This window comes from Micromonospora sp. C41 (assembly GCF_018070485.1).
Lineage (GTDB): Bacteria > Actinomycetota > Actinomycetes > Mycobacteriales > Micromonosporaceae > Micromonospora > Micromonospora chalcea.
The window spans coordinates 1-55,757 of the sequence record NZ_JAGPXP010000025.1; the positions used below are offsets into that span (position 1 = coordinate 1).

Consider the following 55,757-nt stretch of genomic DNA (forward strand, 5'->3'; position numbering starts at 1 on the left):
CCCCCACCCCCACGCCTTCGCGATCTTGCAGTTTCCGCCCCGGCAATAGCCACATCAAGCCCACCGCCGCGGCCACAAGTCCATGATCGACAGGGGCTGGGGTCAGCGGAGGAGGCGGAACAGGAGCAGGTAGACGCAGAACAGCGACGGGGAGACCAGCGCGCAGATCACGAAGCCCAGCGGCACGTACCGCCCGGTCGTGGCCTCACCGCCGGCCAGCGCCGGGCGGCCCCACCGGGCCAGCACGACCTGACCGGCCACGAAGGACAGCAGCGGCACCCCGGCGCAGGACAGCGCCGCCACCAGGTCCAGCCCGGCCACCGGCACCGGCGACCCCACCAGCGCGACCAGCATCAGCAGCGAGCCGACGAGCGCGCAACCGCCGTACACCGCGACCGCCCGGGCCGGCGCCGACCAGGTCGGCAGCAGCACCGGCGTGCGGGCCAGCGCGTCGGCCTGCTGCCCGTACCCGTCGGCCTCCCCGGCGAGCCGCTCCGCCGCCGCCAGCTCCGCCGCCGGGTCACCCGCCCGCGGCGCCAGACCCGGAGAGGGGTACGCCCCGACGCCCGCCTGCCCCGGCGCGGCGGCTGCGCCGCCGGTCACGCCGTCCCCCGGCCCGGCGCCCGTCCGCCCGCCCGCGTCTGCCGCCTCCGGCGCGGCCGGTCCGGCGGCCACCGCAACCGCCGGTGCCGGCGCCGGTACCGAGGTCATCGGCGTTCCGATCGCCTGGCCCAGCCGGTCCAGGTGCTGCCCCTGGGCGACGAGCCGCTGCCCCAGCTTGTCGACGGCGGCCTGCAGGCCACGGCGGCGCTCCGCCTCGGCCGCGATCTCCCGCTCCCCGCCCCGCTGCCGGGTGGACAACTCCCGCAGCAGCGCCGCGTACTCGTCGAATCCACTCATGGGACATCACTCCCCGCGGCGAACGGCACGATCAGCGCGGTGCGGTGCTCGTGCCGGTCGACGAGCAGCGCGCGGCCCTCGCGCGGCACGTACGCGAGGTCGTGCACGCCGAGGTGCAGGCCCAGGTCGGCGGCGGGCACGTTGAGCGCGACCAGGCCGGTGACGTCGTCGCGCTGCCCGCTGCCGCCCAGGTCGTCGGCGAGCCGGCGCAGCCCGCGCCACCAGCCGAGCACGTGCACCCCGCGCGCGGGCCCCTGGCGCAGCACGGCGCGCAGGTCGTCGTACCCGGAACGGAACGTCGCCGGGTCGGAGGCGGCGAGCGTCGTGGCGGCGGCGTCCACCCCGAACACCACCAGGTAGGTACGCCCGGAGGCCGGGGCGTCACCGGTGGCGGCCTCGGCGAGCTGGGCGCGCAGCGCCTCGGCGGCCAGGCGGCGGACCGGGTGCCCGGCGGCGGCCAGCGTCATGGCCAGGTCGTCGGCGGCGTCGGTGGTGCCGGGCGCCAGCGGCGCGAACAGGAACCGGGCGGTGCCGGGCGCGTGCTGCCGGGCCAGGGACAGCGTGGCCGACCGGAGCACCTCCGCGCCGACGGTGGCGGTGCCGACCACCGCCAGGTGCCGGCCCGGGCTGGCGTCGAGCGCGAACCCGGCCGGGCTGCCGGCGACGTCGACCGCACGGCCCACGAGCGCGTACGGCGGGTCGGCGCCCGGCGTCAGCGCGGTCCAGGCGGAGTCGTCGGTGCGCCGGGGGGGCTCGTGGCCCCGCAACACCGACGGCGGGCGCGAGCCGGCCGGGCGGGCCGCGTGCCGCTCGTGGCGCAGCGCCGCCAGGTCGGCCGAGGCGGCGTGCGCGTCGGGGAACCGCACCTCCGCGTCCGCGCCGGGCGCGCCGGCGGCGGTGTTCACCACTGCCGTGCCGACGGTGAGCCCGCGCGCGGCGTCGTTGCGCGGGTCCAGCACGGCGTCCCCGCCGGGCAGCGCGATCCGCAGCGGGAACTGGCCGAAGATGGCCTCGGCCCGGCCGTAGAGCGCCTCGATGCCGGTGGTGCTCTGGCTGGCCAGCACCAGGTGCAGGCCGTACGAGCGGCCCTTGCGGGCCAGTTCCTCGATCAGGTCGACGGCCTGCCGGGCCAGCGCGTCGTTGCCGGCGAACAGCACGTGGAACTCGTCGATCACGGTGACGATCCGGGGCGGCCGGGCGTTGGGCGGCAGGTCGGCCAGGCGGCTGACCCCGTGCCGCTTGAGCAGGTCGGCGCGGCGGCCCAACTCGGCGCGCAGCTCCCGCAGCACCGCCACGCCGTACTCGCGGTCGGACTCGATGCCCACCGCGTCGGCGTGCGGCAGCCAGGACGGGTCGCGGTCGGTGGGCACGAACTCGGTGAAGCTCACGCCCTCCTTGAAGTCGAGCAGCATCAGCCGCAGCTCGGCCGGGGAGTAGCGGGCGGCCAGCCCGTAGAGCACGTCGAGCAGCAGCACCGTCTTGCCGGCGCCGGTGCGGCCGCCGATCAGCCAGTGCGGCGTGGCGTCGTCGAACGCCACCGCGAGCGGGCGGCGGCCTGCGCGGCCGAGCACGGTACGCAGGCCGGAGGCGGCGGACCCGGCCCAGCGCTGCGCGGGCAGCAGGTCGGCGAACGTGACGACGTCCTGGTCGGCGGTCTCGGCGTACCGGCGGGCCAGCGCGGTCACCGCGGCGTGCGACGGGTCGCCGTCGAGCACCACCGGCGCGGCCAGCCCGCTGCCGTCGGCGCTGAACGGGCGGCCGGGCGGGTCACCGACGAGCGTGTACCGCTCGGTGATCCGCAGGTGGGTGGTGGCGCCCAGCGGCGGCGCGGCGCTCGGCCCGGCGGGCCGGTGACCGGCCAGCAGCACGCAGACCGCGGCGGCCGGGCCGGCGTGGGTGAGCGCGGCGAGCCGGGCCAGCTCCCGGGGCGGCGGCGCGGACGCGGCCACCACCACCAGCAGCTCCCGGTCCTCCGGCGCGGACCGCTGGGCGGTACGGGCGTGCCGCTCGGCCGCGTCGAGCAGCGCTGCTGTCTCCGCCTCGGTGGTCGCCGCCGCGGCGAGCACCCCGGCGTCCTGCAGCGGGCGCAGCGGCAGGAACGCCGCGCCGAAGGCGGCCTGGTCGATGCCGACGACCCGGATCGCGCCGGCCGGAGCGGCGGTCAGCAGCCGCACCACCACCGCCCGCAGCAGCTCCCCGACGCGCGGGTCGCGGGCGTCCTGATCGAGCGCCAGATGCGCGCCCGCCCCCACCGGCACGAGCACCGGGAACGCGCCGTCGACTGTGGTCGCCGCGCCGAGGCGTACCGGAACGGGGTGGGTCGCGACGCGGGCGGTGCCGGGCACCGCGGCGGCCAGCTCACCGCCGAGGCGGGCCAGCCGCGCGACCAGCTCGGGGCTGCCCACCGGCGCCGGGCCGGCGGCGCCGAGCAGCCGCCGGGCCGCCTCCCAGTGGCGCAGTGCCTGCCGGTGCCGATCGACCGCCTGCCGGTACGCCGCCGCGAGTCTGCCCACCGTCCGCCCTCCGACGTCTTGCGATCGAGGGAACCCTAACGGACGCGCGGCGCAGCGGCACATGGCGCTCCGCACCGGGGATTCGTCCACTGTTCACCCGGCGGCGGACGGGCGCGCCGCCCACCGTTCCCCCGGCCCAGCTTGCCTTCCTCCAGGCAATCGTGGCGCACAGGAAGGCGACGACGTGACCTCACCTCTTCCCCGGCGGTCCCTGCTGCGCGGCGGCGTGGCCGGCGGGCTCGGCATCGTGGTGGCCGGCAGCCTGGAGGCGATCGCCGGCCCGGCCGCGGCCCGGCCCGCGTGCCGTCCCGCCGTCGGCTACGGCGACCTGGTGCCGGACCCGGCCGGCCTGCTGGCGCTGCCGCCGGGCTTCTCGTACACGGTGGTCGCGCAGGCGGGCGCGACGCTGCTGGAGTCCGGGCAGCCCACCCCGAGCGACGCCGACGGCACCGGCTGCTTCCGCGGCCCGCGCGGCTCGGTGCTGGTGAACAACCACGAGATCGGCGGCGACGAGCCGTACCCGGTGCCGGCGCTGACCGGTCTCACCTACGACCCGGGCGCCCGCGGCGGCACCACCACCATCGAGGTGGACCGGCACGGGCGGCGGCTGCGCGAGTACGTGAGCGTGGCCGGCACGCACAACAACTGCGCCGGTGGCATCACCCCGTGGGGCACGTGGCTGACCTGCGAGGAGACCGAGCAGCGGGCCGGTGGGCGATTCCTGAAGGACCACGGGTACGTCTTCGAGGTCGACCCGCACGACAGGTCCGCCAACACCGACCCGGTGCCGCTGACGTTCCTCGGGCGGTACTCGCACGAGGCGGTCGCGGTCGACCCGTACACGCACTCGATCTACCTGACCGAGGACGCGAGCGGGCCCAACGGCCTGTACTTCCGGTGGACGCCGCCGCCCGGTTTCCGGGCCGGCAAGGGCGCGCTGCGGGCGCTCGCCCAGCGGCCCGACGGCGGCGCCGCCGGCAGCCTCGCAGCGATGCGCTGCCTGCGCGGCGACACGCACGTGGCCGACCTGTCCGAGGCCACCACCCCCGGCACCCGCTACCGGGTCGAGTGGGTCGAGGTGCCGGACCGCGACGCCCGGACCGTGTCCGTACGCAAGCAGTTCACCGACGCGGAGGTGACCCGCAGCCGCAAGCTGGAGGGCGCCTGGTGGGGCGACGGCGGCGCGTACTTCGTGGCCAGCTACGCCCGGCACGACGACGGCAGCGCCAACGAGCACGACGGGCAGGTGTGGTTCTACGACCCGCGCCGGCAGACCGTCACGCTGAAGACGATCTTCGGGGTGAACGCCGACCCGGACGCCGACCACGGCAACTACGACGGGCCGGACAACATCACCGTGTCGCCGTACGGCGGGGTGATCCTGGCCGAGGACGGCGAGGGCGTGTCGCACCTGGTCGGCGTCACCGAGCAGGGCACTGCGTATCCGCTGGCGCGCAACGAGCTGAACGACAGCGAGTTCACCGGGCCGACGTTCAGCGCGGACGGCAGGACGCTGTTCGCCAACATCCAGTCGCCGGGGTACGTGTTCGCGATCACCGGGCCGTGGGGGCGGCCGGGTAACGGGCACCGCTGACGGGACGGTGAGCGGCCGGCGGTTCTCGCTCGGGAGCCGCCGGCCGAGCAGTGCTGGTCTGCGACAGACGTCCCATTCGACACCGCTGCACGGGTCGCCTGGCCAGGCGGATCATGCTGAACGTCTGCCATCCGTTCCGGGAGGGCAACGGACGGACCCTGCGCGCCTTCCTGCGCCAGCTCGGCGCCGCGGCCGGCTACCTGCTCGACTGGTCGGAACTCGACGCGGCGGACAACATCGCCGCTTGCGTCCAGCACCTGAACACCGGCGAGACGGACATCCTGACGGCAGCGCTCGATCCGGTCGTCCGGCGGATCAGCTGAGCCACGCTGCTCAGTCATAGATCCTGGAGGGTATCTCCTGTGCCGCTTGACGCATGCGTTCGCGCAGCTTGACCCGACGACCGCGAGGCCACTGCTGCTCCACCTGAGCACGTTGCCTCCCCGCGCGAGCGCAGCCCTCGGCGGAGACCGCCATCCCCCGCCGGGCCAGTTCGGCATCGAGATCTTCGCCGAGCGTCGGTGCTGGTGTCATCGACGCTCACTGACGCCGATCTCCTTGGCCAGGTCGACGAATCCCTGCCAGGCCGCCGGCGCGAAGGCCAGCGTCGCGCCGGCCCGGTCCTTGGTGTCCCGGACCAGCACGACGCCCGCGAGGTTGTCGGCGACCTCCACACAAGAGCCGCCGTTGTTGCCGCTCTTCGTGCTCTTGCGCCATCGCGCAGCGGTCATGTCCATGATCCTGCCGCTTCCATGATCAGGTCTAGTGACTGGGTTCGGGAGAGGGCCTCGCCCCTGATGCGCTCCCACCTACGGCTGAGCGTAGCAACGGCCGCAGCCTCACTAAGTAGCTGCGCGGACGCCTGGCTGTCGACGTGCGCGACATGTTCACCGGTGGGCAGTTCGGCGAGGATGAAGCCGCCACCGAGCCCCGGATACATGCCGATGTCCCTCGGCACGACGTGTATCTGCACACCGGGCAGGGCTGCGCAGTGGACCAGGTGCTCAAGCTGCTCCCGCATCAGCTCCCGGTCGCCGTAGGCCGACTGATGCAGTACGCCCTCGAAGATGACCGCGACGACCAGAGGCGGCCGGTCCCGACGGAGGATCGCCTGTCGTTCGAGCCGCGAGGCGACCAGCTCATCGATTTCCGCTGCGGTCAGCGCCTCGCCGGTCAGCGTCGCGCGTGCATATGCCTCGGTCTGCAACAGCCCGGGCACCCATGTGTGCTCGAACCAGCGGATCGACACGGCGTCCCGCTCCCAGTCGACCCACTCACGCAGCCACGGCGGTTCACGGCGCTTGAGGACGTCCGGCCAAAGATCCCCGACGTCCCGGCCGAGGAGCGCCGCCACCTGGGCACGTCGCCGAGGCTGCGGAATACGTCCCGGAGCGACCCAACGGGCCGCCGTCTTCGGATCCACGCCGATCTGAGCTGCAAGGCTCTCCGCCGTCTCACTGGCTTCGGCCATCGCCACCTGGAGCGCGTGGTTCATCCTTCCTCCCTCATGGACGTCCCGAACGTCTCGGCACCATACATCAACGCTGTGTATTGGTCCCATAGCTCTCGGCAAAGCTGACCTCCAGGCGACACAGCCGGTGCTCGGACGTCCGGCGGCCACAGGACCAGGGATGTCGGGGCGAGCCGCCTGACGCAGCCCCCTGGCAGGAGAGGAAACTCATGCCCGACAGCAGGCCGAGGGCGGGTCGACGCGACGCAACGGCGAATGACAGCCCGCTCAAGGCGGGAGACCTCCTCTGCCTCGACCGCAGGGCAAGCGTTCAGTTCTTTCGCCCGATCACCGTTCGCGTGATCCGGGAGATCGAGGATCGCCAGCCGTACGACGGCTGGGCATGGATCGAGGCGTACGAGTTGAACGCCCGAGGCACCGCAGTCGCCAAGCGGGAACTTTTCGTGTATTTGGCTGGTCTGCACCGACTGGAATCAACAACTCGGGAGCGCATGTCCAGCAGCAGCAGCCGCACTTACGCGGCCACGCGGCTGCGAGGGCTGGGGTGAGCACGGGCGCTCGCGCGCATCTGCCTATGCGCCCACTCTGGATCTGCAAACGCTGCGCTTATCCGTGGCCGTGCGCGGAGGCTCGACTCGCACTGCTCGCCGAGTACACGAACGATCGTGTCGCCCTGTCGATCTACCTGTGTGGGCAGCTCTATGACGCAGCCCACGAGCTACATCGCCTCAACCCGTACGAGGCTCCCAGCCCACAAGTGTTGTTCGCTCGATTCGTCGGCTGGGCACGGCCGCGCCCGCCACTTCATCCCGCGCAGAGCAGCCCTTGATACGTCACGTCGACAGACGGCCGGGCGACGAGTCGCATCAGGTCACACGGGCCGGCGGGCGCAGGCCGTCCAGCGCGATGGCCAGGACGCGGTCGCGCTGGGCCGGGTCCGGGAACTGGTACGCGGCCAGTCCGCTGATCAGCCGGATCACGTCGTCGAAGCCGGCGTCCGGCCGGGCGGCCCCGGCCTCCTGGGCGCGGCGCAGCAGCGGCTCGCCGGTCGCGTAGATCTCGGTGCGGCAGCTGCGGAACACCTCGGAGTCGTGCACCAGTTCCTCGGCCAGCGCCCGCTTGGTGGCCACGTAGGCGACGAACCGGTGCAGCCAGCCGACCAGGGCGTCCCAGGGCGGCTCGTCGGCCAGGTCGGCGGCGGAGGCACTGAGCGCGCGCACCTCCTCGACGTAGACCGCCTCGAACAGGTCCCGCCGGTGGGGGAAGTTGCGGTAGAGCGTGCCGATGCCCACGCCGGCCCGGCGGGCGATCTCCTCCAGCGACGCGCCCGCGCCGTGCTCGCCGAAGACCTCACGGGCGGCGGCGATGAGCGCGTCGTAGTTGCGGCGGGCGTCGGCCCGTTTCGGGCGGCGGGAGAAGACCTCACCGGGCACGTCGGCGTCGGTCATGACCCGCGTCACCCCTTCCGTCTTGCAACCGGAGGCAACCCTCCGCTAAGTTAATGGAGGCAAGCCTCCGGTTGCTGACCGGAGCCACCCCTCCGGATAGCTTACTCCGGACTTCCGGCCGCCACCGCCGCAGGACCGCGCGAGCGGCCACCAGTCTCGTACCGAACGGGGAGTCGTCCCACATGATCCACTCAACCCGGCGCGGCTCGCGCCGGCTCACCTTCCTCGTGCTGGCCGCCGGCACCGGATTCTTCGCGATGCTCCAGTCGCTGATCACGCCGGTGCTGCCCACCATCCAGCACGACCTCCACACCTCGCCCAACACGGTGACCTGGGTCCTCACCGCCTACCTGCTCTCCGCGTCCGTCTTCACGCCGATCATCGGCCGCGTCGGCGACATGGTCGGCAAGGAGAAGACGCTCGTCTTCTCGCTCGCCGCACTGGCGCTGGGCTGCCTGCTGGCGGCCGTCGCCCCCAGCATCGGCGTGTTGATCGCCGCCCGCGTGGTGCAGGGCATCGGCGGCGCCGTCTTCCCGCTGTCGTTCGGCATCATCCGCGACGAGTTCCCGGCCGCCCGGGTCAGCTCGGCGGTGGCTTCGATCTCCGCGGTCGTCGCAGTCGGCGGCGGGCTGGGCGTGGTGCTGGCCGGGCCGATCGTGGCCACGCTGGGCTACCGGTGGCTGTTCTGGATCCCGCTGGTGGTGGTCGGCCTGACCGCGCTCGCCGCGCACCGGTTCGTGCCGCGCTCGCCGGTACGCACCCCGGGCCGGATCAACTGGCTCAGCGCCGTACTCCTGTCCGGCTGGCTGGTGGCGCTGCTGCTGCCGGTCAGCAAGGGCGCCGCGTGGGGTTGGGGCTCCGGCCGGGTGGTCGGACTGCTGGCGCTGGCCGCGGTGCTCGCGGTCGCCTGGCTGGCGACCGAGGCGCGGGCCGCGAACCCGCTGATCGACCTGCGGATGATGCGCCTACCGGCGGTCTGGACCACGAACCTCGTCGGGTTGCTCTACGGCGCCTCGATGTTCGCCGTCTACGCCTTCCTGCCGCAGTTCGCGCAGATCCCGACCAGCGCCGGCTACGGCTTCGGCGCCAGCATCACCCAGGCCGGGCTGCTGATGCTGCCGATGCTCGTCGGCATGTTCGTGGCCGGCCTGCTGGCCGGACGGCTGCAGTCCCGGTTCAGCGCCAAGGCGCAGCTGAGCACAGGCGCGGTGTTCAACGTCGCGGCCGCCGCCATGCTGACCGTCGCGCACGACACCCGCTGGCAGGTCGGTGTCGCCGGTGGCCTGGTCGGCCTCGGCATCGGGCTGGCGTTCGCCTCGATGGCCAACCTGATCGTGGCGAACGTGCCGGCCGGGCAGACCGGCGCGGCGACCGGCATGAACGCCAACATCCGTACCATCGGCGGCGCGATCGGCGCGGCGCTCGCCAGTGCCGTGATCACTGCGAATCCGCAGCCGAGCGGGCTGCCCCGGGAGGCCGGTTTCACGGCGGGCTTCCTGCTGCTCACCGGCATCTCGGTGGCGGCGGCGCTGGCCGCGCTCGCCGTACCCTCCGGCCGCCGCCGGTGGCCGCGGCGACGGATCGGGCCGGCGGTGCCGGACCTGGCGCCGGCGCCGGAGCTGGTCCCGGCCCGCTGACCCCATGGGGTACGCGGACGGAAGCCCCGCCCGGCGCCGGTGCCGGGCGGGGCTTCGCCGTGCCGGTCAGCCGATCGCTGCGGTCAGCGCCGCCAGGTAGCCGTAGCGGTAGCCGTTCGCGTTCGGGTGGTACGCCTCGATCACGCCGCTGACGTCACGGATCCACGGGTCGGCGGCGCACACGCCGTGCCCGGCGAAGAACGGCCGCGCGTCGACGAACGTGCCCCCGGCCGCGGCGGCCCGGCCGGAGATGACGCCGTTGAGCGTGTCGGCGGCCTGGTTGAGGATGGTGCGCTTGTAGCTGCTCATGGCGAGCAGGCCGCAGGAGCCGGTCTCGAACAGCCGCGGGTAGCCGAGCACCACCAGCCGGGCGTTCGGGGCCCGGTTGCGGATCGCGGTGTACGTGGCGTCGAGCCGGGCGGGCAGCGTCGCGGTGGCGAACGCCTTCGACTCGTTGACCGCGCTCTCGCAGCTCGACGTGCTGCCGAACCGGCAACTGGTCATCACGTCGGCGAAGCCGGCGTCGTTGCCGCCGATGGTGATGGTCACCAGCGTGGTGCTGCTGCTGAGCTGGCCGACCTGGTTGTTCAGCACGTCGGCGGTGACCGCGCCGCCGCAGGCCGGGAACTTGAAGCTGGTGACCGAGTGGGCGGCGGCCCAGAGCGGGGCGTACGACTTCTGGCTGCGCAGGCAGGTGGACAGGTCGTACGGGCTGGCGCCGACCCCGGAGGAGTAGGAGTCGCCGAGAGCGACGTAGTTGACGGTGGCCGCCCGGGCGGCGCCGGGCAGGAGCACGGCGCCGAGGACGGCCGCCAGGACGGCGGCGAACACGGTACGGACGCGACGGGGCATGGCAGAGCCTCCACGGGGCAGGGTGGTGGAGCCCGTTGACCGCGCGCGTGGCCGAGGGATCGGTGCTGTTACTGGTCGGTAATGCTATCGAAACATTTGCCGAAATTGAATAGTCGAGATCGGCCGGACGGGACAGATGCGTTCACATGCGTCGATTAGCTTGGCGGTGACGACACCCGACGGAGGGAGTCCCCCGTGCGACGCGCACTCACGGCGGCCATCGCCGCCCTGACCCTCACCGCGGCCGGCACCACAGTGACCGGCGCGCCCGGCCAGGCCGCCCCGGCCGGATGGGGCCGGCCGCAACCCGCAGCGGCCACCCCGACGCCCGGCAGCCCCGGGCTGGGCGACAGCTACTTCCCCGACTACGGCAACGGCGGCTACGACGTCGGGCACTACGACATCCGGCTACGCTACGAGCCGGCCACCGACCGGCTCACCGGCACCACCACGATCCTGGCCACCGCCACCAAGGACCTGTCCCGGTTCAACCTGGACTTCGTCCTCGCCGTCGAGTCGGTGCGCGTGAACGGCTGGGTCGCCACGTACACCCGGGCCGGCGACCACGAGCTGGTGATCACCCCGGCCCGGCCGCTGACCAAGGGGCAGCAGCTCACCGTCGTGGTGAAGTACGCGGGCGTGCCGTCGCAGACCACGGTCCAGGGCTACACGGCGTGGACCCGTACCGCCGACGGGGCGCTCGCCGTCAACGAGCCCGAGTCGGCCTGGTGGTGGTACCCGAGCAACGACCACCCGAAGGACAAGGCCACCTGGGACATCTCCGTCTCGGTGCCGACCGGCGTCGAGGTGATCAGCAACGGCGTGCAGCCGCGCGACCCGCTGCCCGAGGCCGGCAACCGCACCCGGTGGAGCTGGCGCAGCGTCAAGCCCGGCGCCACGTACCAGGCGTTCCTGGCCATCGGGCAGTACGACATCGTCACCGACGTCGCGCCCAACGGCCAGCCGGTGGTGAACGCGTACAGCACCACGCTCGGCGAGCGCCTGCCCGCCGCGCGGGCCAGCATCGAACGCACCGCCGAGATCGTCGACTGGGAGAGCGGGCTGTTCGGCCCGTACCCGTTCGAGGCGCAGGGCGGCGTGGCCGGGCCGGTCGACGGCATCGGCTTCGCGCTGGAGACGCAGACCCGCCCGGTGTACGGCCCCGGCTTCTGGCGGCGCGGCGCCAACCCGTACGTGGTGGTGCACGAGAACGCCCACCAGTGGTTCGGCGACTCGGTGTCGGTGGCGGACTGGCGGCACATCTGGCTCAACGAGGGCTTCGCCTCGTACGCCGAGTGGCTCTGGTCCGAGGAGCAGGGCGAGGGCACCGCGCAGGAGCTGTTCGACTTCACCTACGACAGCTACCCGGCCGACTCCGAGTTCTGGCAGGTGCGCCCCGGTGACCCGGGCCCGAGCGGGATCTTCGACGACGCCGTCTACGACCGGGGCGCGATGGCGCTGCACCAGATCCGGCTCGCCGTCGGCGACGCCGCGTTCTTCCGCATCCTGCGCACCTGGACGGCCAAGCGGCAGTACGGCAACGGCACCGTCGCGCAGTTCCAGGCGCTCGCCGAGCGGATCTCCGGGCGGGACCTCGACGCGGTGTTCACCACCTGGCTGTTCACGCCCGGCCGCCCCGACGTGACCGCCGCCGCGCGGACGAGCGCCGCACCGGCGCAGCCGGCCTCGTGGACGAAGATCCGCGCGGCGCACGACCTGCTCGGCCGCTGACCGGGCGCCGGCCGGGCCGCTCCCCCACCCGGGGGGCGGCCCGGCCGGCCGGTCAACCGGCGGTCGGCACGGGTGCCGCAGTCGACGCCGTCCAAGGCTGCGCCGCCTCGACCGCGCGGATGTGGCGGTAGGCGAACCAGAGCGGCGGGAACGCGCCGACCGCGAACGAGAGGTCGACGAGCGTCCAGAACCAGGGGATGTCCCGGATCGGACCGCAGATCACCGCCAGCGGCACGATGCCGGCGCAGGCGATCATTCCGACCTGGACCACCCACACGTTGCGGACCGGGTCACGCAGCGGCCCCCAGAACGCCACCGCGAGCACCAGGTGCGCGAAGGCCAGCCAGTCGGTGCCGTACCGCAGGAACGGGTAGTCCTCACCGGCCGCCACCAGTCCGACGTGGACCCGCTCGATCCAGTCGACCAGCGCCGGGAACTGCCCGGCGAGCGGGTCGGACGCCGCCAGCAGCCAGCGCACCTCGACCTCCAGCGGGAACGCGGTCACCCCGCTGAGGAAGAGCCCCGCCACCACCAGCCAGAGCCAGCGGCGGATGCGCCGCAGGCGTACCTCGACGTCCATGGCCGCAGCCTAACGACGGTCGTCGTGCCGCCGGGGCCCCGTCCGGCATGACCTGGGCCACCCTTCCCGGACCGCCGCGCGGCGGCGGGTGTTAAGAAGGGCCCCCTCCTCTACCTGAGGCGTTAAGAGGGGGCCCTTCCTTTCACCTGGCGGCGAGCGGCTGGCGGGCCGGGTCGACCGGGGCGGGCAGGTCGCCCACCCCGCCCAGGTACGTGTGGATCGCCGCCGCGGCGGCGCGTCCCTCGGCGATCGCCCAGACGATCAGCGACGCGCCCCGGTGCATGTCACCGGCGACGAAGACGCCGTCGGTGGCCTGCCAGTCCGGGCGGGAGTCGATCGCGCCCCGGCCGTTGCGGGTCACCCCGAACTGCGCCAGCAGCGGCTGCTCCTCGGTGCCCTCGAAGCCGATGGCGAGCAGCACCAGGTCGGCCGGGATCTCGCGCTCGGAGCCGGGCAGCGCGGTGACGATGCGGCGACCGTCCACCTTCTCCACTGTCACCTCGGCGATCCGGACCGCGCGGACCTGGCCGGTGCCGTCGTCCACGAACTCCTGGACGGCGACGGCGAAGACCCGCTCGCCGCCCTCCTCGTGCGCCGGGTAGTTGCGCAGCACCCACGGCCAGGTCGGCCACGGGTCCCGCGCCGCGTCCCGCTCCGTCGGCGGCTCCGGGTAGAGGTCGAGCTGATGTACGCCGGCCGCGCCCTGCCGGTGCGCCACGCCGAGGCAGTCGGCGGCGGTGTCGCCACCACCGATGATCACCACGTGCTTGCCGGCGGCGTCGATCGGCGTACCGTCGGGCAGCGTCGCGAGGGCGGGCTTCCCGTCCCCGGCGGCGGCCACCACCCGGTTCGCGGCGACCAGGTGCGCCATCGCCTGGTGCACGCCGCGCAGCGCCCGGCCGGGCGTCTCCGGGGTGTCCCGGCCCTGCAACGCGCCGCAGGCGAGCAGCACCGCGTCGTGCTCGGCGCGCAACTGCTCGGCGGTCACGTCGACGCCGACCTCGACGCCGGTGCGGAACCGCACGCCCTCGGCGGTGAGCTGGGCCAGCCGCTTGTCGATGTGCTGCTTCTCCAGCTTGAAGTCGGGGATGCCGTAGCGGAGCAGGCCGCCGATCGCGTCGTCGCGCTCGTACACGGTGACCGTGTGACCGGCGCGGGCGAGCTGCTGCGCGGCGGCCAGCCCGGCCGGGCCGGAGCCGACCACGGCCACCGACCGGCCGGTGGACACGGACGCGGGCCGGGGCCGCAGGCCGTCGCGGGCCACCGCCGCGTCGGCGATCTCCACCTCGACCTGCTTGATGGTGACCGGCTGCTGGCCGCCCAGGCCGAGCACGCAGGCCGCCTCGCACGGCGCCGGGCAGAGCCGGCCGGTGAACTCGGGGAAGTTGTTGGTGGCGTGCAGCGAGTCCACCGCCGCGTCCCAGTTGCCGGTGCGGACCAGGTCGTTCCAGTCCGGGATGCGGTTGCCCAGCGGGCAGCCGTCGTGGCAGAACGGGATGCCGCAGTCCATGCACCGGGTGGCCTGCTCGCGGATCAGCTCCTCACCGGCCGGCGGGTACACCTCCCGCCAGTCGGAGATGCGCACCGGCACCGGACGGCGGGCCGGCAGCCGCCGGTCGTAGCGCAGGAAACCGTTCGGGTCAGGCACGAGCCACCTCCTGGGCGACCGCCCGGGGCGCGGGCGGTACCGGCGCGGGCGAGAGGGCGCTCATCACCGCGTCGTCGACGTCTCGGCCGGCGGCTTCGGCGGCCCGCATGATCTCCATGACCCGGCGGTAGTCCCGGGGCACCACCGCGGTGAACTCCTCCACCGCCTGCGGCCAGCGCTTGAGCAGGTCCTCGGCGACCGCCGAGTCCGTCTCGGCGAAGTGCCGCTGGACCAGCTCGTGCAGCCGGTCGCGTTCCTCGTCGCGCAGCGGCGACAGGTCGACCAGCTCGGTGTTGACCAGTCGCCGGTCGAGCCGGTGCACGAACGCGGTGCCGCCGGACATGCCGGCGGCGAAGTTGCGCCCGGTCGGCCCGAGCACCACGACGGTGCCGCCGGTCATGTACTCGCAACCGTGGTCACCGAGACCCTCGACCACCGCCACCGCGCCGGAGTTGCGGACCGCGAACCGCTCCCCCACCCGGCCGCGCAGGTAGACCTCGCCGCCGGTCGCGCCGTACAGGATGGTGTTGCCGGCGATGATCTGGTCCTCGGCCCGGCGGCCGGGCGCGGCGTCCACGCCGACGAACGGCGCGTCGGCGTCCGGCCGCACCACGAGGCGTCCGCCGGACAGTCCCTTGCCGACGTAGTCGTTGGCGTCGCCGTGCAGGCGCAGCGTGACGCCGCGCGGCAGGAACGCGCCGAACGACTGGCCGGCGGTGCCGCGCAGCAGGAACTCGATCGTGTCGTCGGGCAGGCCGGCGCCGCCGAAGCGGCGGGTCACCTCGCCGCCGAGCATCGCGCCGACGCTGCGGTGCTCGTTGCGCACCTCGACCTCGACCCGGACCGGGGTGCGCTCCCGCAGCGCCGGCCCGGCCAGCTCGATGAGCCGGTTGTCCAGCGCCGCGTCGAGGCCGTGGTCCTGGGCGCGTACGCCCCGGCGGGCCGCGCCCTCGGGCAGCTCGGGCAGGTGCAGCACGCGGCTCAGGTCGAGCCCGTGGCCCTTCCAGTGGTCGATCGCGCCGGCCACGTCGAGCAGCTCGGTGTGCCCGATCGCCTCGTCGATGCTGCGGAAGCCCAGCTCGGCCAGGTAGCCGCGGACCTCCTCGGCGAGGAAGAGGAAGAAGTTCTCCACGAACTCGGGGCGGCCGGTGAAGCGCTCGCGCAGCACCGGGTTCTGGGTGGCGATGCCGACCGGACAGGTGTCCAGGTGGCACACCCGCATCATCACGCAGCCCTCGACGATCAGCGGGGCGGTGGCGAAGCCGAACTCCTCGGCGCCGAGCAGCGCCGCGATCAGCACGTCCCGGCCGGTCTTGAGCTGGCCGTCGACCTGCACGGTGACCCGGTCGCGCAGCTTGTTCAGCAGCAGCGTCTGCTGTGCCTCGGCCAGGCCCAGCTCCCACGGGGTGCCGGCGTGCTTGAGCGAGTTGAGCGGGGACGCGCCGGTGCCGCCGTCGTGGCCGGAGATCAGGATGACGTCGGCCTTGAGCTTGGCCACGCCCGCTGCGACGGTGCCCACGCCGACCTCGCTGACCAGCTTGACGTGCACCCGGGCGGCCGGGTTGACGCACTTCAGGTCGTGGACGAGCTGGGCCAGGTCCTCGATGGAGTAGATGTCGTGGTGCGGCGGCGGGGAGATCAGGCCGACACCGGGGGTGGCGTGCCGGGTCCGGGCGATCCACGGCCAGACCTTGTTGCCGGGTAGCTGCCCGCCCTCGCCGGGCTTCGCGCCCTGCGCCATCTTGATCTGGAGGTCGTCGGCGTTGACGAGGTATTCGCTGGTCACGCCGAAGCGGCCGCTGGCGATCTGCTTGACCGCGGAGCGCCGCGCCGGGTCGTGCAGCCGCTCGACGTCCTCGCCGCCCTCGCCGGTGTTGGACTTGCCGCCGAGCCGGTTCATCGCGATGGCGAGCGTCTCGTGCGCCTCCGCCGAGATCGACCCGTACGACATGGCGCCGGTGGCGAAGCGCTTGACGATCTCGCTGGCCGGCTCGACCTCGTCCAGCGGCACCGGCGGACGTACGCCGGTGCGCAGCGTGAACAGCCCGCGCAGCGAGCCGGCCTGCGCGGCCAGCTCGTCGACCTTCGCGGTGTACTGCCGGAACACGTCGTACTGGCGGCTGCGGGTGGCGTGCTGGAGCAGGAAGACGGTCTCCGGGTTGAACAGGTGCAGCTCGCCCTCGCGGCGCCACTGGTACTCGCCGCCGACCTCCAGCCGGTCCGTGGCCTGCACGCCGGGCGCCGGCCAGGCCCGCGCGTGCCGGGCCGCCACCTCGGCGTGGATCTCGGTCAGCCCGATGCCGCCGATGGTGCTCGGCGTGCCCCGGAAGTACCTGTCGACCAGGCGGGTCTCCAGGCCGACCGCCTCGAAGACCTGCGCTCCGCAGTACGACGACACGGTCGAGATGCCCATCTTGGACATGATCTTCAGGACGCCCTTGCCGAGCGCCTTGACGTAGTTGCGGACCGCCTTCACCCGGTCGACGCCGGCCAGCACGCCGGTGGAGATCATGTCCTCGACCGACTCGAAGGCCAGGTACGGGTTGACCGCCGCCGCGCCGTACCCGATCAGCACCGCCGCGTGGTGCACCTCGCGGCAGTCGCCGGACTCGACGATCAGCGCGACCTGGGTGCGGGTCTGCTCGCGTACCAGGTGCTGGTGCACCGCGGCGGTGAGCAGCAGCGACGGGATCGGGGCCAGGTCGGCGTTGGAGTCCCGGTCGGAGAGCACCAGGATGCGTACGCCGTCCTCGATCGCCTCGGAGACGTGCCGGCAGATCTCGGTCAGCCGGGCCTTGATGCCGGCGCCGCCGTCGCGCAGGCGGTAGAGACCGGAGACCCGGACCGCCTTGAAGCCGGGCAGGTCGCCGTCCTCGTCGATGGAGAGGATCTTGGCCAGCTCGTCGTTGTCGATCACCGGGTACGGCAGCACGATCTGCCGGCAGCTCGCCGGACCCGGGTCGAGCAGGTTGCCCTCCGGCCCGATGGTGGACGCCAGGCTGGTCACCAGCTCCTCCCGGATGGCGTCCAGCGGCGGGTTGGTGACCTGCGCGAAGAGCTGATGGAAGTAGTCGTAGAGCAGCCGCGGCCGGGTGGACAGCGGGGCGATGGGCGTGTCGGTGCCCATCGAGCCGATCGGCTCCGCGCCGCTGCGGGCCATCGGGCCGAGCAGGATCTTCAGCTCCTCCTCGGTGTAGCCGAACACCTGCTGGCGGCGGCGTACCGAGTCGTGGGTGTAGACGATGTGCTCGCGGGCCGGCAGGTCGTCCAGCTCGATCAGGCCCGCGTGCAGCCACTCCTGGTACGGCTGCTCGGCGGCCAGCTCGGTCTTGATCTCGTCGTCGGAGACGATCCGGCCGTTGACGGTGTCGACCAGGAACATCCGGCCCGGCTGGAGCCGGCCCTTGGCGATCACGGTGGACGGGTCCAGGTCGAGCACGCCCGCCTCGCTGCCTAGCACCACCAGCCCGTCGGCGGTGTGCCACCAGCGGCCCGGGCGCAGCCCGTTGCGGTCGAGCACCGCGCCGACGATCTCGCCGTCGGTGAAGGCGACCGAGGCCGGGCCGTCCCACGGCTCCATCAGGCTGGCGTGGAAGCGGTAGAAGGCGCGCTTGTCGGCGCGCATGTCCGGGTCGTTCTCCCACGCCTCGGGGATCATCATGAGCACCGCGTGCGGCAGGCTCCGCCCGGCCAGGTGCAGCAGCTCCAGGACCTCGTCGAAGTTCGCCGAGTCGGACGCGGCCGGGGTGCACACCGGGAAGACCCGGCGGATGTTGCCGGGCAGGTTCGGGCTGCGCAGCAGCGCCTCGCGGGCCTGCATCCAGTTGCGGTTGCCGCGAATCGTGTTGATCTCGCCGTTGTGCGCGATGAACCGGTACGGGTGCGCCAGCGGCCAGGAGGGGAACGTGTTCGTGGAGAAGCGCGAGTGCACCAGCGCGATGGCGCTGACCACCCGCTCGTCGGTCAGCTCCGGGTAGAACTCCGGAAGCTGGTCCGGGGTGAGCATGCCCTTCCACACCATGGTGCGGCCGGACAGCGACGGGAAGTACGCCGGCACGCCCCGCTCGGCGGTCTCCCGCTCGACCTGCTTGCGCAGGCAGAACGCCACCCGGTCCAGGTCCAGCCCGGTCAGCGGGGAACCGGCCGGGCCGGCCGGCGAGCCGGTCAGCCGGCGCGCGGCCACGAAGAGCTGCCGGACCCGGGGCATCGCCGCGAGCGCCGTCTCCCCCAGGCCGGACGGGTCGGTCGGCACCTCGCGCCAGCCGAGCACGTCGGCGCCCTCGACCAGCGCGTACTTGTCGACCACCTGGCGGGCACGGGTCTCGGCCGCGTCGTCGTCGGGCAGGAACACCAGGCCGGTGGCGTACTGGCCGGCCGGGGGCAGCGGGAAGTCGACGGTGGCGCGCAGGAACGCGTCCGGCACCTGGATCATGATGCCGGCGCCGTCCCCGGTGTTGTGCTCCGCGCCCCGGGCGCCCCGGTGGTCCAGCCGGCACAGCGCCCCGAGGCCGTTCGCGACGACCTGGTGCGAGCGCCGCCCGTGCAGGTCGGCCACGAAGGCCACACCGCAGGCGTCATGCTCGTACGCGGGGTCGTAGAGCCCGGTCGCCGGTGGGGCCGACTGCGGGCTGTGAGGGTACGGAAAGGCCACCGGGCCTCCTGTCGTCACTCAGGATGGATCATGATGGGGACGACGTCGGCCCTCTGCGGTTTATTGAGTCTACGTTAGGGCTTCCGGCGCAAGGCCAGTTCAGATTGATCACACTTCCAGATGCTGGGACATGTAGTCTCGCGCGGTGGATCTCGCACGCGCTGACGTACTCGACCGGTTGGAGCGGTTCTACGACGCGGTGCCCCGCGACGGGGCCCGGACCGAGGAGTACGGCGCCCTGGTGCTCTTCGTCCGGGAAGGCGCCGGATGGCCGTTCTACGCCCGGCCCCGGCTCGACGCCACCGAGCGCCCCACCCTCGCCGATGTCAACGCGGTACGCACCCGGCAGCAGGAACTGGGCCTGCCGGAGGCGTTCGAATGGGTGCACGAGCACCAACCGGAGCTGCTGGCGGTGGCCCGCTCAGCCGGGCTGAGCGTGCTGGAGGCGCCGCTGATGCTGCTGGAACCGGAGCGCCTGCCCGAACCGGGGACGTTCAGCGACGTACCGGTGCGGGTGCTGGACCCCGGCGACGCGGGCTTCGCCGCGGACATCGCGCTGCGGCGGGCCGTCGCCGCGGTCGGCTTCGCCAACGGCGGCACCGCGCGCGGCGAGGCCGGGCCGGCCGAGCGGGATGCCACCGTCTCCGGGCTGGACGTGGCCGCGCTGGAGGAGGAGGCGACCCGGGTCGCCGACGGCCGGCGCATCTCCGTGCTCGCCGCCACGCCCGAGGAAGGCGCGCTCGCCGGCGGCATGGCCATGCGGGTCGGCGACGTGGCGGAGATCGCCGGGGTGGCCACGCTGCCGTCCGCGCGGCGGCGCGGCCTCGGCGCGGCGGTGACCGCCACCCTCGCTCGGGAACTGCGGGCCGCCGGCACCGACCTGATCTTCCTCAGCGCCGGCAGCGAGGACATCGCCCGGGTCTACCTGCGGGTCGGGTTCCGCCGGATCGGCACCGCCTGCATCGCCGAGCCCGCCGCCGTCATCTGAGGCCGCACGCGGACGGTCAGGACGGCGGCTGCCAGGCGGCGGCCGCCGCGGCGGCCGTGTTGCGCAGGCGCGGGCTGATCGTGCCGAGGGCGGCGTCGCGGGCGCGCAGCGCCAGCCGGCCCCGGGCCTGCAGGACCGCCGACATCCGCCGGGTCTGCCGGACCATCGTGGCCGCGCGGGGCCGGCGCAGCCTGTCGTACGCGGTCACCGCGTCCGGCAGCCGCGACTCCCGTAGCAGTCCGGCCAGCGTCGCCGCGTCCTCGAACGCCAGGCAGGCGCCCTGGCCGAGGTGCGGCGGCATGGCGTGCGCGGCGTCGCCGAGCAGCACCACGCCGCCCGGCCCGGCCGGGAAGCCGTACGCCTTCGGCAGCGGACGCAGCTCGCGGATCTCCTGCTGCACCACGTCGTCCGGGTCGGTCGCGTCCAGCAGCGTGCCGATCGGCGCGGGCCAGCCCGCGAACCAGCGCTTGAGCAGCGCGAGCTGGACCTCGGGCGGCTCCGGGCGGGGCGCGCCCGCCGCCGTGGCCACCCAGTAGACGCCGCCCCGGCGGGACGCCCCGGCGTTGCCCCGCTCGCCGAGCGAGGCGGCCAGGAACCGGTAGCCGGCGCCCAGCGTCTCCCCTTGCAGCGGCTGGTCGTCGGGCAGTTGCGGGGCCCGGTACCAGGGGATGACCGCCCGCCACGCCGCGCACCCGGAGCTGACCACCGAGGTCTCCGGCGCCAACTGCCGGCGGATCTCGCTGTCGGTGCCGTCGGCGGCCACCACCAGGTCCGCCTCGTAGGTGTGCCGGCCGTCGCCCACCGCCGGGCGCTCACCGGACGCGGCGCGCACCGTCCGCACGCTCACGCCGGTACGCAGCTCGACCCGGTCACCCAGGCCGGCGATGAGCGCGTCGTGCAGGTCCTCCCGGTGCACCACCACCGGCATCCGCTCGGCCGGGGTGGACCGGGCCTGCACCAGCCAGTGCCCGTCCGGGCGGCGCACGCCGCCGTCGGGCAGCGGGGTGGCGATCGCGTCCAGCCCGTCGCCCAGCCCGAGGGCGCGCAGCGCGCGTACCCCGTTGGGCCAGAGCACCACGGCGGTCGCCTCCGGCCGGACCCGGTCGGCGCGTTCCAGCAGCGTGACCTGCCATCCCGAGCGGGCCAGCACGCCGGCCACCGCCATCCCGCCGAGGCCGGCGCCGACCACCACCGCGCTGCGCATGACTCCCCCGCTCAGCTGTCCCGGTCGGTGGGGCGCGCGGCGGCGTCGGCCCGGCCCGCGTTCGTGCGCTCGGCGTCCGTCCGTTCCGCGTCGGCGTCGGTGCCGTCCGCGTCGGCGCCGTCGGTGGCGGCGGGGTCGGTGTCCGTGCGGTCGGCCTGCTCCGCGTCGCCGTCGGTGGCACCGTCGGGGGTCTCCGGCCGGTCGTCGTCGGCCGCCGGCTCCACCGGGGGCAGCACGCCGGTCTTCCGGTACGCGTCGAACTGTTCCTCGCTCACCACCCGGTAGCCCTCGGGCGGGGCCGGCCGCGCGGCGGCCTCCCGGGCGGAGAGGTCGACCTGGGAGACGTCCCCGGACGGGGTGGGCGCGGCGGCCGGTTCGCCCACCGGCACGAGGTATTCACGGGGGCCCCGCACCCGGACGAAGTAGGCCAGCGCGCCGAGGAAGACCAGCACGGCGGTCCAGACGTTGAGGCGTACTCCGAGGATCAGGTTCGCCTCGTCGGTGCGCATCAGCTCGATCCAGAACCGGCCCGCCGTGTAGCCCATCACGTAGAGCGCGAACGCCCGGCCGCGCCCGAGCCGCAGCTTGCGGTCGAGGTAGAGCACCAGCGCGGCGACGCCGACGTTCCAGAGCGCCTCGTAGAGGAACGTCGGATGGTAGAGCCCCGGCTGGAGCACCGGGTTGCCGGCGTCGTCGCGCAGCGCGTGGCCCGGGTTGTCCGGGTCCATCACGTGCACCTCGAGACCCCAGGGCAGCGTGGTGCGCCCGCCGTACAGCTCGTTGTTGAACCAGTTGCCCAGCCGGCCGACGGCCTGCGCCAGAGGCAGGCCCGGCGCCAGCGCGTCGGCGATCACGGTGAACGGGATGCCGAGCTGCCGCGCGGCGAGCCACGCGCCGACCGCGCCACCGGCCACCGCGCCCCAGATGCCGAGGCCGCCCTCCCAGATGTAGAGCGCCTTGATCGGCTCGCCGCCGGCGCCGAAGTATTTCTCCGGCGACGTGATCACGTGGTAAATCCGCGCGCCGATGATGCCCGCCGGCACCGCCCAGACGGCGATGTCGAGCACCGCGCCCGGCGCCACACCGCGGCGGCGCAGCCGGTACTCGGTGACCACGCAGGCCACCACGATGCCGAGGATGATGCAGAGCGCGTACGCCCGGATCGGAACCGGACCGAGCTGCCAGACGGCGGTGCTGGGGCTGGGCATGGCCGCCAGTGGGGTCATCGGGGCGAGGGTCACGGGTGCACACGGTACCGGTGCGGACTGTGTGCGCGGCACCCCGGTCGGCCTGCCGCGCGGGTCGGATGACTTCTGGTTTGCACCGTCATAGGCTCTTTGTCCATGAGCTCGCTCACCTGGGCGGTCGCCGCTGTCGTCACCGACGCATCCGGGCGGCTGCTGCTCTGCGGCCGGTCCGAGGGGGCCCGGCGCTGGGGCCTGCCGGGCGGGCGGCTGCGCCACGACGAGAGCCCGGTGGATGCCGTCGTCCGGGCGGTCCGCACGGAGACCGGCTGGGCGGTGGCGCCGGCCGACCTGGTCGGCCTCTACCGGGTCACCGGTCCACCGGTGCCCGCCCCATCGGCCGGGCGGTGCGGCGCGCGCCCAGACGTGCTGGTGCACGTGTTCCGCGCCGGACCGGCCGACGCCGGACCGGCGGGCGAACCGGCGACCGGGTGCCTGCCTCGGTGGTGGCCGCCGCAAGAGCTGCCCGACGTGCTGACCCCCACGACGCGCGCGGCGATCGCGGACGCGCTCGCCGGCCGCGCCGGCGTGCTGCGGCACACGACCGCCGCCGACGCGCTCACGCCACCCGGCGACGGGCAGCCCGGCGACGGGCAGCCCGCCCCGCCCGGCCAGCGCGCCTCCGAGCAGGTCGACAGCAGTAGCCGCTGACCGCCCGCCCGCTCGCTCGCTTGATCGACACCAGTTCGGCGAAGTGGCGGTATCCCGGCGTCCTGGACCACGCCAGCTCGGCGAAGTGGAGTCGATCAAGCAGGTGGCGAGCGGGGCGTCAGCGGGCCGGGTTGCGGACGCCCTCGGCCAGTTCGGCGCTCAGCTTGCGCAGCGCGGTCAGGCCGGCGGCCTGGTCCGGGGCGTCCAGCACGCAGCGGACCAGCGCGCTGCCCACGATCACCGCGTCGGCGTACCCGGCGACGGTGGCGGCCTGCGCGCCGGTGCCCACGCCCAGCCCGACGCCGACCGGGATGTCGGTGACCTCGCGCAGCCGGGAGACCAGGACCGGGGCCGCCTCGGAGGTCTGCGCGCGGGCGCCGGTGACGCCCATGATCGCGGTGGCGTAGACGAAGCCGCGGCAGTGCTCGGCGGTCATCCGCAGCCGCGCGTCGGTCGAGGACGGTGAGACCAGGAACGTCCGGTCCAGGCCGTGCGCGTCGGAAGCGGCCAGCCACTCGGCGGCCTCGTCGGGGATCAGGTCCGGGGTGACCAGGCCGGTCCCACCGGCGGCGGCCATGTCGCGGGCGAACGCGTCGACGCCGTACTGCTCGATCGGGTTCCAGTAGGTCATGGTGACCACGCTCGCCCCGGTCGCGGCGACCGCCTCGACGACGCGCAGCGCGTCCGCGACGCGGACGCCACCGGCGAGCGCGATGTCGCTCGCCTTCTGGATGACCGGGCCGTCCATCACCGGATCGGAGTACGGGATCTCCACCTCGATGACGTCCACGCCCGCCTCGACCATGGCCTTCATGGCGGCGATGCTGCCCTCGACGGTCGGGAAACCGGCCGGCATGCAGCCGACCAGCACGGCCCGGCCGTCCGCCCGCGCCTTGTCGAAGGCGACCCCGATGCGGCTCACGCTGTCACTCCTTGTCGAGGATGCCGAAGTACGCGCCGGCGGTGTGCACGTCCTTGTCGCCCCGGCCGGACAGGTTGACCACGATCAACGGCTCCCGGCCCAGCTCCTCGGCGAGCCGGGGGGCGATCGCGCGGGCGCCGGCCAGCGCGTGCGCGCTCTCGATCGCCGGGATCACGCCCTCGGTTCGGCAGAGCATCTCGAACGCGGCCATCGCGTCGGCGTCGTCGACCGGCAGGTACGTGGCCCGCCCGGTGTCGTGCAGCCAGGCGTGCTCCGGGCCGACGCCCGGGTAGTCCAGGCCGGCCGAGATCGAGTGCGACTCGATGGTCTGCCCGTCGGCGTCCTGCAGCACGTACGTGCGGGTGCCGTGCAGCACGCCCGACGAGCCGCCGGTGATGCTGGCGGCGTGCCGGCCGGTCCCGACGCCCTCGCCACCGGCCTCGAAGCCGTAGAGGCGGACCCCGGCGTCCGGCACGAACGCGTGGAAGATGCCCAGCGCGTTGGAGCCGCCGCCGACGCACGCCGCGACCGCGTCCGGCAGCGTGCCGGTCAGGTCCAGGCACTGCTGGCGGGCCTCCACGCCGATGCCACGGACGAAGTCGCGGACCATCTCCGGGAACGGGTGCGGGCCGGCGGCGGTGCCGATCAGGTAGTGGGTGTCGTCGACGTTGGCGACCCAGTCCCGCATCGCCTCGTTCATCGCGTCCTTGAGCGTGCGCGAGCCGGTGGTCACCGGGACGACGGTGGCGCCGAGCATCCGCATCCGGGCCACGTTGAGCGCCTGCCGCTCGGTGTCCACCTGGCCCATGTAGACGACGCATTCCAGGTCGAACAGCGCGGCGGCGGTGGCGGTGGCCACGCCGTGCTGGCCGGCGCCGGTCTCCGCGATGACCCGCCGCTTGCCCATCCGCTTGGTGAGCAGCGCCTGGCCCAGCACGTTGCGGACCTTGTGCGCGCCGGTGTGGTTGAGGTCCTCCCGCTTGAGCAGGACCCGCGCCCCGACCTGCGCGGAGAAGCGCCGGGCCTCGTAGAGCATCGAGGGCGTGCCGGCGTAGTCACGCAGCAGCGCGTCGAACTCGGCGAGGAAGTCCTCGTCGCCCATCGCCTTGCGGTACGCCGCGTCCAGCTCGTCCAGCGCGGCGACGAGCGCCTCCGGGACGAACCGGCCGCCGAACCGGCCGAAGTGGCCGGCGGCGTCGGGAACCTGGCCGGCTGCGGGTGCGGCGCTCATCGCGGGCGTCCTCTCGGATCGGGTGGCCCGGCGGCTCAGCGCACCGGGCGGGGCGTGGCCGGGTGGTTACCGGCGTTGACCAGCTCGGCGACCGCTTCACGCGGGCTCTTCTGGGTGACCAGGCCCTCGCCCACCAGCACGGCGTCGGCGCCGGCGGAGGCGTACCGGATCAGGTCGTGCGGACCGCGCACCCCGGACTCGGCGATCTTGACGACGCTGCTCGGCAGGCCGGGCGCGATCCGCTCGAACACCGAGCGGTCGACCTCCAGCGTACGCAGGTCACGGGCGTTCACGCCGATCACCTGCGCGCCGGCCTCCAGGGCGCGGTCCGCCTCCTCCTCGGTGTGCACCTCGACCAACGCGGTCATGCCCAGCGACTCGATCCGCTCCAGCAGGCCGACCAGCACGTTCTGCTCCAGCGCGGCGACGATCAGCAGCACCAGGTCGGCGCCGTGCGCGCGGGCCTCGTGCACCTGGTAGCTGGAGACGACGAAGTCCTTGCGCAGCACCGGCACGTTCACCGCGGCCCGCACCGCCGCCAGGTCGTCGAGCGACCCGCCGAACCACCGGCCCTCGGTGAGCACGCTGATCGCCCGCGCTCCCCCGGCCGCGTAGTCACCGGCCAGGTCCGCCGGGTCGGCGATCTCGGCCAGCCGCCCCTTGGACGGCGACGAGCGCTTCACCTCGGCGATCACGGCCACGCCGGGCCGGCGCAGGGCCGCGTACGCGTCCAGCGGCGGCGGCGCGGCGGCGGCCAGCTCACGGATCCGCTCCAGCGGAACCTGCTCCTGCCGCCGGGCCACGTCCTCGCGCACACCGGCCAGGATCTCGTCGAGCACGCCTGCGGACGGCGCCGCTCCGGCGTCGTCCCCCTCCGCGTGCGCATGCTCAGCAGTCACCAACGGACTCCCCTCTCCGGGCGTCATGGGCCGATGCTAGGGGGCGCCACCTGGCGACAAGTGCCGGGGGGTATGGCGCACCTCACGACATGGGCTGTGGCATGATGGCCGACTTCCGGTGAACGCCACGTCACGCAGCGCCACGCTGGCATCGACCGTCACCCATCCCCCATCTCACCACGGTTGATCCGTCGCCGCAGCACCGCTCCCGCGCCGGGCTGTGACCAAGCTCAAGGACCTCCGGCCCTGCCCAGGTCGGGCCGCCTGGCGGACCGTTGACCTGTGCTTCACGAGGGCGAAACGTGAGCCCGGCAGCATCGTCCTCGGGCAGACTCGACACCGGCGGCTGACCACCGCCGACAACCATCTCGTGCGGGGTGACCATGAGCGCCAACGGGCCGAACCAGACCATCGGCTTGACCACCATCTCCCGGACCGTCGCCTCCCTCGCCTTCGGCGTGGTGCACACGCTGGAGCGCGCGGTGGCCGGTGACGGCCGGACGCGTACCGCCCAGGGCAACGCCTGGGAGGCCGTCTGCGCCGACCGGGCCCGCGCCGCCCAGCGCCGCGAGCTGGAGCGGCTGGTGGCCGAGCTGACCGCCGCACGGGCCGCGGCCCGCCGCCGGCGCGACGCGCGCGAGGCTCAGCCGGTCAGCTGACCGTCGGGTCCTCGCCCCGGTCCAGCGCGTCCCACGCGTCCCGGGTGCCCCGCTCGACCGCCGGCCGGCCGGGCTCGACCGCCGGGACGGCCCGTCGCTCGTACCGCGCGCCCATCGCGGGCCAGCCCGCTGCGCGCAGCGCGGTGAACGCGCCGCCGGACGCGAGGGCCAGGCCGCCGGCCACCACCAGCGCCGGCCACTGACGGCTCACCCCGGCCTCGGCGAGGCCGATCCCGCCGCCGACCGCCACGGCCACGCCGACCGCGCCCAGCAGCAGGCCCAGCAGCCGGCGCAGGCGGCCCCGGGTGGCGAGCACCGCGCCGCCGCCGGCCAGCCCCACGTAGGTCAGCGCCAGCACCCAGGGCAGCAGCTCCGCGCCGGTCCGGTCGGCCCGGCCGGGCGGCAGCGACCCCCGGGCGGTCATCTCCACCGACCAGGTCCGGGTCACCGCCCAGCAGGCCAGGCCCGCCCCGGCCAGGCAGAGCAGCACCGCGTACGCGAGTTCGCGCCGACCGCGGGCCGACGGCGCGGTGGTGCCGGGCGCGCTCACCGGGCTGCCCGCAGCGTCTCGGCGGCCGCGATCGCGGCGAGGACGGCGGCGGCCTTGCTGCGCGTCTCCCGATCCTCGGCGGCCGGATCGGAATCGGCCACGATCCCGGCGCCGGCCTGCACGTAGGCCCGGCCGTCGCGGATCAGCGCGGTACGGATCGCGATGGCCATGTCCAGGTCGCCGCCGAAGGCGAAGTAGCCGACGGTGCCGCCGTAGACGCCGCGCCGCACCGGCTCCAGCTCCTCGATGATCTCCATGGCGCGTACCTTGGGCGCGCCGCTGAGCGTGCCGGCCGGGAACGTGGCGGCGAGCGCGTCGAACGCGGTGCGGTCGGCGCGCAGCTCGCCGACGACCGTCGAGACGATGTGCATGACGTGGCTGTAGCGCTCGATGGTGGCGAACTCGGGCACCTCCACGGTGCCCGGCCGGCAGACCCGCCCCAGGTCGTTGCGGCCCAGGTCGACAAGCATGACGTGCTCGGCGCGTTCCTTGGGGTCGGCGAGCAGCTCGGCGGCGAGCCGGGCGTCGGCCTCCGGGGAGCCGCCGCGCGGCCGGGTGCCGGCGATCGGGTGCAGCAGGGCCCGCCGCCGCCCGTCCGGGCCGGCGCTGACCTTGAGGTGCGCCTCCGGGGACGACCCGACGATGTCGAAGCCGTCGAAGCGCAGCAGGTACATGTACGGGCTGGGGTTGGTGGTGCGCAGCACCCGGTAGACGTCCAGCGGGTCGGCCTCGGTGGGGCGCTCGAAACGCTGGCTGAGCACGATCTGGAAGCACTCGCCGGCGCGGATCGCCTCCTTGGCCGCCGCCACGGCCTTCGGGTAGCCGCCCTCCGGGGTCCGGCTGACCACCTCGCCGACGCCCGGCCGGCCGACGGTGGACACCATGGGCGGGATCGGTCGGGACAACGCGGTGGTCATGGCGTCCAGGCGACCCACCGCGTGGTGGTACGCGGCGTCGACCAGCTCCGCCCGCCCGGGCGTATCGAGCGGGGGCAGGACCGCGTTGGCGACCAGGATCGCCGAGCCCTCGTAGTGGTCGAGCACCACCAGGTCGGTGGCGAGCATCATGCCCAGCTCGGGCACGTCCAGCTCGTCCTCGGTCAGCTCGGGCAGCCGCTCGAAGCGGCGGACCAGGTCGTAGGCGAGGTAGCCGACCAGCCCGCCGGTCAGCGGCGGCATTCCGCCGGCCGGGTCCCAGGCCGGGCCGGCGAGCGCGTCGACCGACTCGCGGAGCACGGTGACCGGGTCCCCGGTGGTCGGTACGCCCGCGGGCGGTGTGCCGGTCCAGCGCGCCTCGCCGTCCCGCTCGGTGAGCGTGGCGCTGCTGCGGACGCCGATGAACGAGTACCGCGACCAGGCCGTGCCGGCCGAACCGACGCCCTGCTCGGCGGATTCCAGCAGGAACGTGCCGGGACCGCCGGCCAGCTTGCGGTAGACCCCGACCGGGGTCTCGGCGTCGGCGAGCAGCCGCCGGGTCACCGGCACGACCCGCCAGCGGGCGGCCAGGTCGGCGAAGGTGGACCGGTCCGGGCTGACGGTGCCGTCGGTCACGGGGTCTCCTCCGGTGAGCTGACCGGCAGGTCGGTGAAGAAGCAGGTGCGCTGCCCGGTGTGGCAGGCCGCGCCGACCTGCTCCACGCTGACCAGCAGCGCGTCGCCGTCGCAGTCCAGGGCCACCGAGCGCACGTACTGGTGGTTGCCGGAGGTGGCGCCCTTGACCCAGTACTCGCCGCGGCTGCGCGACCAGTAGGTGGCCCGGCCGGTGGTGAGCGTGCGGTGCAGCGCCTCGTCGTCCATCCAGGCGACCATCAGCACCTCGCCCGTGTCGTGGGCGCGGACCACGGCGGCGACCAGGCCGTCCGGGGTGCGGCGGAGTTTGGCCGCGATGGCCGGGTCGAGCCGGGACGGCCGGGCCGGGCCGGGACTGGGGGCGCCGGTCAGCGGCGCGTCAGGGGCGGGCACGGTTGACCATTCTCCCGCACGCGGCCCGGGGACCGCCGACGTGTCCCGGGAGGCGGGCGTCACCGTCGCCAGCGCCCGGCCCAGCTGCCGCAGGTAGCGGTCCGCCCGGCCGTCGGTGAGCGCCTCGGCCAGGTCGGTCCCGGTGGCCCGGGCGATCTCCGCCGCGTACGGGCGCACCAGCGGGAGGATGCCGTTGACCAGCCGTCCGGCGGCGGCGCCGACCTCGGCCGGGTCGCCGGGGCGCAGCCCGAGGCAGAGGAGCATGTCGTCGCGGTAGCCGGGCGGGGCGACCGGCAGGTCCAGCGCGGCGGTCAGGGCGGCCCGGCGGGACACCACGCGCACCGACGGGTTGGCCGGCCGCAGCACCGAGGGGCAGAGCCGGGCCAGGTCGGCCGCGGCGAGCCGGACCCCGACCGGGTCACCGGCCAGGCGCGCGGCGGCGACCTTGCCCAGCGTGGCGATCAGCTCCTCCAGGCGCGGCTCGTCGGCGGGCTGGCAGAGCACCGGCAGGTCGATCCGGCGCCGCCACTCCGGCACCGCCCAGAGCAGCCGGGCCGGCGCGGTGACCGGGAGCCCGAACGCCCAGTCGGCGGGCTGGCCGAGCCGGCGTACCCAGGAACGGACGTCGCGGGCGGCCACGGAGACGTGCACCAGGCGGCCGCCGAACTCGGTCAGGTACGCCCGCCGGGCCGCGTACGGCGTGCCGCGGCGGGACGTGACCGGCCGGGGCCCGCCGGTGGCGCGTGGCTCGTCGGCGGCCACCAGCACGTCCACGTCCACGTCGCTGTGCTCGGTGGCGGCCCGCCGGGCGTGGCTGCCCCGCAGCATGATCCCGACGACCGGCCGGTCGGCGGCGTGCCGCAGGCGGGCGGCCCAGAGGTCGAGGAACCCGGTGTCGGACAACGGAGCTGGACCCACTGCCTCATGGTGCCCGAAACCTGATCTTCCGATGCCGGACTCCCTGTCCGCCGCCGGGTGTTCAGCCCGACTCCTCCTCCGCCCGCCGGTACGCGTCGATCTTGTATTCGAGAACCTTCAGGTCCTCCTCCAGCTCGGCCATCCGGGCCAGCACCCGGGCGCGGTGCGCCTCGAACAGCGCCCGCCGCGCGCCGAGGGTGCTGTCGCCGTGCCGGGCCAGCTCGGCGTAGCGGCGCATGTCGCGCACCGGCATCCCGGTGCGCCGCAGCCGGGTGAGCAGGAACAGCCAGTTGACGTCGGACTCGGTGTAGCGCCGGCGGCCGGAGGAGTCCCGTCCGACGCGGCCCACCAGCCCCTCCTGCTCGTACCAGCGCAGCGTGTAGGTGGTCAGGCCGACCCGTTCCGCCGCCTCACCCACGGTGAGGCTCATCTCCCGCGTGCTGATGTCCACGCCCTCCAGGCTTCCAGTTCGAGCCCACTCGAAGTCAAGTCCCTCGTTGCCTCGCCGACGGAATTCATCTAGCGTTGAGTTCACCGGGTGATGAATTGACGGAGGCGAGCATGGACGACGCGGTGTCGGTCCGCGAGCTGGTGGTCGACCGGGGCGGGCGGCGGGTGCTGCACGGCATCACCTGCGGGGTGCCCCGGGGCACGGTGACCGGGCTGCTCGGGCCCAGCGGCAGCGGCAAGACCACGCTGATGCGCGCGGTGGTCGGCGTGCAGACGGTCGGCTCCGGCGCGGTCGACGTGCTCGGCCGCCCGGCCGGCTCGGCCGACCTGCGCCGCCGGGTGGGCTACCTGACCCAGGCGCCGAGCGTCTACGCCGACCTGACGGTGCGGGAGAACGCCCGCTACTTCGCGGTGCTCCAGGGCCGGGGCCGCGCCGAGGCCGACCGCGCGGTCACCGACGTCGGCCTGGGAAAGGCGGCCGACCAGCTCGTCGGCACGCTCTCCGGCGGCCAGCGCAGCCGCGCCTCGCTCGCGTGCGCGCTGGTCGGCGAGCCGGAGCTGGTCGTCCTCGACGAGCCGACGGTCGGCCAGGACCCGGTGCTGCGGGCCGACCTGTGGGCCCGGTTCCACGCCATGGCCGCCGCCGGCACCACGCTGCTGGTGTCCAGCCACGTGATGGACGAGGCCGCCCGCTGCGACCGGCTGCTGCTGATCCGCGAGGGCCGGCTGGTCGCCGACGACACCCCGGCCGCGGTCCGCGCCGCCACCGGGACCGACGACCTGGAAGAGGCGTTCCTGCGCCTGATCCGCGACGCCGAGGGAGAGGCGCGATGAACGGACGGATCCTGGCCGCCACCACCGGGCGCATCCTGCGCCAGCTCCGGCACGACCGGCGGACCGTGGCGCTGCTCGTGGTGGTGCCGTCGGTGCTGCTCACGCTCGTCTACTTCATGTACGTCGACCAGCCCGCCCCGCCCGGCGCGCCCAGCACGTTCGACCGGGTGGCCCTGATCATGCTGGGCTTCTTCCCGTTCATCATCATGTTCCTCGTGACCAGCATCGCCATGCTCCGCGAGCGCACCACGGGCACGCTGGAGCGCCTGCTCACCACGCCGCTGGGCAAGCTCGACCTGCTGTTCGGGTACGGCATCGCGTTCGGCCTGGCCGGGGTGCTCCAGTCCACTGTCGCCTCGGTCGTCGCGTACCGGGTGTTCGGCCTGGAGACCGCGGGCAGCGCGTGGCTGGTCGTGCTGATCGCCGGGGTGAACGCGGTGCTGGCGGTGGCGCTCGGGCTGTTCTGCTCGGCGTTCGCCCGCACCGAGTTCCAGGCGGTCCAGTTCATGCCGGTGGTGGTGGCCCCGCAACTGCTGCTGTGCGGCCTGTTCGTGCCGCGCGACCAGATGGCCGGCTGGCTCCAGGCGGTCAGCGACGCGCTGCCGCTGTCGTACGCGGTCGAGGCGCTGCAGGAGGTCGGCGCGCACGCCGAGCCGACCGGGACGATGTGGCGGGACGTGGCGATCGTGACCGGGGCGGCGGTGGCGGCGCTGGTGCTGGCCGCCGCGACGCTGCGCCGGCGCAGCGGGTGAACGCGCGGCGCACCGGGCGGCGGCCCGGCACTCCGGACACCCGCGAGGCGATCCTCGCCGCGGCGCGGGAGGCGTTCGCCGAGCGGGGGTTCGACGCCGCGTCCATCCGGGCCATCGCCGCCGCGGCGGGAGTGGACCCGGCGCTCGTGCACCACTACTTCGGCGGCAAGGAGGAGCTGTTCCGGGCCGCGACGGCGTTCCCAGCCGACCCGGGACGGCTGCTGCCGGCGGTGCTCGCCGGCGGCCCGGACGCGCTCGGCGAGCGGATGGTCCGGGTGTTCCTGGAGGTCTGGGACTCCCCCACCGGCACCGCCGCGGTGGCGCTGCTGCGCTCGGCGGTCAGCAACGACTGGACCGCGCGCCTGCTGCGCGAGTTCCTGGTCACGCAGGTGCTGCGGCGGGTGCTCGACCAGCTCGACGTCGACCCGGCGCAGCGCGCGCTGCGCGGCGGCCTGCTCGCCACCCAGCTCGCCGGGCTGGCGTTGATGCGGTACGTGCTCCGCCTCGACGCGGTCGCCACCGCCGAGCCGGCGACGCTGGTGGCCGCCGTCGGCCCGACGGTCCAGCGGTACCTCACCGGCGACATCACCTGAGCCGTCGCGGCTCAGGCCGCGGCCGCCCGGGGGCAGAGCATCGGGTGCAGCAGGCGGGACAACTCCGCCACGTCGGCGACCGGCCGTGGGAAGGCGACCCGGCGGGCCGCCCGTGCGCGACCAGCAGGCCGTACCTGTCGATCCGGACCACCCGCGGGATCTGGTCGCCGGGCAGGTCCAGCCGCCGCCGAAGGTAGTCGCCGACCTGCTCGGCGTGGTGGTCGGCCAGGTCCGCGAGCAGGGCGGCCTCGACCGGGTGCAGCGGGTCCGGCTCGGCCTCCGCGAACGCCTCCGGGTCGATCCGGCGCACCCGCCCGGCGCGTTCCCAGCGGGCCTCGGCCACCTCGAAGCGGTGCAGGTGGAACCGGCTGCCCACGTCGAGCAGATCGGCGACCGGGTCGGTGGCGGCGAAGTCGACAGCCGCGTCGCGCGCCTCGTCCCCGTTCAGCCGCGTCGCCCAGCCGGACACCCAGGCCCGGCCGAGCGAGGGCGCCCCGGCCGCCGGCGGCAGGTCGAGCACGTCGAGCACGGCGGCCACGTCGGCGTCGCCCGCCGGCGGCACGAGCGCCGCGGCGAGGTCACTGACCACGGGTACGAGCAGCAGCACCCGCCCGTCCGGGTCGACGGCGTGCCGGACCTGGTGCGGGCCGGGGTGCCGGGCCAGGTGGACGAGGGCGGGCAACCGGCCCGCGACAAGGGTTCGCACGATCTCCGCCGGGCTGGGCCGCATGATCCCGACCTCCTCAAGATAGGTTAGGCTTACCTAAGAAGCAGGCTAGACGATCGGAGACGCCCCCGTGAACCACCCCCGGCCCAAAGCCCGGCTCTCCCGGGCCCTCGGCATCCCGCTGACCCGCAAGTGCGTGCGGTACTTCGAGCGGCGCCCCTATCCCCCGGGCGTGCACGGCCGGTCCCGCCGCACCACCTCCGACTACCAGGTGCGGCTGCTGGAGAAGCAGCGGCTGCGCCACCAGTACAACGTCAGCGAGGCCCAGTTGCGCCGGCTGTTCGACGAGGCCGCCCGGGCCGCCGGCAAGACCGGCGACACGCTCGTCGCGCTGCTGGAACGACGCCTCGACGCGGTGGTCCTGCGGGCCGGGCTGGCCCGCAGCATCTACCAGGCCCGCCAGCTCGTCGGGCACGGCCACATCACAGTGGACGGGCGCAAGGTCGACCGGCCGTCGTACCGGCTGCGGCCCGGCCAGGTGGTCGGCGTACGCGAGCGCAGCCGCACGCTGCCACCGTTCCAGCTCGCCGCCGCCGGGGCGCACGCCGACGCGCAACCCCGGCCGTACCTGTCGGCGCAGCCGGCGCAGCTGCGCGCCACGCTGGTACGCGAACCGGCCCGGCACGAGGTGCCGGTGGTCTGCGACGAGCAACTGGTGGTGGAGTTCTACTCCCGCTGACCGGTTACCGGGTCTGCTCCAACCAGGACGCATACAGCAGCGCGTACACCGAGTCGGTGTCGCGGACCAGCTCGTCGTGCGGGCCGCGCTGCACGATCCGGCCCCGGTCCACCACGATCACCTCGTCCGCCGCCTGCGCGGTGGACAGCCGGTGCGCGATGGCGAGCGTGGTCCGCCCCCGGGTCACCGCGTCGAGCGTGCGTTGCAGGCGTACCTCGGTGGCCGGGTCGACGGCGCTCGTCGCCTCGTCCAGCACCAGCAGGTCCGGGTCCGCGACGTACGCCCGGGCCAGCGCCACGAGCTGCCGCTCGCCGACGCTGAGCGCCTCCCCGCGCTCACCGACCGGCGTGTCCAGGCCGGACGGCAGCCCGTCCAGCCAGTCGGCCAGGCCCAGCTCGCCGAAGGCGGCGGTGAGCCGCTCGTCGGTCAGGTCGGGGCGGGCGAAGCGGACGTTCTCCCCGACCGTGGCGTCGAACAGGAAGCCGTCCTGCGGCACCATCACCACCCGGGAACGCAGCGAGTCGAAACGCACCTGCCGCAGGTCGACGCCGGAGAGCAGCACCGCGCCCTCGGTCGGGTCCATCAGCCGGGTGAGCAGCTTGGCGAACGTGGTCTTGCCGCTGCCGGTCTCGCCCACCACCGCCACCCGGCTCTTGGCCGGGATGTCCAGCGTCACGTCGTGCAGCACCGGCGGGCCGCCCGGATAGGCGAACGTCACGCCGGCGAACCGGGCGTCCAGCGGCCCGGGCGGCAGCTCCCGCCCCTGCTCGCCCGGGTCGGCCACGTCCGGGGAGACGTCCAGCACGTCCAGCACCCGGCGCCAGCCGGCGATCGCGTTCTGCGCCTCGTTGAGCACCTCGGTGGCGATCTGCACCGGCTGGATGAAGAGCGTGACCAGGAACAGGAACGCGGTGAGCTGGCCGACCGACAGCGTGCGGTCGACGCCCAGGCTCACCCCGACCACGACCACGCCGGCCAGCGCCAGCCCGGCCGCCAGCTCCCCCACCGAGCTGCCCATGATGCTGATCCGGATCGCCCGCTGCTGGGCCACCCGCTGACCGTCGATGGCCGTGTCGAGCCGCCGCGCGGTCCGCCCGGCGATGCCGTACGCCCGGATCACCGGCGCGCCCACCACGCTCTCGCCGATCGCGCCGAGCAGCGTGCCGGTGCGCTGCCGCACCAGGCCGTAGGCCCCGGCGAGGCGGCGCTGCAACTGCCGGATCACCAGCACCGCCGGCGCGAACGCGACGAGCACCACGAGCGTCAACTGCCAGGAGTACGCGAGCATCACCGCTGTGGTCACCAGCAGCTGGCCCAGGTTGACGATCAGGATCACGCCGCCCCACTGCAGGAACTGGGTGATCTGGTCGACGTCGCTGGTCACCCGGGAGACCAGCGAGCCGCGCCGCTCGGACTGCTGGTGCAGCATGGACAGGTCGTGCACGTGCCGGAACGCCCGGGTGCGCACCCCGGCCAGGGCCGTCTCGCTCACCGTGAACAGCCGGCGCATCATCAGGTAGCCGCAGGCGGTGGTGACCACCAGCACCCCGGCGGTGATCGCCACGGTGAGCGAGATGACGTTCAGGTCGAGCCCGCCGACGATGCCGTGGTCGATGCCGCGCTGCACCGCCACCGGCACGGCGACCCGGCCGACCATGTAGACCAGCGCCAGCGCGAGCGTGCCGGCGAGACCGGTGCGCAGCTCCGGGGAGAGCGCCAGCCCGCGCCGCAACGTCTGCCAGGTCGACTCGGTGGTCTCGGTGCTCCGGTCCGCCTCCGCCGTCGTCGCGCTCACCGCTCCACCTCCAGGCCGGAGGCCAGCGGCGTGACCTCGTCGTACGTCTGCTTCTGCTCGCGTTCCTGCTCGGCCTGCTCGTACGCGGTGACCAGGTCGGCGTAGCCGGGCACGGTGGCCAGCAGCTCGGTGTGGGCGCCGCGGGCGACCACCCGGCCCTGCTCCACGTAGATCACCTCGTCGGCGAGCGCGATGGTGGCCCGGCGGTACGCCACCACCAGGATCGACGCCGGGGCGCCGCCGTCGGCGGGCGCGCGCAGCCCGGCCAGGATGGCCGCCTCGACGCGCGGGTCGACAGCGCTCGTGGCGTCGTCGAGCACCAGCAGCCGGGGGCGTCCGGCCAGCGCCCGGGCCAGCGTCAGCCGCTGCCGCTGCCCGCCGGACAGCGAGGTGCCTCGCTCGCCGACCATGGTGTCCAGCCCGTCCGGCAGCGCGGCCACGAAGCCGTCCGCCTCGGCCAGCCGCAGCGCCGCCCACACCTCGTCGTCGCCGATGCCGGCCCGGTCCAGCGCGATGTTGGCCCGGACCGTGTCGTCGAAGACGAACGGCACCTGCGCCACCAGCGCCACGTTGCCGGCGAGCGAGGCGGCGGTCAGTTCCCGCACGTCCACGCCGTCCAGCGTGACCCGCCCGGCGCCCGGGTCGACCAGGCGCACGGCCAACGACGCGATCGTGGACTTGCCCGAACCGGTGGGCCCGACCAGGGCGACGGTCTTCCCGGCCGGCACGGTGAACGTCACCTCGCCGAGCACCTGGGCGCCGGGCAGGTGCGCCTCGGCCGGCTCGTACGCGAAGTGCACGTCGTGGAACGCGAGCGTGGCCGGCGTACGGGTGGCCGGGTCGAGCGTCCTCGTGCCGTACGGCATCTCGCCTGTCGCGTCGAGCACCCGGCGCACCCGGTCCCACCCGGCGACGCTGCGCGGCAGCTCGGCCAGCACCCAGCCGATGGCGCGCACCGGGAAGGCCAGCACGGTGAACAGGAACGCGACGCTGACCAGCTCGGACACGGTGATCGCGCCCTGCCGCAGCCGGATCGCGCCGACCACCAGCACGGCGAGCGTGCCGAGGCTGGGCAGCGTCTCCAGCATCGGGTCGAAGACGCCGCGCAGCCGGCCGACCGAGATCAGCGCGTCCCGCAGCTCGCCGGCGCGGGCGGCGAAACGGGCGGTCTCCTGGGCCTCGCGGCCCATCGTCTTGACCACCAACGCGCCGTCGAAGCTCTCGTGCGCGATGCCGCTGACCTCGGCGCGCAGCCGCTGCGCCCGGGCCTGCCGGGGCGCCATCCGGCGGGAGTAGACCACGTTGAGCGCGAACAGCGCGGGGAACACGGCGAGGCCGACCAGGGCCAGCGCCCAGTCGGTGACGAACAGTGACGCCACCGCGCCGACCAGCATCACCAGCGTGCCGACCGCGAACGGCAGCGGCGCGATCGGGTACCAGGCCGCCTCCACGTCGGAGTTGGCGTTCGACAGCAGCGTGCCGGTGGAGTTGCGGTGGTGCCAGGCCAGCGGCAGTTCCAGGTAGCGGCGGGTGACCCGGCGGCGGTAGGCGGCCTGGAGCCGGTACTGCATGTAACCGGCGCCGAGCCGCCGGCCGAAGATGCCGACGACCCGCAGCACGCTGATGCCGAGCAGCGCCGCCGCGGCCAGCGCCAGGGTCCCGCGGGCCACCTCGCCGCGCTCGACCGCGGGCACGACGACCTTGCCGACCACCCCGCCGACCACGTACGCGCTGGCGATCACCAGGAGGCCGAACAGCACGCTGCCGCTGACCGCCACCGCGAAGATCCGCGGCTGTTCCCGGATGGCCCGGCCGAGCACCCGTAGCCCTCTGCCGAGCACGTCCCGACTTGTCCCGCTCGCCACGTTCGCCCCCGCCGTAAGCCGCAATTTTCTCCCCCATCCTTACCGCTCGCCGCCAGCTCCGCCGACCCGGCCGGGATATGTCCGCCGTCACGTTCGCACCGGACCTGGGCGGACACCGGCCCTCGATACTCGCGGCCCGCCGTAGCGCCGGGCGTGGCGCGCCGATCGGCCGCGACGGGCCTACGATCGGGCCATGCCGCGGTACGCCCGAACGGAGCGCGAGGCGCTCGCCGACCTGATGCTGGAGCTGGGACCGGACGCGCCGACTGTGAACGAGGGGTGGACCACCCGCGACCTGGCGGCGCACCTGCTGGTGCGGGAGCGCCGGCCGGACGCGGCGGGCGGGATCCTGCTGCCGCCGCTGCGCGGCTACGGCGAGTCGGTCCGCAGGCGGATCGCCGCCGGGCCGTACGCCGACCTGATCGCCCGGGTCCGCCGTCCCCCGGTGTGGAGCCCGGTGAGCAACCCGCTCACCGACGAGATCGCGAACGGGATGGAGTTCTTCATCCACCACGAGGACGTCCGCCGGGCCCGGCCGGGCTGGCAGCCGCGTGACCTGCCGGCCGGGCAGCAGGCGGTGCTCTGGAAGCGGGTCGCCCTGCTGGCCCGGATGGCGCTGCGGCGCTTCCCGGCCGAGGTGCTGGTGCAGGCGCCGGGGCACGGCGAGCTGCGGGCCGGTGGCGGCGGCGAGCGGCTGCGGCTGGTCGGCGCGCCGGGGGAACTCGTGCTGTTCCTCACCGGGCGGCAGCGGGTGGCCCGGGTCCAGGTGGACGGTCCGGCCGAGCGCGCCGAGCGTCTGCGTACCGCCGAACTGGGCCTGTGACAGACGTTTCCGCCCGCCCACCCAGGCGATCGTAGAATGTGGACACCCGGCGTTCGATAACGTTCGCCGGCTGCCGTACGCTCCTGCGCACCGGCCCGACCCTGCGGGGCGGCGGACAGGGGACGACGATGCGGGACTTCGCGCTCTCGGCGCTGCACGAGCCGCCCTTTCCCTCCCGGTGTCACCCGGCCGCGGACGAGGTGGCCGCGCAGAGCGTCGCCTGGGTGCGCGGTTTCGGCCTGGTCAAGACCCAGGCCGGCCTGCTGCGGCTGGCCGGCGCCCATGCCTCGGAGCTGGCCGGACGGGCCTGCCCCGAGGCGTCCCCGGCCGGTCTGCGGCTGCTCACCGACCTGATCAACTGGCTGTTCGTGGTGGACGACGCCTGCGACGACGACGGGCTGGGCGCCGCGCCGACGGTGCTCGCGCCCACCCTGGCGGCGCTGCTGGAAGTGCTCGACCGGCACGGTGACCCGGACGCGCCCGCGCCCACCGACGCCGGCCCGATGGGCCTGGCGCTGCACGATCTGTGCCGGCGGGCGCGCGGCCGGGGCCGGCCGGCGCACCTGATGCGGCTGGTGAGCCAGTTGCGGGAGTACCTGCTGGCGCTGCTGTGGGAGGCGGCGAACCGGGAGCGCCGGCGCGTGCCGGGGGTCGCCGAGTACGTGCAGATGCGCCGCCACACCGGCGGCGTACGCCCCAGCTTCACGGTGACCGACCTGGCCCGCCCGTCCCTGCCCCGGGCCGACCAGCGGGCGACCCCGGCGCTCACCGCGCTGGACGCCCTCGCCACCGACCTGGTCTGCTGGTGCAACGACGTGTTCTCCTACGGCAAGGAGCGGGGCGTCACCCCGGACGCGCACAACCTGGTGACCACGATCGCGGGCGAGACCGGGCAGGACGAGTCGGCGGCGCTGAACGCGGCGGCGAACCGCTTCAACGCGGCCCTCGCCTCGTACGCGGAGCGGGACGCGGCGTTGAGCGCCGGGGCCGACGAGGGGATGCGGGCGTTCCTGGACACCCGCCGGGACTGGATCCGGGCCACCTACGACTGGTCCCGCGCCGCCAGCCGATACGCCTGATCCGATTCCAGAAGTCGGGACCGGTGGCGACTCGGCCGATCAGGGCTAGCCGCTGGCCGGGTACAGGCAATACCCTTCGGTAACCGCAGACCGGCGTGACCCCCGTCACGTCCCTCCACCCCTGAAGGCGGCTACAGCGATGGCTCTCGATGTACCGTACCGTTCCGTACCCGACATGTTCCTCAAGCGCGTGGCGGACTCCCCCGACCGCCAGGCGTTCGCTCACCCCGCACCCGACGACTCGGGCCCGGTCTGGCTGACGTGGGAGCAGGTCGGGCAGCGCGCGAAGGCGATCGCCGCCGGGTTGCACGGGCTCGGTGTCGGCCTGGAGAACCCGGTGGCGATCCTGGCCAACACCCGGCTGGAGTGGGTGCTGGCCGACTTCGGCATCATGTGCGCCGGTGGGGCCACCACCACCGTCTACCCGACCACCGAGCCCGACGACGCGGTCTACATCATCGCCGACTCCGGCTCGAAGGTGCTGTTCGCGGAGAACCCGGCCCAGGCGGCGAAGATCGCCGGAGCGGACCTGCCCGCGCTGACCCACGTGGTGCTCTTCGACGGCGCGCCCGACCCGGCCGCCGCCGTCCCGCAGCTCACCCTGGCCGAGCTGGAGGAGCGCGGCGCCGCCGCGCTGAGCGCCGAGCCCGACCTGATCGACATGCTCGTGGCCGGCATCGGCCCGGACCACCTGGCGACGCTCATCTACACCTCGGGCACCACCGGCCGCCCGAAGGGCGTGGAGCTGCTGCACGGCGGCTGGTGCTGGGAGGGCGTGGCGCAGGCCGAGCTGGGCCTGCTGCGCACCGACGACCTGCAGTACCTGTGGCTGCCGCTGTCGCACTCGTTCGGCAAGACGCTGCTCTGCGGCGCCACCCACGTCGGCCTGCCCACGTACGTCGACGGCCGGGTGGACAAGCTGGTCGACCTGCTCGGCGTGATCCGGCCGACGCTGATGTGCGGCGCGCCCCGGGTCTTCGAGAAGGTCTACAACAAGGCGGTCACCACCGCGCAGGGCGCGGGCGGCGCGAAGGCCAAGATCTTCGCCTGGGGCGTCGAGGTCGGCAAGGAGAAGGTCGCGCTGGAGCAGGCCGGCAAGCCGGTGCCGGCCGGGCTGCGGATGAAGTACGCGCTGGCCGAGAAGCTGGTGTTCAGCAAGCTGCAGGCCCGGCTCGGCGGCCGGATGCGGGTGCTGGTCTCCGGCGCGGCGCCGCTGAGCAAGGAGATCGCCACCTTCTTCGCCGCCGCCAACCTGCCCATCTCCGAGGGCTACGGCCTGACCGAGACCAGCGCCGGCGCGTTCGTGAACCCGCCCGACGGGCTGAAGATCGGCAGCGTGGGCCGGGCCATGGGTGATCTGGAGTGCCGGATCGACACCGACGGCGAGATCCTGATGCGGGGCAAGCCGGTCATGCGGGGTTACCACAACCTCCCCGAGGAGACCGCCGCCGCGTTCACCGAGGACGGCTTCTTCCGCAGCGGCGACATCGGCACGCTCGACGACGACGGCTACCTGCGCATCACCGACCGCAAGAAGGACCTGGTCAAGACGTCCGGCGGCAAGTACGTCGCGCCGTCGCACATCGAGGGCATGTTCAAGGCGGTCTGCCCGTACACCTCGCAGGCGGTGGTGATCGGGCAGGCGCGCAACTACTGCACCATGCTCGTCACGCTGGACCCGGACGCGATCAAGGGCTGGGCCGCCGGCACCCCGCTGGAGGGCAGCGACTACACCACGATCGTCACCTCGCCGCAGGCGCGGGAGATGGTCGAGGGGTACGTCGCCGAGCTGAACGCCAAGCTCAACCGCTGGGAGACGATCAAGAAGGTGACGATCCTCCCCCGTGACCTCACCATCGAGGACGGCGAGGTCACGCCGTCGCTGAAGATCAAGCGCCGGAGCGTGGAGACGAACTTCTCCTCCGAGATCGACAAGATGTACGAGGGCACGCTCGCCGAGCTGTGACCCGCACCGCCAGCCGGTAGCGCCGGCCGTGCCCCACCGTCCCGGGGCACGGCCGTTCGCGTCGGCGCCGGTCAGAGGTGCTGCTGCCGCCAGCGGCTCTGCTCGGCCTCGGCGGCGATCTGCTCCTCCAGCGCGAGCTGGCGTACCCGGCGCCGGTGACCGTTCTCGCCCCGGGTCTCCCAGGCCACTCCCGCGCCGGTGACCACCGCCAGCGCGATCAGCGCGACCAGCTCCGGCACACGGAACACGAATGGGGCGACCGCGGTCAGCGCCCCCACGGTGGTCAGCAGCCGCCAGTGGATCTCGCGCAGCGCCACCCACCAGCACCCGGCGACGCCGAGCAGGTGCAACGCGACCCCGCCGAACAGGATCGCGCCCCAGAAGTCGCCGAGCGGCAGCCCCCAGGCGGGCGTGTGCGGATCGGCGGCCTCGGCCAGCAGGTCCTTGAGGCCGAGCGCGTAGAGGATGATCCCGGCGACTATCGGCAGGTGCAGGAACGTGTACGCGGTGCGGGCCAGCCGCAGCCGTGTGGCGCGGTCCCGGGCCTGGTGCAGGACCTGTTCCATGGCGAACGCCAGCGTGTCGAAGTACGCCCACCACAGCGCCGCCACGACCGTGATGCCGAGTAACGCGGCGATCGCCACCGGGCCGGTGAGCGGCAGCCCGCGCTTCGGGCCGAGCCCCAGCGCGATGATCGACTCGCCGAGTGCGACGAGCACGATGAGCGCGTGCCGTTCCGCCCAGTGCCCGGCCGAGAGCACCACCCACCACTGCTGGCCCAGGACCGTCCCGGCGACGTACTCGACAAGCAGCGCCAGCGTCCAGAGCGCCAGTTGCAGCCCGACCGCGAACCGCTCCTGCGGCAGCCGGCCGGGGAGTGTGCCGGCGACGACAAGCAGCGCCGTGGCCACCGTCGGGGCCAGGAAGCGCATCCGCAGTCCCCGGCGCCGGGCCGGGTCGGCGCGGTCGGCCCAGGCGAAGACGGTGAGCTGGGCGGTCCGGATCACGAAGTAGCACGCGGCGAAGACCAGCGGCCCGGGCAGCCAGCCACCGCTGTTGGCGAACGCGCTGGGCGTGCTGAGCACGAGCAGGAACGTGGCCGCCACGGTGACGACGCCGATCAGCGGCAGCATCCCCTGGTCGGCGCGGAACGCGTTGCCCATCCGGGCGAAGCCGGTCCACGACCACCAGAGCAGCGCCAGCACCAGCAGGAACCGGTAGAGGTTGGCGGGCGTGAGCACCGAGGCGGTGAGCGTGGTGACGCTCAGGAACGCGAAGACGAAGACCAGGTCGTAGAAGAGCTCCAGCCGGGTGGTGCGGGAGCCCGGCGCGCTGCGCCGCACCGCCCACGACCACCGGACCGCGTCCCCGTCTCCCACCCGGGCAGTGTGCGGGCGCGGACCCGCCCGCAGCTGTGGTTCGGGCGGTTCACCACCGGATCGGGCGGGCGGTCAGGCGATGACGCTCGGCTCGCGCCACTGCGGGCGGCTGGTGCGGTCCAGGTCGTAGCGCACCGCGGCGAGCCGGCCCACCGCTTCCACCAGTTCCTCGGCGGGCAGCGTGAAGGGCAACCGCAGGAAGCGCTCGAGCGTCCCGTCCAGGCCGAACCGGGGTCCGGGCGCCAGCCGTACGCCGACCTCCTCGGCGGCCCGGGCCAGCGCGCTGGAGATCGGGCCGTCCAGCTCGGCCCAGAGCGTCACGCCGCCGCGCGGCGGCGTGACCCGCCAGTCGGGCAGCTGCTCCGCGAGCGCCGCGACCAGGGCGTCGCGCTGCGCGGCGAGCTGGGCCCGGCGGGCGGCCACGATGGCCGGCGCCTCGGCGAGCAGGTGCACGGCGACGAGCTGGTCGAGCACCGGGCTGGCCATGTCCACCCCGACCCGGGCCGCGGCGAGCCGCTGCACCTGGGGCGCGGAGGCGCGGACCCAGCCGATCCGCAGGCCGCCCCAGTAGGGCTTGCTCATCCCGCCGATGCTGATCACCCGGGAGTGCCTGTCGAAGACCGCGACCGGCGGCGGCAGCGGGGTGCCGTCCAGCGGCAGGTCGACGAAGGACTCGTCGACGACGAGGTCGGTGCCGGCCGCGTGGGCCGCGCCGACCAGCCGTTCGCGCAGGTCGGCCGCCATCAGGTGGCCGGTCGGGTTGTGGAACTCCGGGATCACGTACGCGAGCTTCGGCCGGGTCTGCCGGATGCTGCCGAGCAGCAGCTCGGCGTCCCAGCCCTCGTCGGACAGGCCGTGCGTGGCGATCCGGGCGCGCCGGGCGGCCAGCGCGGCCAGCGCGTTGGGGTAGGTGGGTGACTCGACGAGCACCGCGCCACCGGGCGACAGGGCCAGCCGCAGCACCAGGTCCAGCGCGTGCTGGGTGCCGCTGGTGACCATGATCTGCTCCGGGCTGGTGGGCAGCCCGCGCTCGGTGTACCCGCGGGCCACCGCCTCCCGCAGCTCGATGATGCCGGTCGGGTGGTAGCCGGCCCCGCCGAGGTAGCGGGGCAGGTCCTCGGCGGCCGCCCGGGCGGCCGGGACGAGCTGCGGCGGCGCGGACAGCGCGGCCACGCCGAGGTCGATCATGTCGCGGTCGTCCAGCGGCGTCCACAGCCCGGTGCTGGCGACCCGGTGGCCGCCGGGCAGCATGGTCCAGCTCCCGGCGCCCCGGCGGCTGGCCAGGTGGCCGCTCTCCCGCAGTTCCCGGTACGCGGCGGTGACAGTGGTCCGGCTGATCCGCAGCGCCTCGGCCAGTTCCCGCTCGGCCGGCAGGCGTACCCCCAGGGGCAGCCGGCCGTCGGCGAGCAGGCCCCGGACGGCGCCGGCGAGCGCGGCGTAGTCGGGGCTGCGGCGGCGGCCCGGCAGTGCATGCCACTGGCCGAGGAGTCGCGCCAATTGGACGCCGCGCACCTGGCTGGTCATGGCCACACCTCCGGAATTGGACCCCTTACGTCCCTGCAATTGGCCCCTAGGGTGGCATGCATGGCACCGCTTGGCAATCTCGGGCACCGTTCGGCGCGACGACTCACCCAGCTCTACGCCGGGCTCGTCCTGTACGGCCTCAGCATGGCGCTGATGATCCGGTCGGAGCTGGGGCTGGACCCGTGGGACGTGTTCCACCAGGGGCTCGCCCGGCAGACCGGCCTCTCCTTCGGCACCGTCACCATCGCCGTCGGCGCTCTCGTGCTGCTGCTCTGGATCCCGCTGCGGCAGCGGCCCGGCCTCGGCACGGTCAGCAACGTCGTGGTCATCGGCCTGGTCGTCGACGCCACCCTGGCCGTGCTGCCGCCCGGTGAGGGCATGCCGGCGCGTGCCGCGATGCTCGTGGCCGGGATCGTCGCCAACGGCGCCGCCACCGGGCTCTACCTCGGCGCCGGGCTCGGCCCCGGACCCCGCGACGGTCTGATGACCGGATTCGTCGCCCGTCATCCCCGCTTCTCGGTGCGGCTGGTCCGCACGAGCATCGAGGTCACCGTGCTGGCCCTCGGCTGGCTGCTCGGCGGAACCGTCGGCCTCGGCACCGTGGCGTACGCGCTGACCATCGGCCCGCTCGCCCAGTTCTTCATCCCGGTCTTCGCGCTGCCCGCACGGCCGGCGAGCGGCGCTTACGCTACGTGACCGGCGCCGGGCCGACCGCCACGGCCCGAAGCGATCCGCAACGCGCTGAGCTGCGGTGACGAAGAACAGCAAAACCAGGTGTTTCCTCCGCCGTCGCGGCCGGGCATCATTCCTGCATGGGGGAGAACGGATGGCGTTGGAGCGACGCCTGGATCTTCGTCGCGCTTGTCATCGCCAGTGGCGCCGGCCGGCACCGGCGGTCCGCGTCGACACGCCGCCCCGAAGGCGTACGACTGGCCGACGTCCTCTCCACCGCCGACCACCTCAACCAGGCCATCCCCGAGCGGCACGAGGTGGAGGGCGCGGTCCGGCGGCTCGTCGGCGCGGGCCTGGTCAGCGTCGCCGACGGCTGGTTCCGGGTCACACCGGACGGTGAGCGGCTCTGGCGCACCCGCCCCAGCGCCGGGCTCGGCACCACTGTGGACACGGTGCAGGGCGTGCTGACCCGCCGGCACCCGCCCGGTGAGTCCGAGTGGCAGCTCGACGAGGACGACCACGCCGCCGCCGTGCAGGAGTACGTGGTCCGCTCGATCCCGATGCCGCGCCGCTCCCCCGAGGGGCACTCCGGCCGGCAGTGAGCGCGCCTCAGCGCACCGGGTGCCCGGCGCCGCGCAGCGCGTCCTTGACCTCGCCGACGGTCAGCTCACCGAAGTGGAAGACGCTCGCCGCGAGCACCGCGTCCGCCCCCGCGCCGACGGCCGGCGGGAAGTGCGCCACCTCGCCCGCGCCGCCGCTGGCGATCACCGGCACGTCGACCACCTCCCGGACCGCCTGGATCAGCGGCAGGTCGAACCCGGCCTTGGTGCCGTCGGCGTCCATCGAGTTGAGCAGGATCTCCCCCGCGCCCAGCTCGGCGCCGCGCGCCGCCCACTCGACCGCGTCCAGCCCGGTGCCCCGCCGCCCGCCGTGCGTGGTCACCTCGAAACCGCTCGGCGTCGTGCCGTCGGGCGCGCGGCGCACGTCCAGCGAGAGCACCAGCACCTGACTGCCGAACCGGTCGGCGATCTCGGCGATCAGCTCCGGGCGGGCGATGGCGGCGGTGTTCACGCCCACCTTGTCCGCCCCGGCCCGCAGCAGCGTGTCGACGTCGGCGACCTGGCGGACGCCGCCGCCCACGGTGAGCGGGATGAAGACCGACTCGGCGGTACGCCGCACCACGTCGAGCATGGTGCCGCGGTCACTGGACGAGGCGGTGACGTCGAGGAAGGTCAGCTCGTCCGCGCCGGCCCGGTCGTACGCCGCCGCCAGCTCCACCGGGTCGCCCGCGTCGCGCAGGTCGAGGAAGTTGACCCCCTTGACCACGCGCCCGGCGTCCACGTCCAGACACGGGATGACCCGTACCGCCACCGTCATGCCCCGAGCCTAGCCAACGCGCGGGCGGTGGTGACCCGCCGGTGAGGCCGGTCACCACCGCCCGTGGTGGTACGGGTTCACGCCGGTCAGAGACGGACCAGCATCTTGCCGAGGTTCTCGCCGCGCAGCAGGCCGAGGAACGCCTCCGGGGCCTGCTCGATGCCGTCGACGATCGTCTCGTCGTACGACAGCCGGCCCTCGCGCAGCCAGCCCGCCACCTCCTGCACGAACTGCTCCCGCAGGTGACCGTGGTCACTGACGAGGAAACCGCGCAGCGTCAGGCGTTTGCCGATCACCAGCGCCAGGTTGCGCGGCGCGGCCGGCGGCTCGGTGGCGTTGTACTGCGCGATCATGCCGCAGATGGCGGCCCGGCCGTGCACGTTCATCGCCCCGATCGCGGCCTCCAGGTGGTCGCCGCCGACGTTGTCGAAGTACACGTCGACGCCGTCCGGGGCGGCCGCCCTGAGCTGCTTGGACACCGGGCCGTCGTGGTAGTCGAACGCGGCGTCGAAGCCGAGCGCGGTGAGCCGTTCCACCTTCGCCGCGGAGCCGGCGCTGCCGATCACCCGGCCGGCGCCGCGCAGCTTCGCGATCTGGCCGACCATGCTGCCCACCGCGCCGGCCGCGCCGGAGACGAAGACGGTCTCCCCCGGCTTCATGGCGGCCACGTCGAGCAGCCCGGCGTACGCGGTCAGCCCGGTCATGCCGAGCACGCCCAGATGGGCGGTCACCGGCGCCAGGTCCGGGTCGATCTTGCGCGCGCCCTTGGCGTCCACCAGCGCGTACTCGCGCCAGCCCAGCCCGTGCAGCACCGTGTCGCCGGGCTTGACGCCGCCGGCCTCGCCGGCCACCACCTCACCGATCGCGCCCCCGTCGAGCGGGGCGTCGAGCGCGAACGGCGGCACGTACGACTTGACGTCGTTCATCCGCCCGCGCATGTACGGGTCGACGGACATGAAGCGGTTGCGGACCACCACCTGTCCCGGGCCCGGCGTCGGCACCTCGGTGGTGACCAGCCGGAAGTTCTCCGCGGTCGGCCAGCCCTGCGGCCGGGACGCCAGATGGATCTCCCGGTTCATCCCGCTCATCGGGCCTCGCGGACCGTGCGGGTGACCTCGACGTTGCCCCGGGTCGCGTTGGAGTAGGGGCAGACCTGGTGGGCCGCGTCGACCAGCTGCTCGGCGGCCGCGCGCTCGACCGCGGGCAGGTCCACCACGAGCGTCACGGCGAGGCCGAAGCCGCCGCTGCCGTTCGGGCCGATGCCCACCTCGGCCTCGACCACCGAGCCGGAGACGTCCGCCTTGGCCTTGCGGGCGACCACGCGCAGCGCGGAGTGGAAGCAGGCCGCGTAGCCGGCCGCGAAGAGCTGCTCCGGGTTGGCCGCGCCGCCGGCGCCACCCATCTCCTTCGGTACGGCGAGGTCCAGCTCGACCGTGCCGTCGGAGGTGCGGACGTGACCGTCGCGGCCGTCGCCGGTGGCGCGGGCGGAGGCGGTGTAGAGCACCTGCATGTCACTGCTCCTTCTGTCGGTGGATCGTCTCGGTGACCCGGGTGAGGATGCCGTGGAGGAAGACCAGCTCGGCCTCGGTGAGCCCGGTGGCGGTGGCCACCTGCCGCGGCACGTCACACATCCGCTCCCGCAGGGCCCGGCCCTGGCCGGTGAGGCCCACCTCGACCCGCCGCTCGTCGGCGGCCGAGCGGGTACGCACCACCAGGCCGGCCGCCTCCAGCCGCTTGAGCAGCGGGGAGAGCGTGCCGGAGTCGAGCCGGAGCGCGGCGCCGAGCTCGGAGACCGTGGGGGCGTCGTCGTCACGCTCCCAGAGCACCAGCAGCACCAGGTACTGCGGGTAGGTCAGGCCGTGCTCGTCGAGGATGGGCCGGTAGACGTCGGTCATGGCGCGCGACGCCGCATAGAGGGCGAAGCACACCTGCCGGCGCAGCACCAGATCATCGGTCACCGCGAAACCGTAACGCACAATTAGGTTGTGCACAACCGATCGGCGTGTGGTCCGGGGCGCGCGAGGCACCCCGGAACGCCTCAGGCGGGGAGGTACGCCTCCAGCTCGACCTCGACCAGCAGGTCCGGGTCGATCAGCCCGGCCACCACCACCATCGTCGCCACCGGGCGTACCGGGCCGAACACCGCGTTGTGCGCCCGGCCCACCTCGTCGGCGAAGATCCGGTCCGTCACGTACATCCGGGTCCGCACCACGTCGCCCGGACCGGCGCCCACCTCGGCCAGCGCGTCCAGGCCGATCCGGATCGCCTGCGCGGTCTGCGCCGCCGCGTCGCCGGCGTGCGCCACCCGGCCGTCCACAGTGGAGGTGCAGCCGGCCGTGATCGCCAGCGAACCGGCCCGGACCACCCGCGAGTAGCCGTACAGCGCCTCCCACGGGCCGCCCGAGCCGAGCCGGGTCACCACACCGGCGTCCGCCGGCGGCTCGGGCGGCGCGGCGGTCATGCGTCGGCCCGCAGCGTCGCCAGCGCCTCGGCGACGGTGAACGCGCCCGCGTAGAGCGCCTTCCCGGCGATCACGCCCTCCACGCCCACCGGCTCCAGCGTGGCCAGCGCCCGCAGGTCGTCGAGCGTGGACACGCCGCCGGAGGCGATCACCGGGGCGTCGGTGCGGGCACACACCTCGCGCAGCAGGTCCAGGTTCGGCCCGCGCATGGTGCCGTCCTTGGTGATGTCGGTGACCACGTACCGCGCCGCGCCCGCCGCGTCCAGCCGGGCCAGCACCTCGTACAGGTCACCGCCGTCGCGGGTCCAGCCGCGCGCCGACAGGGTACGGCCGCGCACGTCCAGCCCGATCGCCACCCGGTCGCCGTACTCGCCGCAGATCCGGTCGCACCACTGCGGATCCTCCAGCGCGGCGGTGCCGATGTTCACCCGCGCCGCCCCGGTGGCCAGCGCCGCCCGCAGCGACTCGTCGTCGCGGATGCCACCGGACAGCTCCACCTTCACGTCCAGCTTGCCGACCACCTCGGCCAGCAGCGCGGCGTTGGAGCCCCGCCCGAACGCGGCGTCCAGATCCACCAGATGGATCCACTCCGCGCCGTCGGACTGCCAGGCCAGCGCCGCGTCCAGCGGGTCGCCGTACGCGGTCTCGCTACCGGCGGCGCCCTGCACGAGCCGGACGGCCTGGCCGTCGGCGACGTCCACGGCGGGCAACAGGGTGAGGCTCAACGCTTCTCTCCTCGGGTCCTCAACGACGGTCCAGCGCGATCACCACGATCGCGGGCAGGACCAGCAACAACAACGCGACCAGCACCAGCCGCAGCGCCAGGTCGTCCACCAGGCTCCAGATGCCGACCACCGCCACCGCGGTGAGCACCAGGATCGTCGCCCGCTCCCGGCGGGTGTGCCGGCGCAGCCGGCCGGTACGGCCGCGCCGCAGCGACGGCGTCAGCCGGCGTACCAGGGAACGACGCCGCTCCCGGCGGGCCACCCGGCGGGCGCGGGCGGCGCGCGCACGCTCCTGCTCGGCCTCGCGCTCCGCGCGGCGGCGGGCCCGCTCCTTGCTCACGCGGCCGCCAGCGGGCCGGTCACAGCGTGCCGAGCCAGTTGCGCAGCAGCGCCGCACCGGCGTCGGCCGACTTCTCCGGGTGGAACTGCGCGGCCGACAGCGCGCCCCGCTCCACCGCGGCCACGAAGTCCGTGCCGTGGTGCGCGGTCGTCACCGTGGCGCCCGCCTCGGCCAGCGCCGCCGGGTCCGTCACGCCGTAGGAGTGCACGAAGTAGAACCGGGTGCCCTCCGGCAGCCCGGCGAACAGCGTCGAGCCGGCCGGCGGCCGCACCGTGTTCCAGCCCATGTGCGGCAGCCGCCGCGCGGGCAGCCGGGTCACGCCGCCGGGCAGCAGCCCGAGCCCCTTGGTGACCACGCCGTGCTCCTCGCCGTGCCCGAAGAGGATCTGCATGCCGACGCAGATGCCCAGCACCGGCCGCCCGGCGGCGACCCGCTCGGCGATCACCGGCCCGGCGCCCAGCGCCTCGATCCCGGCCATGCAGGCGGCGAACGCGCCCACGCCCGGCACCACCAGGCCGTCGGCCGACGCGGCGGCGTCCAGGTCGTCGGTGACGGTCACGTCGGCGCCGGCCCGCGCCACCGCGCGCTCGGCCGACCGCAGGTTGCCCGAGCCGTAGTCGAGCACCACCACGCGCCGCGTCATCAGCTCTCCCCCGGCAGCAGCCAGAGCACCCCGGCGACGGTGGCCAGTACGGCCAGCAGCCCGGTGACCACCACGGCGGCGCGCGGCGCGCCCTGCTTGAGCAGCGACCACGTCCCGCCGACCAGCAGCCCGGCCAGGATCAACACAAGAGTGGGCAGCACCTTCATTAGAGAGCGCCCTTCGTGGACGGCACCACACCGGCGTTACGGGGATCGAGCGCGGTGGCCTCGCGCAGCGCGCGGGAGACGGCCTTGAACTGCGCCTCGACCACGTGGTGCGCATCCGGGTGACCGCCCGGCCGGGCCGCGCGCAGCACGTCCACGTGCAGCGTGATCCGGGCCGACTGGCCGAACGACTCCCAGATGTGCCGGGTCATGCTCGTCGGGTAGACCGGCCCGATGTACGGGGCCAGCGCCGGCTCGTCGTGCACCACGTACGGGCGGCCGGACAGGTCGACGGCGGCGCGCACCAGCACCTCGTCCATCGGGACGGTGGCCGAGCCGTACCGCCGGATGCCCGCCTTGTCGCCCAGCGCCCGGTCGAACGCGGCGCCCAGCGCCAGCGCGGTGTCCTCCATCGTGTGGTGCGCGTCGATCTCCAGGTCGCCGACCGTGTGCACGGTCAGGTCGAAGCCGCCGTGCCGGGCGATCTGGTTGAGCATGTGGTCGTAGAAGCCGACGCCGGTGGAGATGTCGGCCTGGCCGGTGCCGTCGAGGTCGATCTCGACGAGCACCTTGGTCTCGTTTGTGACCCGCTCGATCCGGGCGATCCGGCTCATGAAACGTTCTCCATCGCGGTGAGGAAGGCGTCGGTCTCGGTCGGGGTGCCGGCGGTGACGCGCAGCCAGCCGGGCAGGCCGACGTCGCGCACCAGCACGCCGGCATCGAGCAGGGTACGCCAGGCCACCGCCTGGTCCCCGTCGACGGCGAACAGCACGAAGTTCGCGTCGCTGTCGGCCACCCGGTGGCCCCGGGCGCGCAGTTCGGCGACGATCCGGTCCCGCTGCTCCATGATCGCGGCCACGGTGCCGAGCAGGGCGTCCCGGTGCGCCAGCGCCGCGCGGGCGGCGGCCTGGGTGAGCGCGGACAGGTGGTACGGCAGCCGGACCAGCTGCACCGCGTCCACCACCGCCGGGTCGGCGGCCAGGTAGCCGAGCCGGCCGCCGGCGAAGCCGAACGCCTTGCTCATGGTGCGGGTCACCACCAGCCGCGGGTGGCCGGGCAGCACCGCCAGCGCGCTCACCGTGCCGGGCCGGGCGAACTCGGCGTACGCCTCGTCCACGACCACCATGCCGGGCGCCTCGTCCAGCACGGCGGCGACCACGGCCGGGTCGAGCGCGGTGCCGGTCGGGTTGTTCGGCGAGCAGAGGAACACCACGTCCGGCCGGTGCTCGCGGACCTGGGCCACCGCCTCGTCGGCGGTGAGCCCGAAGTCCGCGCCGCGCCGGGCGGGCACCCACCGGGTGCCGGTGCCGAGCGCCAGCAGCGGGTGCATCGAGTACGCCGGGGTGAAGCCGAGCGCGGTGCGCCCGGGACCGCCGAACGCCTGCAGCAGCTGCTGCTGGATCTCGTTGGAGCCGTTCGCCGCCCACACGTGGTCGGCGGTGAGCCCGTGCCCGAGGTAGGCGGCCAGGTCGGCGCGCAGCGCCACCGCGTCCCGGTCCGGGTAGCGGTTGAGGTCACGCAGCTCGGCGGCGAGCGCCTTGCCGATCGCCTCGACCACCGGCTCGGGCACCGGGTAGGAGTTCTCGTTGGTGTTCAGCCGCACCGGCACGTCGAGCTGCGGCGCGCCGTACGGCGTGCGCCCGCGCAGGTCCTCGCGGATCGGCAGGTCGTCGAGCGTGGTCACGACGCCCCGCCCTCGGGGAACCGGACGCTGACCGCCTGGCCGTGCGCGGGCAGGTCCTCCACGGTCGCCAGCGTGACCACGTGCGGGGCCACGTCGCGCAGCGCCTCCTGCGTGTATTCGACCAGGTGGACGCCGCGCAGGAACGACTGCACGGACAGCCCGGAGGAGTGCCGGGCGCAGCCGCCGGTGGGCAGCACGTGGTTGGAGCCCGCGCAGTAGTCGCCGAGCGACACCGGCGACCACGCGCCCACGAACACCGCACCGGCGTTGCGGACCCGCAGCGCCCACTCGCGGGCGTTCTCGGTCTGGATCTCCAGGTGCTCGGCCGCGTACGCGTCGACCACCCGCAGGCCCGCCTCCAGGTCGTCGACGAGGACCACGCCGCTCTGCTCGCCGCGCAGCGCGGTGCCGATCCGCTCGGCGTGCTTGGCCGCGGGCGCCTGCCGGGCCAGCTCCGCGTCGACCGCGTCGGCCAGCGCTGTGGACGGGGTGACCAGCACGCTGGCCGCGAGCGGGTCGTGCTCGGCCTGGCTGATCAGGTCGGCGGCGACGTGCGCCGGGTCGGCGGTGTCGTCGGCCAGGATCGCGATCTCGGTCGGGCCGGCCTCGGCGTCGATGCCGACCACGCCGCGCAGCAGCCGCTTCGCGGCGGTGACCCAGATGTTGCCCGGGCCGGTGATCATGTCGACCGGCTCGCAGCGCTCGTCCCCGGCCGGGTCGGCGCCCGCCCCGTACGCGAGCATGGCGACGGCCTGGGCGCCGCCGACGGCGTACACCTCGTCCACGCCGAGCAGCGCGCAGGCCGCCAGGACCCGGCGGTCGGGCAGGCCGTCGTTGTCCTTCTGCGGCGGGCTCACCACCACCAGCGAGCGCACCCCGGCCGCCTGGGCCGGGACGACGTTCATCACCACCGTCGACGGGTACATGGCCAGGCCGCCGGGGACGTAGAGACCGACCCGGTCGACCGGCACCCACCGCTCGGTGACCGTGCCGCCGGGCACCACGGTCGTGGTGTGGTCGGTGCGGCGCTGGTCGGAGTGCACCTTGCGGGCCCTGGTGATCGACTCCAGCAGCGCGGCGCGGACCTGCGGGTCCAGCTCGTCCTCGGCGGCGCGGATCGTCTCGACCGGCACCCGCAGCCGCTCCGGTGACACACCGTCGAACCGTTCGCTGGCCTCCCGGATCGCCGGGTACCCATGCTCCCGGACCGCCTCGACCAGCGGGCGGATCCGCTCGACCGCCACGGAGACGTCGAGCTGGGCACGGGGCAGCAGGCGGCGCGGGTCACGTGCCCCGCCGCGCAGGTCGATCCGATTCAGCACGCCTGCGAGTCTAGGCCGCCGCCGCGGCGACCGGCCCGGGCCGCCCGCACGCCGGGACGGTGAGCCGGGACACGCGCGGGCGGGCGCGTTGGGGATACGCTCGATCGCGTGAGCGCACGGCTGCCGGTGTTCCCGCTCGGGACCGTCCTCTTCCCCGGGCTGGTCCTTCCGCTGCACATCTTCGAGGAGCGCTACCGGGCGCTGGTACGCCACCTGGTGGCGCTGCCCGAGGGCGCGCCGCGCGAGTTCGGCGTGGTCGCGATCCGGGCCGGCTGGGAGGTGGCGCCGGCCGGGCCGCCGGGGCGCTTCGGGCTGACCGCCGGCGAGGTCACGCTGCACGAGGTGGGCTGCACCGCCGAGCTGCGGCAGGTCACCGAGCTGGCCGACGGCGGGTTCGACATCGTCACCGTGGGGCGGCGCCGGTTCCGCCTCGCCGAGGTCGACCACTCCGCCGAGCCCTACCTGACGGCGGAGGTGGAGTGGTTGCCCGAGCCGGGCGGCCCGGACGAGACGGCCGACCTGCTGGCGGCCCGGGTGATCTCGGTGTTCCGGCAATATCTCGGCCTGATCCGGCCGGACCAGCAGGAGATCTCCGAGCAGTTGCCGGAGGACCCGACGGTGCTCTCGCACCTGGTGGCCGCGACCGCCGCGCTGACCGTGGACGACCGGCAGCGGCTGCTCGCCATCGACGACACCGCCGCCCGCCTGCGGGCCGAGCTGCGCCTGCTCAACCGGGAGACGGCGTTGCTGCGGCAGGTCCGGGCGGTGCCGGTGCCGCTCAGCGAGCTGGCGGGTCTCCCGGCGCCGAACTGAACCCCGGCGGCGGCCACCCGCCGTCGAACTCCGGCTCCGGCCGCAGCGACGGCCACCGCGACCAGCCCGCGAGCAGCGTGTACGTGACTGCGGCGCCGAACGCGGCGAGCAGCAGGTTGCCGTGCGGCAGCGGGAGCGGGCCGAACCAGTCGACGCCGCCGGCGCGCAGGTCGACGGGTTTGGTGAAGGCGGTACCCGGCGGCGCGGTCTCCACCAGCCGCTGGAACGTGGACAGGCCGATCCGGCGGCCGACCTGCCAGGCCACCACCGCCGCGCCGAGACCGCCGAGGGTGACCGCGAGCAGGCCCGCCGGACCACGCCGGCGGCGCAGCACCACCCACAGGGTGATCGCGGCGAGCACGCCGAAGCCGAGGGTCAGGAGGCTGAACCAGCCGTCCGCGGCGATCGGCTGTTCCGGCTGCGTGGTGGCGTAGACCGCGCCGGCCGGCGTCTGCCGTACCGGGGTGGCCGGCGCCGCCCACACCCAGAGCAGCCCGAGCGGCGCACCGAGCGCGGTGAGCAGCGCGGCCACGCCGAGGGTGGTCGCCACCACCCGGCCGGCGGAGCGCCGGGACGCGGGCGATGCACCGGGGAGCTGCGTCACGACGCCCGGATGCCCGGCCAGCGGGTCGGCGCCGGGCGCGGTGACCGGGGTGCCGGCGGGCACCGGCAGTCCGCCGGGCCAGCCGGGTGGTCCGCCGGGCCAGGCAGGCGGCTGCTCGCGCTCGGGCCGCGCCTCGGCGCCGTCGGCACGCTCGCGCGTCCGCTCGGGATCAGGGGTGTCCGGAGTCACCCGTTGATCCTCTCAGGCCGGGGCACGGCGCGGGGCGGTGGTCGCC

At 74.4% G+C, this 55,757-nt stretch carries 54 protein-coding genes and 2 pseudogenes; 19 read left to right on the forward strand and 37 right to left on the reverse strand.

Annotation, left to right across the window (positions count from 1 at the left end):
• Positions 1-102 precede the first annotated feature (102 nt).
• Both KBX43_RS23425 and KBX43_RS23430 read right to left on the reverse strand, forming a co-directional pair.
• The gene (locus tag KBX43_RS23425; protein WP_210887161.1) at positions 103-900 is read right to left on the reverse strand and encodes a hypothetical protein; all 798 of its coding nucleotides are present in this window, start codon (positions 898-900) and stop codon (positions 103-105) included.
• A complete protein-coding gene (locus KBX43_RS23430; protein WP_210887164.1) occupies positions 897-3,413 on the reverse strand; it encodes an FtsK/SpoIIIE domain-containing protein in 2,517 nt (838 codons plus the stop codon). The genes KBX43_RS23425 and KBX43_RS23430 overlap by 4 nt, the downstream gene beginning before the upstream one ends.
• Before the next feature lie 184 nt (positions 3,414-3,597).
• On the opposite strand from KBX43_RS23430, the gene KBX43_RS23435 reads away from it, so the two are divergent.
• Positions 3,598-5,007: an alkaline phosphatase PhoX gene (locus KBX43_RS23435; RefSeq protein WP_210887167.1), complete on the forward strand. Its 1,410-nt coding sequence runs from the start codon at positions 3,598-3,600 to the stop codon at positions 5,005-5,007.
• A gap of 113 nt (positions 5,008-5,120) precedes the next feature.
• Complete coding sequence (locus KBX43_RS31955; protein WP_210887170.1) at positions 5,121-5,330, forward strand: Fic family protein; 210 nt, start codon at positions 5,121-5,123, stop codon at positions 5,328-5,330.
• Positions 5,331-5,537: 207 nt separating this feature from the next.
• Here KBX43_RS31955 and KBX43_RS23445 read toward each other — a convergent pair whose 3' ends face one another.
• Together KBX43_RS23445 and KBX43_RS23450 are read right to left on the reverse strand one after the other, a co-directional pair.
• A complete protein-coding gene (locus KBX43_RS23445; RefSeq protein WP_082930880.1) occupies positions 5,538-5,744 on the reverse strand; it encodes a DUF397 domain-containing protein in 207 nt (68 codons plus the stop codon).
• A complete protein-coding gene (locus KBX43_RS23450) occupies positions 5,735-6,502 on the reverse strand; it encodes a Scr1 family TA system antitoxin-like transcriptional regulator (protein WP_210887173.1) in 768 nt (255 codons plus the stop codon). The genes KBX43_RS23445 and KBX43_RS23450 overlap by 10 nt, the downstream gene beginning before the upstream one ends.
• Positions 6,503-6,687: 185 nt before the next feature.
• Between KBX43_RS23450 and KBX43_RS23455 the strand changes: the two genes are divergently transcribed.
• Together KBX43_RS23455 and KBX43_RS31670 are read left to right on the forward strand one after the other, a co-directional pair.
• On the forward strand, positions 6,688-7,026 hold the full coding sequence (locus tag KBX43_RS23455) for a hypothetical protein (RefSeq protein WP_247677665.1): 339 nt from the start codon (positions 6,688-6,690) through the stop codon (positions 7,024-7,026).
• Positions 7,027-7,052: 26 nt separating this feature from the next.
• Complete coding sequence (locus KBX43_RS31670) at positions 7,053-7,307, forward strand: hypothetical protein (RefSeq protein WP_247677666.1); 255 nt, start codon at positions 7,053-7,055, stop codon at positions 7,305-7,307.
• Between the two features lie 37 nt (positions 7,308-7,344).
• Here the strand turns inward: KBX43_RS31670 and KBX43_RS23460 are convergent, their stop codons facing one another.
• A complete protein-coding gene (locus tag KBX43_RS23460; protein WP_043331116.1) occupies positions 7,345-7,926 on the reverse strand; it encodes a TetR/AcrR family transcriptional regulator in 582 nt (193 codons plus the stop codon).
• Between the two features lie 182 nt (positions 7,927-8,108).
• On the opposite strand from KBX43_RS23460, the gene KBX43_RS23465 reads away from it, so the two are divergent.
• Entirely contained in the window at positions 8,109-9,563 is a 1,455-nt protein-coding gene (locus KBX43_RS23465; RefSeq protein WP_069089051.1) for an MFS transporter, read from the forward strand.
• 66 nt (positions 9,564-9,629) lie between these two features.
• On the opposite strand, the gene KBX43_RS23470 is transcribed toward KBX43_RS23465, so the two are convergent.
• A complete protein-coding gene (locus tag KBX43_RS23470; RefSeq protein WP_210887176.1) occupies positions 9,630-10,415 on the reverse strand; it encodes an SGNH/GDSL hydrolase family protein in 786 nt (261 codons plus the stop codon).
• Positions 10,416-10,610: 195 nt separating this feature from the next.
• Between KBX43_RS23470 and KBX43_RS23475 the strand changes: the two genes are divergently transcribed.
• Positions 10,611-12,146: a M1 family metallopeptidase gene (locus KBX43_RS23475; protein WP_210887179.1), complete on the forward strand. Its 1,536-nt coding sequence runs from the start codon at positions 10,611-10,613 to the stop codon at positions 12,144-12,146.
• Between the two features lie 52 nt (positions 12,147-12,198).
• On the opposite strand, the gene KBX43_RS23480 is transcribed toward KBX43_RS23475, so the two are convergent.
• The 3 genes from KBX43_RS23480 to gltB form a co-directional block, all read right to left on the reverse strand.
• Positions 12,199-12,726, reverse strand: coding sequence for a hypothetical protein (locus tag KBX43_RS23480; protein WP_043329534.1), 528 nt, complete (start codon positions 12,724-12,726; stop codon positions 12,199-12,201).
• A 142-nt stretch (positions 12,727-12,868) separates the two neighbouring features.
• Positions 12,869-14,374, reverse strand: a complete 1,506-nt coding sequence (locus KBX43_RS23485; RefSeq protein WP_209962667.1) for a glutamate synthase subunit beta — start codon at positions 14,372-14,374, stop codon at positions 12,869-12,871.
• Positions 14,367-19,025 carry a glutamate synthase large subunit gene (gltB, locus tag KBX43_RS23490; protein WP_210887182.1) on the reverse strand — a complete coding sequence of 1,553 codons (4,659 nt, stop codon included), beginning with the start codon at positions 19,023-19,025 and terminating at the stop codon, positions 14,367-14,369. The genes KBX43_RS23485 and gltB overlap by 8 nt, the downstream gene beginning before the upstream one ends.
• 145 nt (positions 19,026-19,170) lie before the next feature.
• On the opposite strand from gltB, the gene KBX43_RS23495 reads away from it, so the two are divergent.
• Positions 19,171-20,013, forward strand: a complete 843-nt coding sequence (locus KBX43_RS23495; RefSeq protein WP_210887187.1) for a GNAT family N-acetyltransferase — start codon at positions 19,171-19,173, stop codon at positions 20,011-20,013.
• 16 nt (positions 20,014-20,029) lie between these two features.
• Here the strand turns inward: KBX43_RS23495 and KBX43_RS23500 are convergent, their stop codons facing one another.
• Positions 20,030-21,217, reverse strand: coding sequence for an NAD(P)/FAD-dependent oxidoreductase (locus tag KBX43_RS23500; RefSeq protein ID WP_043329527.1), 1,188 nt, complete (start codon positions 21,215-21,217; stop codon positions 20,030-20,032).
• 11 nt (positions 21,218-21,228) lie between these two features.
• A complete protein-coding gene (gene lgt / locus KBX43_RS23505; RefSeq protein ID WP_210887190.1) occupies positions 21,229-22,458 on the reverse strand; it encodes a prolipoprotein diacylglyceryl transferase in 1,230 nt (409 codons plus the stop codon).
• A 102-nt stretch (positions 22,459-22,560) separates the two neighbouring features.
• Here lgt and KBX43_RS23510 point away from each other — a divergent pair, with 102 nt between their 5' ends.
• The gene (locus tag KBX43_RS23510; RefSeq protein WP_210887193.1) at positions 22,561-23,112 is read left to right on the forward strand and encodes an NUDIX hydrolase; all 552 of its coding nucleotides are present in this window, start codon (positions 22,561-22,563) and stop codon (positions 23,110-23,112) included.
• Between the two features lie 118 nt (positions 23,113-23,230).
• Here KBX43_RS23510 and trpA read toward each other — a convergent pair whose 3' ends face one another.
• Genes trpA through trpC form a run of 3 tightly spaced genes read right to left on the reverse strand, consistent with a single transcriptional unit; the run spans position 23,231 to position 26,104 of the window.
• A complete protein-coding gene (trpA, locus tag KBX43_RS23515) occupies positions 23,231-24,034 on the reverse strand; it encodes a tryptophan synthase subunit alpha (RefSeq protein ID WP_043329522.1) in 804 nt (267 codons plus the stop codon).
• A 4-nt stretch (positions 24,035-24,038) separates the two neighbouring features.
• Positions 24,039-25,265, reverse strand: a complete 1,227-nt coding sequence (trpB, locus tag KBX43_RS23520; protein ID WP_069089044.1) for a tryptophan synthase subunit beta — start codon at positions 25,263-25,265, stop codon at positions 24,039-24,041.
• Between the two features lie 35 nt (positions 25,266-25,300).
• Complete coding sequence (gene trpC / locus KBX43_RS23525; protein WP_030271968.1) at positions 25,301-26,104, reverse strand: indole-3-glycerol phosphate synthase TrpC; 804 nt, start codon at positions 26,102-26,104, stop codon at positions 25,301-25,303.
• A gap of 443 nt (positions 26,105-26,547) precedes the next feature.
• On the opposite strand from trpC, the gene KBX43_RS23530 reads away from it, so the two are divergent.
• Positions 26,548-26,823, forward strand: coding sequence for a hypothetical protein (locus KBX43_RS23530; RefSeq protein WP_069089043.1), 276 nt, complete (start codon positions 26,548-26,550; stop codon positions 26,821-26,823).
• Here the strand turns inward: KBX43_RS23530 and KBX43_RS23535 are convergent.
• The 5 genes and pseudogenes from KBX43_RS23535 to KBX43_RS23550 all read right to left on the reverse strand — a co-directional run bounded on the left by KBX43_RS23535 (position 26,816) and on the right by KBX43_RS23550 (position 30,702).
• A complete protein-coding gene (locus KBX43_RS23535; protein ID WP_069089042.1) occupies positions 26,816-27,373 on the reverse strand; it encodes a Trp biosynthesis-associated membrane protein in 558 nt (185 codons plus the stop codon). The two genes, KBX43_RS23530 and KBX43_RS23535, sit on opposite strands and share 8 nt — an antisense overlap.
• Positions 27,370-28,923, reverse strand: coding sequence for an anthranilate synthase component I (locus KBX43_RS23540; protein WP_043329521.1), 1,554 nt, complete (start codon positions 28,921-28,923; stop codon positions 27,370-27,372). The genes KBX43_RS23535 and KBX43_RS23540 overlap by 4 nt, the downstream gene beginning before the upstream one ends.
• Positions 28,920-29,333: a phosphoribosyl-AMP cyclohydrolase gene (gene hisI / locus KBX43_RS31675; RefSeq protein ID WP_043331113.1), complete on the reverse strand. Its 414-nt coding sequence runs from the start codon at positions 29,331-29,333 to the stop codon at positions 28,920-28,922. The genes KBX43_RS23540 and hisI overlap by 4 nt, the downstream gene beginning before the upstream one ends.
• A 180-nt stretch (positions 29,334-29,513) precedes the next feature.
• A pseudogene (locus KBX43_RS31680) lies at positions 29,514-30,161 on the reverse strand (phosphoribosyl-AMP cyclohydrolase); the annotation flags it as partial.
• 151 nt (positions 30,162-30,312) lie between these two features.
• Positions 30,313-30,702, reverse strand: a complete 390-nt coding sequence (locus KBX43_RS23550) for a MerR family transcriptional regulator (protein ID WP_051611426.1) — start codon at positions 30,700-30,702, stop codon at positions 30,313-30,315.
• Between the two features lie 110 nt (positions 30,703-30,812).
• On the opposite strand from KBX43_RS23550, the gene KBX43_RS23555 reads away from it, so the two are divergent.
• From KBX43_RS23555 to KBX43_RS23565, 3 genes are read left to right on the forward strand one after another with little or no spacing between them, the layout of a single operon-like run.
• The gene (locus KBX43_RS23555; RefSeq protein WP_043329517.1) at positions 30,813-31,535 is read left to right on the forward strand and encodes an ABC transporter ATP-binding protein; all 723 of its coding nucleotides are present in this window, start codon (positions 30,813-30,815) and stop codon (positions 31,533-31,535) included.
• Positions 31,532-32,287 carry an ABC transporter permease gene (locus KBX43_RS23560; RefSeq protein ID WP_166456895.1) on the forward strand — a complete coding sequence of 252 codons (756 nt, stop codon included), beginning with the start codon at positions 31,532-31,534 and terminating at the stop codon, positions 32,285-32,287. Before KBX43_RS23555 ends, KBX43_RS23560 begins: the two co-directional genes overlap by 4 nt.
• A complete protein-coding gene (locus KBX43_RS23565; protein WP_210887199.1) occupies positions 32,284-32,880 on the forward strand; it encodes a TetR family transcriptional regulator in 597 nt (198 codons plus the stop codon). Before KBX43_RS23560 ends, KBX43_RS23565 begins: the two co-directional genes overlap by 4 nt.
• An 11-nt stretch (positions 32,881-32,891) precedes the next feature.
• On the opposite strand, the pseudogene KBX43_RS23570 reads toward KBX43_RS23565, so the two are convergent.
• Positions 32,892-33,610 (reverse strand): annotated as a pseudogene (locus tag KBX43_RS23570) (DUF2470 domain-containing protein).
• Positions 33,611-33,677: 67 nt separating this feature from the next.
• Between KBX43_RS23570 and rpsD the strand changes: the two are divergent.
• Entirely contained in the window at positions 33,678-34,286 is a 609-nt protein-coding gene (rpsD, locus tag KBX43_RS23575; protein ID WP_064445248.1) for a 30S ribosomal protein S4, read from the forward strand.
• Between the two features lie 4 nt (positions 34,287-34,290).
• Here the strand turns inward: rpsD and KBX43_RS23580 are convergent, their stop codons facing one another.
• Together KBX43_RS23580 and KBX43_RS23585 are read right to left on the reverse strand one after the other, a co-directional pair.
• Positions 34,291-36,081: an ABC transporter ATP-binding protein gene (locus KBX43_RS23580; RefSeq protein WP_043329513.1), complete on the reverse strand. Its 1,791-nt coding sequence runs from the start codon at positions 36,079-36,081 to the stop codon at positions 34,291-34,293.
• Entirely contained in the window at positions 36,078-37,946 is a 1,869-nt protein-coding gene (locus tag KBX43_RS23585) for an ABC transporter ATP-binding protein (protein ID WP_181373759.1), read from the reverse strand. The genes KBX43_RS23580 and KBX43_RS23585 overlap by 4 nt, the downstream gene beginning before the upstream one ends.
• 193 nt (positions 37,947-38,139) lie before the next feature.
• Between KBX43_RS23585 and KBX43_RS23590 the strand changes: the two genes are divergently transcribed.
• The 3 genes from KBX43_RS23590 (at position 38,140) to KBX43_RS23600 (ending at position 41,814) form a co-directional block, all read left to right on the forward strand.
• The gene (locus KBX43_RS23590; RefSeq protein WP_030500278.1) at positions 38,140-38,769 is read left to right on the forward strand and encodes a TIGR03085 family metal-binding protein; all 630 of its coding nucleotides are present in this window, start codon (positions 38,140-38,142) and stop codon (positions 38,767-38,769) included.
• A gap of 128 nt (positions 38,770-38,897) precedes the next feature.
• The gene (locus KBX43_RS23595) at positions 38,898-39,848 is read left to right on the forward strand and encodes a terpene synthase (protein WP_043331108.1); all 951 of its coding nucleotides are present in this window, start codon (positions 38,898-38,900) and stop codon (positions 39,846-39,848) included.
• Positions 39,849-39,987: 139 nt separating this feature from the next.
• Positions 39,988-41,814 carry a long-chain fatty acid--CoA ligase gene (locus KBX43_RS23600; RefSeq protein ID WP_043329509.1) on the forward strand — a complete coding sequence of 609 codons (1,827 nt, stop codon included), beginning with the start codon at positions 39,988-39,990 and terminating at the stop codon, positions 41,812-41,814.
• 71 nt (positions 41,815-41,885) lie between these two features.
• Here the strand turns inward: KBX43_RS23600 and KBX43_RS23605 are convergent, their stop codons facing one another.
• Together KBX43_RS23605 and KBX43_RS23610 are read right to left on the reverse strand one after the other, a co-directional pair.
• Positions 41,886-43,193 carry a low temperature requirement protein A gene (locus KBX43_RS23605; protein ID WP_176722838.1) on the reverse strand — a complete coding sequence of 436 codons (1,308 nt, stop codon included), beginning with the start codon at positions 43,191-43,193 and terminating at the stop codon, positions 41,886-41,888.
• 72 nt (positions 43,194-43,265) lie between these two features.
• Entirely contained in the window at positions 43,266-44,717 is a 1,452-nt protein-coding gene (locus KBX43_RS23610; RefSeq protein ID WP_064445245.1) for a PLP-dependent aminotransferase family protein, read from the reverse strand.
• Positions 44,718-44,777: 60 nt separating this feature from the next.
• Here KBX43_RS23610 and KBX43_RS23615 point away from each other — a divergent pair, with 60 nt between their 5' ends.
• Together KBX43_RS23615 and KBX43_RS23620 are read left to right on the forward strand one after the other, a co-directional pair.
• Positions 44,778-45,413, forward strand: a complete 636-nt coding sequence (locus KBX43_RS23615) for a YitT family protein (RefSeq protein WP_043329506.1) — start codon at positions 44,778-44,780, stop codon at positions 45,411-45,413.
• Between the two features lie 116 nt (positions 45,414-45,529).
• Positions 45,530-45,991: a hypothetical protein gene (locus tag KBX43_RS23620; protein ID WP_043329504.1), complete on the forward strand. Its 462-nt coding sequence runs from the start codon at positions 45,530-45,532 to the stop codon at positions 45,989-45,991.
• A gap of 7 nt (positions 45,992-45,998) precedes the next feature.
• On the opposite strand, the gene hisF is transcribed toward KBX43_RS23620, so the two are convergent.
• The 12 genes from hisF to hisD form a co-directional block, all read right to left on the reverse strand.
• Positions 45,999-46,766, reverse strand: a complete 768-nt coding sequence (hisF, locus tag KBX43_RS23625) for an imidazole glycerol phosphate synthase subunit HisF (protein WP_043329502.1) — start codon at positions 46,764-46,766, stop codon at positions 45,999-46,001.
• Between the two features lie 86 nt (positions 46,767-46,852).
• On the reverse strand, positions 46,853-47,854 hold the full coding sequence (locus KBX43_RS23630; protein ID WP_064445244.1) for an NADP-dependent oxidoreductase: 1,002 nt from the start codon (positions 47,852-47,854) through the stop codon (positions 46,853-46,855).
• Positions 47,851-48,276 carry an organic hydroperoxide resistance protein gene (locus KBX43_RS23635; protein ID WP_064445243.1) on the reverse strand — a complete coding sequence of 142 codons (426 nt, stop codon included), beginning with the start codon at positions 48,274-48,276 and terminating at the stop codon, positions 47,851-47,853. The genes KBX43_RS23630 and KBX43_RS23635 overlap by 4 nt, the downstream gene beginning before the upstream one ends.
• Position 48,277: 1 nt before the next feature.
• Positions 48,278-48,724: a MarR family winged helix-turn-helix transcriptional regulator gene (locus KBX43_RS23640; RefSeq protein ID WP_043331106.1), complete on the reverse strand. Its 447-nt coding sequence runs from the start codon at positions 48,722-48,724 to the stop codon at positions 48,278-48,280.
• 80 nt (positions 48,725-48,804) lie between these two features.
• Positions 48,805-49,227 carry a RidA family protein gene (locus KBX43_RS23645; RefSeq protein WP_043329499.1) on the reverse strand — a complete coding sequence of 141 codons (423 nt, stop codon included), beginning with the start codon at positions 49,225-49,227 and terminating at the stop codon, positions 48,805-48,807.
• On the reverse strand, positions 49,224-49,952 hold the full coding sequence (gene priA, locus KBX43_RS23650) for a bifunctional 1-(5-phosphoribosyl)-5-((5-phosphoribosylamino)methylideneamino)imidazole-4-carboxamide isomerase/phosphoribosylanthranilate isomerase PriA (RefSeq protein ID WP_069089036.1): 729 nt from the start codon (positions 49,950-49,952) through the stop codon (positions 49,224-49,226). Before priA ends, KBX43_RS23645 begins: the two co-directional genes overlap by 4 nt.
• 19 nt (positions 49,953-49,971) lie before the next feature.
• Entirely contained in the window at positions 49,972-50,292 is a 321-nt protein-coding gene (locus KBX43_RS23655) for a hypothetical protein (RefSeq protein WP_069089035.1), read from the reverse strand.
• Between the two features lie 19 nt (positions 50,293-50,311).
• Positions 50,312-50,935, reverse strand: a complete 624-nt coding sequence (gene hisH / locus KBX43_RS23660) for an imidazole glycerol phosphate synthase subunit HisH (protein ID WP_043329494.1) — start codon at positions 50,933-50,935, stop codon at positions 50,312-50,314.
• The gene (locus KBX43_RS23665; protein ID WP_166456842.1) at positions 50,935-51,096 is read right to left on the reverse strand and encodes a hypothetical protein; all 162 of its coding nucleotides are present in this window, start codon (positions 51,094-51,096) and stop codon (positions 50,935-50,937) included. Before KBX43_RS23665 ends, hisH begins: the two co-directional genes overlap by 1 nt.
• Before the next feature lie 5 nt (positions 51,097-51,101).
• Positions 51,102-51,713, reverse strand: a complete 612-nt coding sequence (gene hisB, locus KBX43_RS23670; protein WP_043329493.1) for an imidazoleglycerol-phosphate dehydratase HisB — start codon at positions 51,711-51,713, stop codon at positions 51,102-51,104.
• Complete coding sequence (locus KBX43_RS23675) at positions 51,710-52,783, reverse strand: histidinol-phosphate transaminase (RefSeq protein WP_069089034.1); 1,074 nt, start codon at positions 52,781-52,783, stop codon at positions 51,710-51,712. The genes hisB and KBX43_RS23675 overlap by 4 nt, the downstream gene beginning before the upstream one ends.
• Positions 52,780-54,105 (reverse strand): histidinol dehydrogenase, encoded by a 1,326-nt coding sequence (gene hisD / locus KBX43_RS23680; RefSeq protein ID WP_210887202.1) that lies wholly within the window; start codon positions 54,103-54,105, stop codon positions 52,780-52,782. Before hisD ends, KBX43_RS23675 begins: the two co-directional genes overlap by 4 nt.
• A 108-nt stretch (positions 54,106-54,213) precedes the next feature.
• Here hisD and KBX43_RS23685 point away from each other — a divergent pair, with 108 nt between their 5' ends.
• Positions 54,214-54,918: an LON peptidase substrate-binding domain-containing protein gene (locus tag KBX43_RS23685; RefSeq protein ID WP_043329490.1), complete on the forward strand. Its 705-nt coding sequence runs from the start codon at positions 54,214-54,216 to the stop codon at positions 54,916-54,918.
• Here the strand turns inward: KBX43_RS23685 and KBX43_RS23690 are convergent.
• Positions 54,884-55,711, reverse strand: coding sequence for a DUF2567 domain-containing protein (locus tag KBX43_RS23690; RefSeq protein WP_064445238.1), 828 nt, complete (start codon positions 55,709-55,711; stop codon positions 54,884-54,886). The genes KBX43_RS23685 and KBX43_RS23690 overlap by 35 nt on opposite strands.
• Positions 55,712-55,757 lie beyond the last annotated feature (46 nt).

Bases quoted from the DNA above. Each gene is read 5' to 3' on its own strand.
- KBX43_RS23425 (WP_210887161.1), bottom strand. From the start codon at position 900: ATGAGTGGATTCGACGAGTACGCGGCGCTGCTGCGGGAGTTGTCCACC.
- KBX43_RS31955 (WP_210887170.1), top strand. From the start codon at position 5,121: ATGCTGAACGTCTGCCATCCGTTCCGGGAGGGCAACGGACGGACCCTG.
- KBX43_RS23445 (WP_082930880.1), bottom strand. From the start codon at position 5,744: ATGGACATGACCGCTGCGCGATGGCGCAAGAGCACGAAGAGCGGCAAC.
- KBX43_RS23450 (WP_210887173.1), bottom strand. From the start codon at position 6,502: ATGAACCACGCGCTCCAGGTGGCGATGGCCGAAGCCAGTGAGACGGCG.
- KBX43_RS23455 (WP_247677665.1), top strand. From the start codon at position 6,688: ATGCCCGACAGCAGGCCGAGGGCGGGTCGACGCGACGCAACGGCGAAT.
- KBX43_RS31670 (WP_247677666.1), top strand. From the start codon at position 7,053: ATGCGCCCACTCTGGATCTGCAAACGCTGCGCTTATCCGTGGCCGTGC.
- KBX43_RS23460 (WP_043331116.1), bottom strand. From the start codon at position 7,926: ATGACCGACGCCGACGTGCCCGGTGAGGTCTTCTCCCGCCGCCCGAAA.
- KBX43_RS23465 (WP_069089051.1), top strand. From the start codon at position 8,109: ATGATCCACTCAACCCGGCGCGGCTCGCGCCGGCTCACCTTCCTCGTG.
- KBX43_RS23470 (WP_210887176.1), bottom strand. From the start codon at position 10,415: ATGCCCCGTCGCGTCCGTACCGTGTTCGCCGCCGTCCTGGCGGCCGTC.
- KBX43_RS23480 (WP_043329534.1), bottom strand. From the start codon at position 12,726: ATGGACGTCGAGGTACGCCTGCGGCGCATCCGCCGCTGGCTCTGGCTG.
- KBX43_RS23500 (WP_043329527.1), bottom strand. From the start codon at position 21,217: ATGCGCAGCGCGGTGGTGGTCGGCGCCGGCCTCGGCGGGATGGCGGTG.
- KBX43_RS23510 (WP_210887193.1), top strand. From the start codon at position 22,561: ATGAGCTCGCTCACCTGGGCGGTCGCCGCTGTCGTCACCGACGCATCC.
- trpB (WP_069089044.1), bottom strand. From the start codon at position 25,265: ATGAGCGCCGCACCCGCAGCCGGCCAGGTTCCCGACGCCGCCGGCCAC.
- KBX43_RS23530 (WP_069089043.1), top strand. From the start codon at position 26,548: ATGAGCGCCAACGGGCCGAACCAGACCATCGGCTTGACCACCATCTCC.
- KBX43_RS23555 (WP_043329517.1), top strand. From the start codon at position 30,813: ATGGACGACGCGGTGTCGGTCCGCGAGCTGGTGGTCGACCGGGGCGGG.
- KBX43_RS23560 (WP_166456895.1), top strand. From the start codon at position 31,532: ATGAACGGACGGATCCTGGCCGCCACCACCGGGCGCATCCTGCGCCAG.
- KBX43_RS23590 (WP_030500278.1), top strand. From the start codon at position 38,140: ATGCCGCGGTACGCCCGAACGGAGCGCGAGGCGCTCGCCGACCTGATG.
- KBX43_RS23595 (WP_043331108.1), top strand. From the start codon at position 38,898: ATGCGGGACTTCGCGCTCTCGGCGCTGCACGAGCCGCCCTTTCCCTCC.
- KBX43_RS23600 (WP_043329509.1), top strand. From the start codon at position 39,988: ATGGCTCTCGATGTACCGTACCGTTCCGTACCCGACATGTTCCTCAAG.
- KBX43_RS23610 (WP_064445245.1), bottom strand. From the start codon at position 44,717: ATGACCAGCCAGGTGCGCGGCGTCCAATTGGCGCGACTCCTCGGCCAG.
- KBX43_RS23615 (WP_043329506.1), top strand. From the start codon at position 44,778: ATGGCACCGCTTGGCAATCTCGGGCACCGTTCGGCGCGACGACTCACC.
- KBX43_RS23620 (WP_043329504.1), top strand. From the start codon at position 45,530: ATGGGGGAGAACGGATGGCGTTGGAGCGACGCCTGGATCTTCGTCGCG.
- hisF (WP_043329502.1), bottom strand. From the start codon at position 46,766: ATGACGGTGGCGGTACGGGTCATCCCGTGTCTGGACGTGGACGCCGGG.
- KBX43_RS23630 (WP_064445244.1), bottom strand. From the start codon at position 47,854: ATGAGCGGGATGAACCGGGAGATCCATCTGGCGTCCCGGCCGCAGGGC.
- KBX43_RS23635 (WP_064445243.1), bottom strand. From the start codon at position 48,276: ATGCAGGTGCTCTACACCGCCTCCGCCCGCGCCACCGGCGACGGCCGC.
- KBX43_RS23645 (WP_043329499.1), bottom strand. From the start codon at position 49,227: ATGACCGCCGCGCCGCCCGAGCCGCCGGCGGACGCCGGTGTGGTGACC.
- hisH (WP_043329494.1), bottom strand. From the start codon at position 50,935: ATGACGCGGCGCGTGGTGGTGCTCGACTACGGCTCGGGCAACCTGCGG.
- hisB (WP_043329493.1), bottom strand. From the start codon at position 51,713: ATGAGCCGGATCGCCCGGATCGAGCGGGTCACAAACGAGACCAAGGTG.